The following is a 56,973-nucleotide window of genomic DNA, read 5'->3' on the forward strand; positions in this document are numbered from 1 at the left end:
GTCGACGAAACCCTCGCCGCGAACGGCATGGCGCCGAACCGCAAGGCCGGCCAGATCAACCTGCCGCTGCGCGCGGCGTAATCGTATCGAAAAGCGGCCCTTCGCTCACGCGAACAAGGAAAGCCGTCGACAAGATTCATGAAGGAGACAGTTCATGCACATGCAACAGGCCGCACCGACTGCGGGTGAAGTTTCGAAAACAAAGGGCGACGTGCGCGCCTATGCCTGGGTCGTATTCGCACTGACGGTCGGGCTGCTGCTTTCCGACTACATGTCGCGGCAGGTATTGAATGCCGTATTTCCGATGCTCAAGTCGACATGGAGCCTCTCCGACACGCAACTGGGATCGCTCAGCAGCGTGGTCGCGCTCATGGTCGGCGTGCTCACGTTCCCGCTTTCGGTGCTCGCCGACCGCTGGGGCCGCGTGAAGAGCATCCTCCTCATGGCAGCGATGTGGAGTCTCGCAACGCTCGGCTGCGCGATTTCGACCAACTACGGCGAGATGCTGCTTGCGCGGGCTTTCGTCGGTATCGGCGAGGCGGCTTACGGCAGCGTCGGCATCGCGGTAGTGCTCAGCATCTTCCCGGCGCGGCTGCGCGCGACGCTCACGGCCGCCTTCATGGCGGGCGGCGCGTTCGGCTCGGTCATGGGCATGGCGATCGGCGGCGCGGTCGCGGCGCATCTCGGCTGGCGCTCGGCGTTCGGCGCGATGGCGGCGCTCGGAATCGTGCTGGTCGCCGTGTACCGGATCGTCGTCACCGAGGCGCGGCTCGCGTCGTTCCAACCCGTTGCCGATGGCGTGAAGGCGGAAAGCCCCGGCATGCGCATGAGCTTGCGGGCCCTGATGAAGGGGCTTTTTTCGACGAGATCGATCGTATGCGCCTACGTGGGCAGCGGCTTCCATCTGCTGGTGCCCGCCGCGCTGTGGGCGTGGCTGCCGAGTTTTCTGAACCGCTACTACGGCATGGCGCCGGGCAAGGCTGCGGTCGGCGCGGCCGTGTTCGTAATGGTGACCGGCCTTGGCATGGTCGTGTGCGGCAGCCTGACCGACCGGATCAGCAGGAACGCGCGTGAAAAGAAGTGGCTCACCGCCACCGCGTTCTGCCTCGCCTGCTTCGCGTTTCTCGTGCTCGCCTTCCGGATGCCGGCGGGACCGCTACAACTCGTGCTGATCGGGGCTGGCATGTTCTTCAGCGCTGGCGCAACCGGGCCGTCCGGTGCGATGGTCGCGAACCTCACGCCGCCCTCGATCCACGCGTCCGCGTTCGCTACCCTGACGCTCGTCAACAACCTGCTGGGCCTGGCGCCTGCCGCGATCCTCACGGGGATCGTCGCCGACAGGATCGGGCTCCTGGGCGCGCTACAACTGGTGCCCTTTGCTCCCCTGCTTGCGGCGATCGTGTTCGCCATCGGCAAGCGGCACTACGCACGCGACCTGGACCGGGTGGCGACGCTGCGCGAAGCGGCCTCGCGCTGCCCGTGAAGCCACCACTCATCACGCAAAGAACGATTCCCATGACTCTCGATACGACACCCACCATTCTCATCGTGCCGGGTTTGCGCGACCATGTCGCCGAACATTGGCAAACCCTGTTGCAGCACAAACTGTCCAAGGCGGCCTCCGTGCCCCCGCTGGAACACGACAAGCTCAGTTGCGCCGCGCGCGTCGCAGCGCTCGATGCGGCCCTCGCGAAAATCGACGGCCCGGTGATTCTGGTCGCGCACAGCGCGGGCGTCATGATCACCGTTCACTGGGCCCGGCAGCATGACCGCAAGATCCACGGGGCACTTCTGGCCGCGCCCGCCGATCTCGAGACCCCGTTGCCGGAAGGCTATCCGGCCTTCGATGCACTCGCCGACAACGGCTGGCACCCCATTGCGCGCAAGCCGCTGCCGTTTCCGAGCATCGTCGGCGCGAGCCGCAACGATCCGCTGGCGAGCTTCGAGCGCGTGCGGCAGATGGCGCAAGACTGGGGCAGCCGCCTCGTCGACCTGGGCGAGGTGGGTCATCTCAACCCCGCCGCGGGCTATGGCGAATGGCCGATGGCGGAGGCGCTGATTCATGATCTCGTCTGAACGCCCGCACGTCGCCACGGCGGGCCGTGAGATCGGCTACGGCCGCACGATGACGGTCGAGGTCTTCTTCGATTTCATCTGCCCCTGGTGTCTGATCGGCAAACGCAACCTGGAGGCGGCCATCAGCCGCTTCGCTGCCTTGCGCCCCGACGTGCGCCTGAAAGTGCTATGGCGCTCCCATCAGCTTCTTCCCTCGATGCCGCTCGCAGGCATGCCTTATCAGGCGTTCTATCTCGACCGTCTTGGAAGTCATGAAGCCGTGGCGGCAAGGCGTTCGCAGGTCCGACGCGCGGGCATCGAGGCCGGCGTCGAGTTCTCGTTCGAGCAGATCGAAGTGATGCCCAACACGGCTGCCGCGCACGACCTCGTGGCCTACGCGGCCAGCCGTGGCAATGAAGCGCGACATGCCCTGCTGATCGAGCGCCTGTTCAGCGCGTACTTCATGGAGGGAAAGGATATCGGCGACTGGCGCGTTCTGGAGCGTCTCGGCGTCGAGTGCGGTCTCGAGCAACAGGGCGTCGTGAATCATCTCGCGGAATCGAGGCGCATGGCCAATCCGACCGCTCGCCTCGTGCCGCCTGCCGACCATCATTCCGGCGGCGTTCCGCACTTCGTGTTCGACGCGTCCTGCGCGCTTTCCGGAGCCCATTCTCCCGGCGCGATCATCGAAGCGATGATGCTGGCGGCTCGCGACTGAGGCCAGCCGCGAGCATAGGCCGCGAGCTTACGCGGCGTAGTCGTACACGCCGCGTCCCGTCTTGCGGCCGGGGCGTCCATCCATGCGTCGGCCTCCGTCGGATCACTGAAGGTTTTCGAAGATCGCCGCGATCCCCTGACCACCGCCGATGCACATCGTGACGAGCGCGTACCGGCCGCCGATGCGCTTCAACTCGTAAAGCGCCTTGACGGTAATCAGTGCGCCGGTCGCGCCGATCGGATGGCCGAGCGAAATGCCCGAACCGTTCGGATTCACTTTGGCCGGGTCCAGTCCCAGCTCGTTCGTGACCGCGCATGCTTGTGCGGCGAAGGCTTCGTTGGCTTCGATCACATCGAGTTGAGCGATGTCGAGGCCCGCGCGTTCGAGCGCCTTGCGCGTCGCCGGCACGGGACCGATGCCCATGTAGGCGGGATCGACGCCCGCATGCGCATACGACACGAGCCGCGCGAGCGGTTTAGCGCCGCGCCGCTCGGCGACGCTGCGCTCCATCAGCAGCACGGCCGCCGCCGCGTCGTTGATGCCCGATGCGTTGCCGGCCGTCACCGTGCCGTTCTCCTTGACGAACACCGGCTTCAGCTTCGAAAAATCGCCGGCGCTGGCATCGTGGCGCACGTGCTCGTCGGTATCGAAAACGGTCTCGCCCTTCTTCGTGCGCAACTTGACCGGCAGGATCTGCTCGCGGAATCGCCCTTCGGCGATAGCGCGCGCCGCCCGCCGATGCGATTCGAGCGCGAGCGCGTCCTGCTCATCACGCGAAATCCCGTACTTGCGCGCGACGTTCTCCGCCGTCACGCCCATATGGATCGTCTGGAACGGGTCGTGCAGCGCACCGAGCATCATGTCGACGAGCTTTCCGTCGCCCATGCGCTGCCCGAAACGCGCGCTCGGCATGGTGTACGGCGCGCGGCTCATGTTTTCCGCGCCGCCGCCGATCGCGACGTCCGCATCGCCCAGCAAAATCGTCTGCGCAGCCGAGACGACGGCCTGCAAACCCGAACCGCACAGGCGGTTCACGGTCAGCGCCGGCACATGCTGCGCCACGCCGCCGTCGATCGCCGCGACGCGGGCGAGATACATGTCCTTCGGTTCCGTATGAACCACATTGCCGAAGACCACGTGACCGACTTCATCGCCTGCGACGTTTCCGCGCTGAAGAACTTCGCGCACGGTCATCGCGCCCAGTTCCGCAGGCGAAAAATCCTTCAGGCTGCCGCCGAATTCACCGATTGCCGTTCGGACTCCACTCACCACCACGACTTCACGTCTTGCTTCGCTCATTGATTCCCTCCGGTTCGTTGGCGCTTGCGCGCATTCGGCGATTACATGTTCGGATAGTTGGGCCCGCCGCCTCCCTCGGGCGTCACCCATACGATGTTCTGCGTCGGGTCCCGCAGACGCCCGGCTCGACGCCCTGCTCCGCCGCGCGCTGTTTCAGGCGGATCGCGGCGGATAGTCCGGCGGGTCCGCCGCCGACGATCACCACGTCGTAGTCCATCGATTCACGCGGACCGTATTGCTCGATCCAGCTTCCAGACGCAAATGCGCGTGCCGTTTCCGACGTCATGCCGCCCTCCATCGTTCACGATTACGCGGTCGCGTCAGAATTGCGCTTCGCTCAACGCGAACAGCGGATCGTCGCCGCGCGCGGAAACGATGGCCGTCTCGAGCCCGCGGGCTTGCGTCAGAACATATTCGGAGAAGCAGTGCGCGGTCGCGATCTTGGCCCCGAAAAACTGCGGATCTTCGGCGCGCTTGCGCTGCGCCACGAGCAGCGCGCGCGCCATCTGCCAGCCGGACAGCACGATGCCCGCGAGCTTCAGGTACAGCACGCCGCCGCCGAACACCGCGCGCGGATCGCGCTTGCCCGACTCGAGCACATAGGCGATGACGTTCGCGAGCGCGTCGCGTCCGTCGGCGAGACGGCGGTGCATCGCGTCGAATACGCGCGCGGCGTCGCCTGCATCGGCGGACTGCAATGCGGCGAGCGTGTCGTCGATCTCCTTCAGCAGCGCGCGGGCTGCCGCGCCGCCGTCGCGCATCGTCTTGCGGCCGACGAGATCGTTGGCCTGAATCGCCGTCGTGCCTTCGTAGATCGACAGGATGCGCGCATCGCGATAAAACTGCGCCGCCCCCGTTTCTTCGATGAAGCCCATCCCGCCGTGCACCTGCACGCCGAGACTCGTGACGTCGACGGCCATTTCGGTGCTCCAGCCTTTCACGACCGGCACGAGGAATTCATTGATCGCGCGATGCCGCGCGCGGGTGTCGGCGTCGTCGTGATGATGGGCGATATCGGCATGAGCGGCCGCGACATAGGCGAGCGCACGCGCGCCTTCGGTCATGGCGCGCATCGTGCCGAGCATGCGCCGCACGTCCGGATGCCGGATGATCGCGACAGCTTCCGTGCCCGAGCCGTCGACGGGACGGCTCTGAATGCGTTCCTGCGCGTAGGCGACGGCCTTCTGATAGGCCGCATCGGACTGCGCGATGCCCTGGAGACCCACGCCGAAGCGCGCCGCGTTCATCATGATGAACATGTATTCGAGGCCGCGATTCTCCTCGCCCACGAGGTAGCCGGTCGCGCCGCCCTTGTCGCCGTACTGGAGCACGGCGGTCGGGCTCGCCTTGATGCCGAGCTTGTGTTCGATCGAAACGCACTGCACGTCGTTGCGCGCACCGAGGCTGCCGTCCTCGTTCACCAGAAACTTGGGCACGAGGAACAGCGAAATGCCTTTCACGCCTTCCGGCGCATCCGGCGTGCGAGCCAGCACGAGGTGGACGATGTTCTCGGCCATGTCGTGCTCGCCCCAGGTGATGAAAATCTTGGTGCCGGACACCTTGTAGGAACCGTCGTCCTGCCGTTCGGCGCGCGAACGCACGAGCGCCAGATCGGAGCCGGCTTGCGGCTCGGTCAGATTCATGGTGCCGGTCCAGGCGCCTTCGATCAGCTTCGGCAGATAGCGCGCCTTCAGTTCATCCGAGCCGGCGGTCAGCAAGGCCTCGATGGCGCCGTCGGTCAGCAGCGGGCACAACGCGAACGAGAGATTCGCCGCGTTCAGCATCTCGATGCACGGCGACGCGATCAGCTTCGCCAACTCCTGTCCGCCGAATCCGGCCGGATGGCTGACGCCCTGCCAGCCGCCCTCCGCGTACTGGCGGTAGGCATCGGCGAAGCCAGGCGATGCCGTCACCTCGCCGTCATGCCACTCGCTCGGGTGCTGATCGCCCGCCGCGTTCAACGGCGCGATGACTTCGGCGGCCAGCTTTGCGCCTTCATCGAGAATGGCGCGGGCGGTGTCCGCGTTTGAATCGGCAAGGCCGGGAAGCTGACACAGGCTTGCAATACCTGCCAGTTCTTCCATGACGAACAGCATTTCCTTGACGGGCGGCGAGTAACTCATCGATGACTCCTGACACGCCGCGTTCCGATGAAATACGCGCTGCGGCGGCGAATGTTGATATGTTGCGATGCATGGTATCAACGCCGCCTGGTTCCCTCGCTACCGAAATCTGCCCTTTCACTGACAAAATCTGCCAACCGGAATGACCTGTCGTCCAGGCTCAGCCTTCCTTTTGCAGCCTGTATGCCGCCGGTGTGCTGCCGGTCCAGTGACGAAACGCACGATGAAATGCGGTCGGATTGTCGAACCCGACGTCATAGGCGATCTCGGAAATCGAATCGCCCGAACGGGTGAGACGCTGAATCGCGATGTCCCGGCGCACTTCGTCCTTGATTGCCTGGAAGCTCGTTCCTTCCGCTTCGAGACGGCGGCACAGCGTCCGCATCGAGTAGTGCAACTGTTGCGCGACGGCGTCGACGCTCGGCGTTTTCGGCAGGCTCGCGGCGATGCACTGCCGCACCTGATGACACACCATCTCCTCCGTGAACGAAACGAAAATCCAGTCTTCCGGCGCGCGCTGGAGGAAGGCGTCGAGGTCTGACTTTCGCTGGCGGATGGGGCGGTCGAGGTAGACGGCATCGAACACGAGGCGTGTGCGATCGCGGCCGAAACGTACCGGTCCGGGAAACAGATACAGCAGATCGCCTGACTGCGCGGGCCGCAGGAATTCGAATGACGCTTCGACGAGCGGAATCCTCTGCCGTATGAGCCACGATGCGACGCCATGCACGAGCTTCAACATGAGTTCCCGCGCAAGCGCGCTTGCCTTCGGCCCTTGCGGATTGACGACGAATTCGACGATCGCGTCAGGCCCTTCCCTGCGTGAGGCGAGTTGAAATTCATCGAGGATCAGATGGAAGAATTGTCCGAAGCGATGAAGCGCCACTTCGAGCCGCGGCGCATCGAGAAGACTCAGACAGAGGAACTTGAGCGTGCCGTTGCGCAGCGGACGCGCGAAGATGCCGGGCATCTCGTCGTCGAGTTCCATTGCGAGCAGCCGGTAGAGCGTCGAAAACTGCTCCTGCGTGACGCGTGCCGCCGGCATGCTCAGCAGGTCGTGCGGAATGCCGGAATACCCGGCGAGCCGCGCGACCGCGGCCCGGTCGGCGCCGGAAAGAAAACCGTTGACGACCGAAATGGGAACGGTCGTGGAAAACGCATCCGGGCGTGATCGCACGGCGCCGGGACGAGAGGCCGATCTTGTCATATGCACATCTATTCGCGTTCTTTCATTGCTGCCATTGATATACGGTCTCTCACGACACTGATCGCCTGCTTGAGCGCGTACACATCGTGAAGATGCCGCGAAGGCACGCGTATCCGGCTTGCGTTGACGTCGATGTATTCCAGTTCGTTCCACCATCGCGCGATCTCGTCGGCTGACGGATGCGCTGTCTTCCAGATTTCGTCTTCCAGCGATTTCAACGCGCGATACCAGACCACAAAGCGATTATTGACGCGCGACTCGAGCATGCGCGGCAGTGCCTGCATTATGCCGATGAGCACCGCCATGAACGGCAGCAGAATGAGCAGACGTCTTTCTATGAAGCTGGCCAACCAGAATGGCAGATAGCGCTGCAAGAAAGGCCGGCCCGACTCGAAATACCGCTCGCTTTCCTTCGACACGGGGAACTCGGCGGTATTCAGATTCGGGAATGCGCCCAGTGGTGTGAAATAGTCCTCGCCGGCGTGCACCGTCCTGGCCGCATCCAGCAAGAGATAAACGAGTGCAGGATGCAATGCGTCCTTTGCCACCAGCAGAGCCGTCGAAGCGAGCAAGGTGACATCGGACGTCGGATTGTCGTCGACGATACTCGTGGACGCCCGTGGAAACGTGACCTTCGAAAGAGACGGAAACTTCTGCACGATCGCGTCGGCCTGCGCGAAGCTCACGAGCTTCAGGTCGCTGTTGAGCAGCGTCTCCTGCATGGGCGCGTCAGGTCTGCCTATGAAGAAAGCGGCGTCGAGACTGCCGTCTTCGAGGCGCCGGTAGGCCGCCTGTGCATCGACCTCCGTCAGTTGCGAATTGTCTCGGGTCACGCCGCTGAACGCGAGCAAGGCCAGCGACACGCGCAACAGGCCACTGCCACGAATTCCGATACCGATCCGCTTGCCACGCAACTGTGCGAGCCGGTTGACGATCACGTCCCCGCGATAAAACACCCATATGGGTTCATACGAGACTGCTGCGATCGTCTGCAATCCATCGCTTTCCCGCGCTTCGACCGTGCCGGACTGAATGAAGCCGACCTCATATTCGCTATTGCTGTCTTTGAGCCGCTCGTAATTCTCTACGGATCCCGAAGAAGGTCTTATGTCGAGCGTTACGCTGTCACGTTTCAGGATAGGCGCATATTTGTGCGCAAAGCCTTGATAGATGCCATTGTCGGCGCCGGTCGTCATGATGATTCTTGTCTGAAACGCCGGTTCGACGATACCGAACAGCGTCCAGCCGAGCATGGTCAGCAGGATCACCGCACCGGTGATCGCCAGCAGCCGTCGCCGAGATGTAAGCGGCAGCCTGTACCTGCGATGAAATGCTTTTTTGTGCCGCGGCATCGTCCGGACCTCACGACATCGGTTCGCGTTTCGTCAGGCGCTTTCATGATCAACCGCCGCTTGCCTTGTCGACCGCCCGCGTCCGTTGCGCCCGCGCCTCCGTGATCAGCCCATAGGAGGCATAGTATTTGAAAATATTGCGTACATAGGTCGTGGTTTCGCTACCTGTCTTCTCCGCGTGTGAATACCTTTGTTCCGAAGATGCAAGTCTTGGCGACGCGTTCTTCGTCAGGAACGCGGACTGGCAAGGAAGCAGACTTACGCGACGACTAGAGTCGCGACGGGGCGATGTTGGTCCCGCTTTCCCCGGAGGCCGAAGCAGCGGCTGGTGCAATCGCCGCCGTCGGCGTCGGTGCCGGCGTTGAGCCGCTGAGAAGGAATCCAGCCGATGTCAGGAAAATAACGGCTGACAATAGTATTGCCATGGAATTTGCCTCGCCGCTGTGGGCGGCGCCTGCGGGCGCGGACCGCCATGCGCGCGGCACCCCAACGACTGGCGCCGTACTATCAAGCTACGCCTGCACCTCGCCATGCAATTGATGTGTGTCAAATCACCTGTGCGACGAAAGCGCCGATGCGTGGCTGGTCACCGGAACGTTCGGACGAACTCAAGGGGAAACCTTCTCCCATCCGGGCCCCGGATCGCGTGCTGGTGCTCGGCCTCGCATCGTGTCTTCGAGAATTGCCGCCGGTGCGCCACCGCCGCGGAGCGCGCGGTCCACGACATAAACAACGCGTATGTGTGTGTCGGGGGTCGCGAGCATGGTGCCCGTGGCGAGCGCCGCAAACGACGTCGGACTGCCATCGATCGCGAACAGGATGCGCTGCAGTGCAACGACTTGCCTCCCGGCAGGCAGCCGATGCACTTGCTGGCTCAACCCTTTCCCACGCGACTAGGCAGCCGGCGGACGCCCGAAGTGCGCGATGACGTCCTTGACGCCCGGCGCGTTCTCCGCGGCGACGCGAATGGCGTTGCCTTCTTCCGCCCCGACGACCGGTCCCCAGAGGTGCACGACCCCGTTCTCGACGATGACGTTCTCCCGCGCGATGGCCCAGGGCTGGCCTTCCATCGCAGCGAGCACGTCTTCGCGAATCGCGTGATCGCCGTTCTCTGCCGCCGTGGGCACTTCGGGCGCCATCGTCACGAGCGCGCGAATCAGGTTGGAGCGGCTCACGACGCCGACCACCTTGCCGTCGCGCATGACCGGCACGCGCTTGATGCGTCGACGTTCGAGCAGCTCCGCGATGTCGCCCACCGGACAGGATTCGGTGATCGTCGTGACGTCGGTGGTCATCACATCCCTGACCTTCCTCGCGTGCTCCTTCACGTACTGGCTCGCCAGCTCGGTCGTCGACGCCACCATTTCGAGCCACCAGGCACGCTGTTTGACGCCCGTTCCAATTTCCGCCCGATGCATCAGATCACCTTCCGTGATCATGCCGAGCAGCCTGCCAGCCTCGTCGACGACAGGCATTCCGCTGATACCCGCAAACACCATCGTGCCTGCCGCGTGCCGCACGGACATGTCGGGGCTGGCGGTGATGATCGAAGTCGTCATGATGTCGGAAGCTCTCACGTTCATCTCCTGTCTCAATAGCAAACTCGGGCCGACGCACCTTCAGATTAATTTCCAAATGCACATTAGGCAAAGATTCGACGAAGTGGCGAACTGATATTAAGTCAGTCAGGAAAACCGGTTCTTCGGATCGCATTCGCAAATCGCACCAATCGCGTCATTCGTTGCTGACAGCGAAGGCGCGGCCGCCTCATTCGACTTATGACATCATGACGTTCCCAACGCAGAAGCGCTCGCTCACCGGATTCCACAACGTCGATGAACTTCAGGTCCTTGCAGTGCTTCGTCATTCTTGCCGAGGAACTGAACTTCAGCCGTGCGGCCGAGCGTCTGCATATCGCGCAACCCGCGCTGAGCCAGCAGATCAAGTTGCTGGAAGACCGGCTCGGCACCCAGCTCGTCGATCGCGCGCGGCGGCCGCTGCGCCTCACCGAAGCGGGCCACTATCTCTGCACGGAAGCGCGCCAGATTCTCGGCTCCTGGGAACAGGCCAGCGTCGGCGCGCAGGAAATCGGCATTGGGCGGCGCGGCTGGCTGTCGATCGGCTTCACGCGATCCGCGATGTACAGCATTCTGCCGCCCGCGCTGAAGGCGTTCCATCAATCGCGCCCGGAAGTCGAGCTCAAGCTGTTCGAGATGCTGACCGAAGAGCAGACCGACGCGCTGCGGGACATGCGCATCCACGTCGGCATCGGGCGGCAGCCGCTCGCGATTCCCGGCTGCTCGTCTTATCCCCTGCTGCGCGAGCATGTCGTGGCCGTACTCTCGCCGGATCATCCGCTCGCGGCCAAGAAGAAGGTGCGTATCGTCGATCTGGCCGATACACCGCTCATCCTCTATCCGAAGCATCAGAACGCGCAGTTCAAGCGCACCGTGCAGTCGCTGTATCGCGATGCCGGCGTGACACCCTTCGTCGCGCATCAGGCCTACGAAATCCAGACCGCGATCGCGCTCGTCGCAGCGGGGCTCGGCGTGACCTTCGTCGGCGAATCGGTGGCGCGGCACGGACGCACCGACGTCGTGTTCCGTCATCTCGCGGGTCCGGGCGCGTCGCAATGGTCCACGCTCGCCGCGACCTTCCGCACGGACGATGACTCGGCTCATCTGCGGGCCTTTCTCGACTGCCTGCCACCGCCGCTTGCCGACGTCGCACTATAAGCGAAGCCTTATAGAAGAATAAGGAACGCGTCTTGGACGCGGGCTGCCGCGCTTCTTATCATCGGTTTTCGTGCTCGACCGGCTCGCCCTGCGCGCGGCCGTTCCCGAGCGGCGCACGGCGAAAGCCGTTCGTCAGGCAGGGCCGCAGAGCCCTCATGATCCGATGAAAAGAACGTGGAGACGGCATGACCCCATTCAGTGAAGCGGCGACCATGCGAAAGGTGTACGGGCGGCTCATGCCCCTGCTTTTCGCGATGATGTTCTTCAACTATCTCGACCGCATCAACATCGGCTTCGCGGCGCTCGACATGAACAAGGCGCTCGGCTTTTCGCCCGCCGTGTTCGGCTTCGCGGGCAGCATCTTCTTCGTCGGCTATATGGTGCTCGAAGTGCCGAGCAACCTGCTGCTGCATCGCGTGGGCGCGCGCCGCTGGATCGCGCGGATTCTGCTGACGTGGGGCGCGGTGGCCGCCGTCACTGCCTTCGTCTTCGACGACAAGAGCTTCTACGTGCTGCGCTTTTTGCTCGGCGTGATGGAAGCGGGCTTTCTGCCGGGCGTCGCGGTGTATCTGACGAAGTGGTTCCCGGAGCGTTACCGGGCGCGCGCGGTGGGCGGCTACATCATCGCGGGATCGTTTTCCGCGGTGCTCGGCGGCCCGATCTCGACCGTTCTGATGACCTACGCCAATGGCATCCTCGGCCTGCAGGGATGGCAATGGATGTTCATCCTCGAAGGCATTCCGGCGATGCTGCTCGGCCTGCTCACGCTGCGCATCATGACGGAGCGCCCCGCCGACGCCGACTGGCTCGCCGACAACGAAAAGCAATGGCTCGAAACGACGCTCGCGGCCGAGCGTGAAGCCGTTGGCGGCAACACGCATTTTCCGCTGCTGCGCGTGGCGGGCGACATCCGCGTATGGAGCCTCGCGTGTCTGTTCGGCTGCGCGCTGGTGGGCATCTACGGGCTCTTTCTGTGGCTGCCGCAGATCGTCAAGAGTCTCGGTCATCTGAGCAATATCGAAGTCGGCTTTCTGTCGGCGGCGCCGCCGCTGCTGGGCGTGCTGGGCACCTTCATCATCAGCCGCAGTTCCGACCGCACCGGCGATCGCAAGAAGCATCTCGCCTTCGTCTACGGCATGAGCGCCATCGCGATCGCGGGAAGCGCGTATGCGCCGAATCCCGTCATCGCTTATGCGCTGCTTTGCGTGACGGGCCTCTTCATCTACGCCGGCAACCCGCTGTTCTGGAGCCTCGCGTCGTCGTTCAGGACCGGCGCGGCGGGCGCGGCGACCATCGCGCTCATCAATACGATCGCGCAGTTCGGCGGGCTCGTCGGGCCGTGGAGCATCGGCCTCGTGCGCAACGCAACGGGCAACTTCAAGCTCGCCTTGCTGACCATCGCCGCGTTCCTGGTCGTCGCGACGGTCATCGCGCTTGTGATGCGCGTCCGGCCCGCCGACGACGAAGACGCTTCGCTGCCCGCCGCCGATCCGGCCGCGCGCACCTGAATCCCGATCACGACGACAGGAAAACCCCGCATGATCATTGATTGTCACGGTCACTACACGACCTCGCCGCCACAGCACGAAGCGTGGCGCGCGCAGCAGATCGCCGCGCTGAAGGACGGCGCATCGCCGCCGCCGCGCCCCGCCATTTCCGACGATGAAATCCGCGAGAGCATCGAAGGCGGTCAGTTGCGCATCCAGCGCGAGCGCGGCACCGACCTCACGATCTTCTCGCCGCGCGCCGCCGGCATGGGCCATCATCTGGCCCCGGCCGAGGCCAACGCGGTCTGGTCGCGCGAATGCAACGACCTCGTGCATCGCGTGTGCGCGCTCTTTCCGCGTAACTTCGTCGGTGTGTGCCAGTTGCCGCAGGCGCCGGGCGTCGCGCCTGCGAACTGCATCGCCGAATTGCGGCGCTGCGTGGAGGAACTCGGTTTCATCGGCTGCAATCTGAATCCCGATCCTTCGGGCGGTCACTGGACCGGGCTGCCGCTGACCGACCGCTCGTGGTATCCGCTCTACGAAGCAATGGTCGAGCTCGACGTGCCCGCGATGATCCACGTTTCGTCGTCGTGCAATGCGAACTTCCATGCGACCGGCGCGCATTACATCAATGGCGACACCTCGGCCTTCATGCAGTTGCTGCAAGCCGACCTGTTCGCCGATTTCCCGTCGCTGAAGTTCATCATTCCGCATGGCGGCGGCGCGGTGCCGTATCACTGGGGACGTTATCGCGGGCTCGCGCAGGACATGAAGCGGCCGCTGCTCACCGAGTATCTGCTGAAGAACGTCTTCTTCGATACCTGCGTCTATCACCAGCCGGGCGCCGAATTGCTCGCGAAGGTGATTCCGGCGAAGAACATCCTGTTCGCATCGGAGACGATCGGCGCGGTGCAGGGCATCGATCCCGAAACCGGCCATTACTTCGACGACACGCGCCGCTATATCGATGCGATCGAATGGCTCAGCGATGCGGATCGACAGCGCATCTACGAGGGCAACGCGCGCGACGTGTACGCACGCCTGTCCGCGCAGCTCGAACGACAAGGATCGACCGAAGGAGCGACGACATGAATCCGGCCGGATGGCGCGAATACGAATCGGCGGCTCAGGCGAGCCCCGCGATCCTCGACGCCTTGCGCGAACTCGCGGTCTCGCTTCTGAGCGACAACATGGCCCGCGTGAGCGGCACGACCGGCTTGCGTGCGTTTCACCGGCCGAAGCCGATGGCCGGCACCGCGGTCACGATACGCACGCGCGGCGGCGACAATCTCGCGATCCATCGCGCGTTCGACTACTGCCGTCCGGGCGACGTGCTCGTGATCGACGGCGCCGGAGAGCTCACGCAGGCGCTGATGGGCGACATCATGGCGAGCTTCGCGGAAAGCATCGGCGTGCAAGGCCTCGTCATCGACGGCGCCATCCGCGATGTCGGCGCGCTGAGCCAGCGTGCGTTTCCGGTCTATGCGCGCGGCGTGACGCATCGCGGACCGTACAAGAACGGTCCGGGCGAGATCAATGTGCCCGTGACCGTCGGCGGGATGGTGGTGCATCCGGGCGACATCGTCGTCGGCGATGAGGATGGCGTGCTCGCCATCGCGCCCACGGATGTCGAAGCGGTGATCGAGGGCGCGCGCAAACAGGCGGCGAAGGAAGCAGCGGCGTTGCAGTCGATCGCGGAGGGACGCTTCGACCGTTCATGGGTCGCCCCGCAGCGCGACCGCATGATGAACGGCTGACGCCCGTCGTGCCCGACTATCTCGACATAGCCACACTGGTCGATCTCGCGCGACGCGCGCAAGCCCGAACGCCCGGGCCATGCGCGTGCACGAAAACGCCGCTGGACGGCTGGCAATCCCAGCCGCTGTCCCTCGACGAAACGCAGTTGCGCGAGATCGGCACGTTGATGCCCGAACACGATCCCGAGCCGACCTTCGCCGAGTATCTGCCCGGCAAGATCGGCTATTGGTCGGCGGATGCGCCGATCGCGCCGCGCTACTTTCCGTACAACCGGTGCGGCGTGTGGGAATGTTCGTCGTGCGGGCGTCTCTATCTGCGCTATACCGAAGGCGGAGGCTATTTCGTCGATCGCAGGATTCGCGCGCTGCGTCTGCATCTGATCGAGGATGCCGCGCTCTGAGCGGTGATCGCCGCGTCGCCCCCGACCATCGGGACACTCCAGCCACGCTTTTATTCCCCCATCCCGCGCAAATAAATCGCCGCTTTCGCGCGGAACAAACTCCCACTCCCCGCTGTTTTGCTTTCGACGGTCGCGGCACACCGCAGCGGCCCCGAACGGCGCGATTCGTCCAGCGAACCGGCCACGCAGGAGGAATCATGCACCGCGCAATCTATGTCGTCGACCAGAGCTACTTCAGCTTCGGCTGCTTCTATCGCGTGGACCTGCGCAGCCGCAGCGGCCGCCTCATCGAAACGCACTACGTGAAATTCAGCGAAATCGCGTGGTGCTAGGACGCATGCGGCGCAGCCATCGATCACATCAGGCTCGAGGAGACCCATTCCATGAACTACGCCTACGCCCGCTTGCCGGATATCGTCCCCTACGATGAATGGCTGAGAGGCACATCCGCGCTGCTTCAGGTACGCAGTTCGGCGCTGAAGAATCTGGACGCCCAGATACAGCTCTATCACCGCGATCGCACCGTCCACCAGTTCCATCTTCTGGTGCGCGCGTTCGAGTACTGGCAAGAGTCGGCCGGCACCGGCGATGACTGGAAGAAAGTCTCGCGCAACGGCCTGAACTACTTCACGCTGCTCGATCAGCAGTTGCGCGGCAAGGGCGACACCGACGCCGCTGCCGGCGCGCAAGACTTCATGACGCCTGCGCTCATCAACTCGCGTCTGGGCGTGCTGTATCTCTTCGGCAACATGGAAATCGAGGACGATACGTTCCAGGTGCTGCTCGAAGGCGCTTTCGAAATCACCAACGCCGGCCTCGGCTTCGCGCCGGACGGCAACGACGCCGCGTCGATCGCCGGCGACGTGCTCGACAACAGTCTCGTGCAGAAGTCGGCCTCGGTCGCGCTGGAGCAAGTGCAGCAAAAGATCAGCAGGCGCAAGAAACCCACGCTCATGAGTTCCGGCCAGCTCATGACGTCCGGCATCACGCTGCCTGCATTGAGCAGCGCGGCGCGGCGTCTCTATGAAACGATTCGCGCCAAGGTCGAGGAAGGCGCAAGAAAGCTCTGGGACATGATCCGCGAGAAGGTCGCGGATATTCGCAACGATCCGGCGGGCTTCGCGCTCGACACCATGCCCGGCCTCCTGCGCAAGCTCGTCGATTTCCTGTGCGGCAAGCTGCTCGCGACCGTCGCGCCGCTCATCGGCGCGGGCCTCGATATCGCCAAGGGCATCGCCAATACCGTCGACAGCAGCATCACCAAATATCGCGAGTGGGTGCAGGGGCGGGACGTGCAACTGATCGCCGGACACCCCGGCACCATCGTGGAGGCGATCCGGCGCGCGATGAAGCTCTCCATCGGCGCGGGCGTCTACGACATGGTCAAGGGCGGCGCGAGTCTCGGCTTGCAGATCGCGAGCCAGGGCGCATCGACCATCGTGGATGCCGTCGTCTCCATCATGGAAACGCTCGCTAAGGTCATCTGGAAGATCGTCGAGATCAAGCGCATCAAGCGCTTTTGCGAGCAGGCGAAGGCGTACTGGGACGCGCGCATGCAACGCGACGCGCTGCATACACGGCCGATCGCCTTCAATAGCTGGTTCAAGCGTTACGCCGTGCCGATACCGGCGCTCTCGGTGCTCGCGCTGAATTCCGGCATCTGCGGCGACAAGATGCATTTCCTCGCGATGTTCAAGGACAACGAGACCATCGTCACGCAAACGGAGTTCACGGCCGGCTGCAAGTACGTCGATGACCTCAAAGTCTGGGGATCGAACTATCTGGGCGATGCGGGCTTCGCGTTCAAATCGGACGATGCGACGATCAAAGGTCTGCTCACGCTCGCCGCAAGCCACACGGAAGTGCAGACCTGGGACCTGAAGCTGCGCAAGGCCGTTCTGGGTTTCCTGAACGGATAGCGGCTTCACGCGCGACCCATCCGGCGCCTTCGCATTTGCGAAGGCGCTTTCGTTTTCGGCCCGCGCTTCATGACGCCGGCAACACTCATCCCCGCGATTTCTTCCATCGCCACGCAAAAAATATCGCTGGAATAGAAGCCGGCGCCGGGCTGTTTTCGTCGCAATCCCTTCACGTTCCGAGGCATAGATCCCGATGAACGCCAGAACCAGATTCCACGCTCTGCGCATCGGCTTCGCCATTGCGTGTCTGTGCGCGCTTCACAGCGTGCGCGCGAGCCAGTTCATTCTGCTGCCGGAAGGAACCGTCACGCTGATCCGCGCGACGACCGTCTTCAACGTCGATGCGCCGATCGCGCTGGAACAAGGCGATCTGCTCGCCACCGCTGCGCAGGGCGGCGCACAACTCGAAGCAGACGGCACGATCGTCGCGCTCGGCGCGGACACGCGCATCGCCATCGACGCCGCGCCGGGCGGCGATTCGCTCGCGCTGCTTTCGGGCTGGATCAAGATCGCGCGCACGAAGGCGAACGCGCCTTTTTCGATCGACACGCCGACGCTTCAGTTCGCCTTGCGCGACGGCGTGGCCGTGCTGCACGCGAACCGCGACGCGACCTCGCTTTTCCTCGAAACGGGCGGCATGACGCTCACTCTGCCCGAACATGCCGACGCCCATCGACAGCTCGACGGCGAGCACTACGCCGCGCGTGAAGCAGGCAAACCGCTCGATGTGAGCACACGCCCGGCGTCCGCGTTCATCGCCGGGATGCCGCGTCCGTTCCGCGATCCGCTCGCGTCGGTGGCGTCGGTGGCGTCGGTCTCCGCGCCCGCGAAGGCGAAGCTCATCGTGCCGTCTCAGGGCCGCCCGGCGACCTTTGCCGATCTCGCCGACTGGCTCACCGCGCCGCTCGCCGTTCGCCGCAGCTTCGTCGCGCGATTCCGGCCGCTGGCGCACGGCGAGCCGTTCCGCTCGCAAGTGCGCCAGAACCTGCGCACGCTTCCCGAATGGCGGCGCGTGCTGTGCCCGCCTCCCGCCATGCCGCGCAGGCGCGCAGTCGTGCCCGTGCAGGCCCAATCGACCGAGGTGGAGTCATGAGACTGTCGCTCGCCGTCAAATTCAACCTGGTGTTTTTCGCGGTCTTCGTCGTCGGCTTCGTCTCGGCCGGATTCGCCGCGCGCGAACTGCTGCGCCGCGCGGCCATCGAAGAGACCGTGCAGAATGCGCGCGTCCTGATGGAAGCCGCGAGCGCGGCGCAGAACTACACCGCGACACAAGTCACGCCGCTCCTTCAGACGCAGCTCAAATACAGTTTCGTGCCGCAGTCGGTGCCGGCGTTTTCGGCGGTCGAAACGCTGATGACGCTGGAAAAGCGTCTCGCCGGATACTCCTATCGCTCGACGATGCTGAACCCGACCAATCCGCGCGACCGGCCTTCGGACTGGGAAGCGGACGTGATCCGGCATCTGCACGACAAGCCGGAACTCAAGGAAATCGTCGGCCTGCGCGATACGCCCTCGGGGCAGAACCTCTATATCGCGCGCCCGAACCGCATCAACGACGCGGCCTGCATGGAGTGTCACAGCGTGCCGTCGCGCGCGCCGAAGACGCTCATCGACAAGTACGGTCCCGACAACGGCTTCAACTGGGCGATGCACGAGGTCATCGGCGCGGATTTCGTCTCGGTGCCGATGGCGCTGCCGGTCGCGCGCGGCGACGCGGTCTTGCGCACCTTCCTCGCGTCGCTGCTGGCGGTGTTCGTGCTGCTGCTGATCGCGCTGAACGTGACGGTGCATCTGCTCGTCACGCGGCGCATCCGTGCGCTCTCTCGCGCCGCCGATCAGGCGAGTCTCGGCGAGCTCGACGGCGCCAATTTCACGGAGCGCGGCCGCGACGAAATTGCTTCGCTCGCCGCGTCGTTCGCGCGCATGAAGACGAGCCTCGTCGAAGCATTCAAGATGATCGAGGCATGAGGTGGCGACGCCCGCCGTCACGCAACTCGGCAAGTACCGCATCGAGTCGATGCTGGGCGCGGGCGCGATGGGCATCGTCTATCGCGCGTTCGATCCGCACATCGAGCGCCATGTCGCGCTGAAGACGGTTCGCCACGAGTTGTTCGAAAGCGGCGAGCGCGAGAGCCTGAAGGCGCGTTTGCGCAACGAAGCGCAGGCGGCCGGCCGGCTCGTGCATCCGAATATCGTCGGCGTGTATGACTACGGCGAGACGGCGGACACCGCCTATATCGCGATGGAGCTCGTAAGCGGACAGGGACTGAAGCAACGGCTCGACGCAGGCGGCCCGCTCGAACTCGCCACCGCGCTCGACTGGTTCGGGCAACTGCTCGCCGCGCTCGGCTTCGCGCATGAGCACGGCGTCGTGCATCGCGACATCAAGCCTGCGAACCTCCTCGTGAGCGCGCAAGGGCGGCTGAAGGTCGCGGACTTCGGCGTCGCGCATGTCGAATCGTCCACGCTGACGCTGGCGGGCGCGATGATCGGCACGCCGAGCTACATGTCGCCGGAACAGTTCACGGGCGAATCCGTCGACGGGCGCTCCGACCTCTTTTCCGCCGCGATCGTGCTGTATCAGATGCTCACCGGATGCCGACCGTTCGCGGGCGCGTCGCAAACCGAGGTCATGCGGCAGATCATGCACGAGACACCGCGCGCGCCTTCCGCATGCAATCCCGCGCTGCCGGCCGCACTCGACGACGTGCTGATGCGCGCATTGTCCCGGCGTCGCGATGCACGCTTTCAGACGGCGAACGCGCTGCGGCGGGCACTCGATGATGCAACGAACGGCACGTCGACGGCAGCGGAAGACGACCGCACGATTCTCGAAGCGCCGCCGGTAACGCTTGCCTCGGGAACGGGCTCGTGGCGCGGCGACTCCCTGCCCTCGCCGACGATGTGGCCCAGCGCCATGCTTGCGTCCGTCGAGACGCGGCTTGCCGCGCAGATCGGGCCGGTGGCGCGTCTGCTCGTGCGGCGCGCGGCGGCGCGCATCGGCGATGCGCCGGACCTGCCCGCGCTCGTCGCGCTGCTCGCGCCGCATGTTCCCTCCGACAAGGGCCGTGCGCAGTTCATCGCCGCCTTCGCGGATGGATCGAAAGCGGGCACGTCGCAAGGACCGTCGCCTTCTTCATCGCTCGACGCGGAAGAGGTGCGGGCCGCCGCGCTCAGGCTCGCCGTCTATCTCGGTCCGATCGCGCAGATCATCGCGAAACGCGAGGCGTCGCGCGCGGCCAGCCTGCGCGCGCTGCACGAGCGGCTCGCGGCGGCGATCTCCAACGAAGCCGACCGCGCGCGTTTCGAGCGCGATGTCGGACTGTAACGACACGCATCAGAAGGAGCACGACCGATGGATCATTGCGCACCCATCCGCCTGGCGACTTGCTCGGCGTTCGGCCTCACCGACGCGGGGCGCGTGCGCCGCGAAAATCAGGACCGCTTTCTGATCGATTCGACATCGAACCTCGTCGCGGTCGCCGACGGCATGGGCGGTCACGCATTCGGCGCACGCGCCAGCGCGACCGCGCTCGAGTGCATCGCCGCGCGGCTCGCCGCCGACGCCATGCCGCGCGGTCACGCGGGCGTCACGTTCGCCGATGACCCCGACGCGACCGTCCACGATGCGTCGGCGTGCGCGATGCGCGCCGCCGCCGACGCGCTCGGCCACGCCAACGCGGTCCTCCACGCGATGAACCTGCATGAGCGTCTCGCGCATCGATCGATGGGCACGACGTTGACGGGCATCTGGCAGCCCTCCGGCTCCGCGCAGCTCATTTCGTTTCATGTCGGCGACAGCCGGCTCTACCGCTATCGCGACGGCGCGCTGACACAGTTGTCGCGCGACCAGACGCTTTATCAGCAGGCGCTGGAGCGCGGGGACATCGAGCATCTGCCGCCGCGCAACGTGCTGTTGCAGGCGCTGGGCCCGCTGCCGTCGATCGCGCCCGTCGTGCACGCGCATGCGTGCCTGCCCGGCGACCGGTATCTGTTGTGCAGCGACGGGCTGCACGGCGAGGTTGCGCATCGGGAGATGGAAGCGGCGCTCGGACATATGACGCCGCATGGTATCGATGAGGCATGCCGAAGCCTTGTTGCGCTCGCGCTCGATGCGGGCGGCAAGGACAACATCACGGCGGTCATTGCGTGCTTCGATGGCAGATAGGATCAACACCCCCGTTCGCTCAGGTTTCCGAAGTTATCATTCCTTGACTCTACGAAGCATCGACTCTGCCAAGTCTCATCGACACAAAATGACGTCGACCGATTCCATCTGGCGCCCAGTTGCGTTAGGTTCACCGTTCTCGTGGTTAAAAGGAGGACGCCGAAGAATGACCAAAGAACTTTTCCTTGTTCGCACGTCTATGACTAACACCGAGGAGGGTTCGTCGGTAATCATCGATGTGAACACGCAACGCATATGCCCGAACATGAGCAATGCGGCGTTCCGTGAGCTTGTCATGCGATTGCGCGATACCGCGATCACGATGATCGATACCCGCTATCTGGCTCTTGCGCGCTACTGGGACAAAGAACGAGCGCCCGTCGAAATGTGGTTTGGCAAGTCCGATGAGAGCCTCAAACAGATGCTTCTGACAGGATTACCCAAGCTCAAGGCCGCAATGCTGGAACTGAAGGCCGAAAAGATCGTGAGATACGACGATGAACTCAGTACGTATCTAACTTGTGTCCCGGCTGTATCGGGTCCCGGCGTCACCGCCGCGGTTTGCAAGCCGGATTCATCGAAGCGCATTATTGCTATCTATCCTGAGTTTTGCGGGCTGCCGGAAACACACAGGCAAAAAAACTCTCAGTTGAAAACGTTGATTCATGAATGTACGCATTTTGTGGACACGTTCGACTCATTGGATACAGTCTATGGATCGGGAGACGGCCTTGCGATATGGGCCAAAATGAACTCCGATCGGACAGAGAAAAATGCCGACAGCATCACCTGCTACATTGCGAATTGATCGGATATGAAAAAAGCCAGATTCCCTGAAACGACACTTCTTTGCCTCGCGCTTTCCGTTGCCGCCTCTGGCGCTTTCGGGTGCACAATACTGCAATTCATGGAGAGCCGTATCCCGCTCAACTCCGTCGGCATACCTAATGCAGATCGAATCAGGATCGCTGAAATGGTTATCGCGGCACGGGGATGGCCTGACACCGAGATAAGAGGCGTGATTCAGGCGGCGGCATATGTGCGTGAAGATCATCCGAACGAGCTGGTAAAGCAGCGTGGCGAACGTCTTAAGCGATATCTGCTGCAACTTGGTCTGAAAGAGGAAAATTTCTGGATGGAGCCTCATGTTCTGACCGAAGAGGAAGCCCATGATTCTCATGGCGATCTAAACATCAATCAGCTAGGCGTCACCCTTTATCCGATTTGCGAAGGTGGCTGCGATCGGCTCTGCAACGATCCTCACGTTACGCCGGTTATGAAGACAATCAAATAGCCGAAAGATGCGCGCGACCCTCGAACAGCCCCGCGACGAACGCCGCATCGGGCAATCCCGCGCTCACGCGCGCCGCGTCCGCGTGCCACCAATCGCTCATTCCCCGCGCGCCTGCATGTACCGGCGTCGAACCGCCGATCAACTCTTCCGCAGGCGATAGCCCCAACAATCCGGCATCGAAATCCGCGAGACACGCGCCCTTATCGAGCGTCGCGAGCGCAAGCGCGCTGCAACGCGCGAACCACGCGCGAGCATGCGGACGCCACATCGGCCATGCGCGCGGCTCGACGGGCGCGGCGATCGTGAGCGGAAAGTGACGGCCCACGCTGTCGACGCTCGGCATCAGCACGCCCGCCCATCCGCTCTTCCCCAGAACGCCGCCGCCGAGCGCGAAGCACCACAGCGGCGCGGTCAGATAAGCGTCGAGCCACGCATCCCCACGCGACGCGCGGCTCGCGAGCAGGCCCGCCTGCAACATCGCATCCCACGGCTCGACGAAGCACGGCGGCAAGCGCCGCGTCACGAAGTCGCCGTTGCCGCGCACCTTGCCGAAGCATCCGGCGACGCCCGGCGACGTCATCACAGATGCTCCGGACAACGGAACTGCTCGAGCGGCGCGCGCCGGAACGGATTCACGACGCTGGTCGCATCCAGTTCGAGCACGGCCTTGCGTCCGGCGGAATCGAGCGTGAGCCTGTAGCGGTCCGGCTGCGCGGTGCCTTCGAGCCTGCCGGTGTCGATCAGATGCAACAGCGCCCACGGACCGCTCGCATCGAGCGACGCGATTTGCGTCGCGGAAGGCGGATCGAACCGCGCGCTCGTGCGGCCGGTATTTTTGCCGCTCGGCCATTGCAGCAGCATCGACTGGAGACCGTCTGGCTTCAGCGCGAGCTGCTGCCCGTCGATGTCGAGATTCACCTGCGTCACGCCGGGATCGAAGGAAAGCACCTTCACGCGAAAGCGGATCGACATGTCGCGGCTGCCGTCGTGGAAAAACGCGTCGCGGATCTGCGCGGCGCGCTGGAACTGCGCGAGCGCGTCGCGTGGCATGCCCGCGGGCGGCGTGCCGGCGCGCCATTGCCAGACAGCGCCGCTCGTGTCGACAAGCGCGGCGAGGTTCTTCTGGAAGAAGTCGTCGATCAGACCGCCCGGCGCGAACAGCTTGCCGAAGTCGTCGGCGGCGACATCGCGGGTCGAGCCATGCACGAACGGATAACGGCCATCGAGCGCGCGGCGGCATAACGGCCCGGCGTTCGCGTTCCACTGCGCGTCGAGACGGGCGCGCTCGCCGCCTTCCACGAGCGCCGTGCCCGCCGTGGCGAGCGATGCCGCGACGGGAATGAGCGGCGCCGGCGTCGACTGGCTCGCGAGCCTCAGCTTGCCGAGCGCGTCTCCGGCGGGCGTAGGCTGACCCAGTCTGCGCGCGGCGTCGGCGGCGTCGAGATAGACGGCGGCGTCCTTCAGCGGCGCGAGCACGCGATCCAGCGAAGCGGCGTCGCCCGGCTTGCCAGCAAGGTCGTGCAACGGCTGAAAGTGCTCGTCGACGCGTGCAACCGCGAGCGTCGTCTCGCGCGCCGCCGCGACGATGAACTTCCTGAGCGGCGAATCGGGCGCGGCAAGCGCGTTCGCGATACGCGCGCCATCGGCGAGCGCGGTGACGGGCACGGCGGTCACATCGTCCAGCAGGGCATCCCATGCGTGGATATAGGCATCGACATAACGCGCGTCGAGCGCGGCGCGCAACGCGGCGACGCCGTCGGGCGTGAGCGCGGCATCTTCGCGGCCGAGCACCCAGGCGTCCTTCGCGACATCGGCGAGCGCGGTGTCGCGCAGCCGCATGTATTGCGCGTAGCCGGCGCGCGTGTACGCACCCGCCACGCCGGTCGTGAGCGGCGCGCCGCTCGCACGCCTGAGCAGCAGCGGCGCGTTCGGTCCGGCTGCGGCGCTCACGTCGAACGCGGTCAGATTCGCCTGCGCGAGCTCGCCGTCCACCCGGTTGCCGATGCGCTGCGACAGCGGCAATTCGGCCAGACGCGCGCGCGCCGCCTTGATGAGCGCGTCGTCGAGCGGCAGCGAAGGATCGAAGCGCGTCTTGTCGAACAGCGCGGCGAGGTGCGCATCGAGCGCGCTTCTTTGGGCCGGAGTGGCGTCGCCGGCGAGCGCCGCGATCAGATGGCCGCGCAACGCGGCGGGATCGAAATGACGCGCGTCGCCGAGCATCAGATAGGCGCGCAAGGCTTCATAGCGATATGCTTCGGATGACGAATCATTTCCCGAACCGCCGTCGCGCAACTCCTGCGTGAGCTTGCCGGCCGCGAGCGGCAGCAAGGTCTGATCGAGCAGGCGCCGGTATGTCACGCGCGCTTCCTGACCGAGCTTGTCGCCCTGATAGAGCCAGAGCCGGGTGAGCCACGGCACCGGCTTGCCGGCGTCCGCATAACCGCCGGGCAGCGCGCGCGCCGCATCCAGCAATGGCAGCGCCGCGAGCGGGTCCGGGGCCGCGTTCGCCTCGCGCGCCAGTTGCGCGACGTGCCGCGTCTGCCGCTCGAACTCGGCGACATAGGCGCGGTTGCGCTGGTAGCTCACGGCCATGCAAGCGAGCGCGAGCATCAGCGTGACACCGACCAGCGCGAGCCCGCCGCGCCGCAGCCACGCGCTGCATCGCTCGAAGCGCGCGTTCGCGCCCACCAGCCCGGATTCCGCGATCACCACGTCCTTGAGCAGCCGGTTGATGAAATAGGCACGTCCCGACGCGTCGCGATGGTATCCGGCATCGCGACGCAAGCCGAGCGATTGCGCGATGGCGCTGATCGCGCGGTCGATCGGCCGGCCGTGCTGCGTGCCGCTCGTGAAGTACACGCCGCGCAGCAGCGGCGACGCCTCGAAGCGCGTGCCGCGAAACGCGCCGTCGAGAAAGCGCCCGAGCGCCGGTTGCAGCCCCGCGAACTGCTGCGCGAAGCCGTACACGCGCGCGCGCCGCTCCACGTCCGTTTCACGCTGCATGCGATGCACCACGCGCGCCTGCAGCCGCGCGCCGAGCGCATCGAATTCGGCCGGGAAAGCGGCGAGCGCGGCCCCCGCGCCCGGCGACTCGTCGAGCGTGAAGGTGATGCCCCATACCTGGTTGCGCTCCGCCTCGTCGAGATCGTCGAAGAACTCGGTGAAGCCCGCGAGCAGATCGCACTTCGTCACGACGACGTAGACCGGCAAGCGCACCCCGAGCCGCTCGCTCAGCTCGGTGAGCCGGCTTCGGATGGTGCGGATGTGCGCATCACGCGCGGCATCGTCCTGGCGCACGAGATCCGCCGCCGAGACCGCCACGATCAGACCGTTCAACGGCCGGCGCGGCCGGTATTTGCGCAGCAGTTGCAGGAAGCCCGTCCACGCGGACTCGTCGGCTTGCGCGTCGCTGTCCTGCGTCGTGAAGCGGCCCGCGGTATCGACGAGCACGGCGTCGTCGGTGAACCACCAGTCGCAATGGCGCGTGCCGCCGACGCCGCCGATCGCCTCGTCGCCGAGCTTCTCGCGCAACGGAAAGCGCAGGCCCGAATGCGCGAGCGCCGTGCTCTTGCCCGTGCCCGGCGCGCCGATGAACATGTACCACGGCAACTGATACACCCATTGACGGCCGTTGACGCCTTTCATGCGCGCCTGCCGCAGGATCGCGAGCGCCTGCTCGAAACGCTCGCGCAGCACCGCGAGTTCCGCGCTGCCGGCCGCCGCCGCCTGCCCCTGGCCCGCCACGCCGCTCATGAAGCGCAGATTGACGAGGCGCGAGGCGCCGAGCCGCATACCCCACGCCAGCGCCCACGCGGCGGCGAGCGCGGCCATCGCGATCCAGCGGCCGCGCGGCGATTCGAGCGGCGCGTGTCCGTCGAACGCGAGAAGCGGCCCTTCGAACCAGACGACGACGAGCAAGGCGAGCACGCCCGCGAGCGTGATCCACTTCGGATTCCTGATCGTTGCGACAAGCTGTTTCATTGATGTCTCCGTTCTGTTTACCAAGTCAGGACGACGCGCCCGGCGCGAGCAGCGTGATCTCCACGCGGCGGTTTTTCGCGCGGCCGGCGGGCGTGTCGTTCGGCGCGAGCGGCTCCGCGTCGCCGCGCCCTTCGGCGGAAAAGCGCGCGGGCGCGCCGGTAGCCGACGCGAGCATCGCGCGCACGCTTTCGGCACGCGCCTGCGACAGATGCCAGTTCGACGGGAAGCGCGCCGACACGAGCCGCTGGTCGTCGGTGTGGCCCGTGACGACGACCTTGCCGGGCACGCTCTTCAGCGCCTCCGCGATGCGCCCGAGCAACGCGTCGTAGGCCGGATCGAGCGTCGCGCTGCCGGAGGCGAACAGGTTGTCGCCGGTGATCGTGACGATCGAGCGGTCCGCCATCTCGCGCACCGAGACCAGACCCTGCCGGATCTCGGGAGCGAGGAACGTCGCGAGCGTCGCGGCGGCGGCGGGCATCGCGGCAGGCGCGATCACGCTCGCCTGCGCGGCGGGCCGCTCGCTCACGCGGATGCGGTTGAGCGCCTCGAACACCGGATCGGACGTGCGGTTCAGGCTCAGCGCGAGCGCGATGTGCGCCGTCACCAGCACGACGCCCGCGAGCGCGGCGCAGACCCACGTCGGCGTGCGCTGCCCGAGCGGTTTGCGCGCGCGCTCGGCGGGCCGCCAGTGCACCGACAGCTCGGTTTCGAACGCGCCGCGCTGATTGCGGATGATGCGCTCGAGCCGCTCGCGCACGGAGTCGAGCTGGCTGCGCCCGCCATCGATCAGGCGATAGCGTCCTTCGAAGCCGAGCGACAGGATCACGTACAGCAGCTCCAGCACGTCGACATTGCGCGCCGGGTCTTGCGCGAGCCGCTGCAGGATCAGGAAGAAACGCTCGCCGCCCGACGCTTCGTTATGAAAGGTCACGAGCAGGCTGCGGCTCGCCCAGACGCCGCTGCCCCACGGCGTGCCCGAGATCGCCTCGTCGATGCAGGTGCACAGGCAATAACGCGCCGCGGCGAGTTTTTCCGTGTCGATGCCGCTCGCGCGCGCATCGTGCTCGAAGGCGCGCACCATCCGCGCGAGTTCGGCGCGCAGCCCTTCGATATCGGCGATCGCCGCGCGCTGGCGCAAAGGCAACGCGAGTTCGAGCAGCGGATTGGCCGCGCGCACCAGCGGATTCAGGCCCGCCGCAACCGCTGCGGCTGGCAGGACCGGAAGGACCGGCGCGCGCGATGCGTGCGCTTCGTCCGCGCGCAAAGGGCCCGTCGCGCGCCCGCCCGGCTGCGGAATCAGGATGGTGTCGTCCGGGTCGAAGCCGGCTTGCGGAAAGGTCGGTGCGTTCACGATGAAATCCTTTAAGGACGAATCGCCCAGAACTCGAACTCGATGCCTGGAAACTCGCCCGCGACGTGCAGCGCGACCCCCGCCGACGTCGCGAACTGCCGCCACAACTCGCCGCCGCGTTCCAGCTCGAAATAGGTGAAGCCGGCATGGAAGGGCAACTGGCGCGGCGCGACCGGCAGCGCGCGCAACGCGATGCCCGGCAACTGGAGATTGACCAGATCGCGGATGCGCTCGACCGGCCCGAGCTTGGCCTGCTGCGGAAAGCCGTTGAGCAGCGCGGCCGGCGCGAGATCGGCTTTCACCGCGAGCACGAAGCTCGCCGAGGCGAACAGCTCGCGGTCCGGCACGATCGCCACGCGCAGGCCGTATTTGCGCTCCTCCAGCGCGATCGGCACCGCATGCGGGTCCATCACCGAGCTGAGCGCCGTGCGCAGCGCGTCGATGAGCGGCGCGAAGGTTTCGTCGAGCCGCTCGTGGCGATAGGCCGGGAACGCGGCGGGACGCTTGCCGGCCTGGCTGAAGGTCGCGAGCTCGCCCGCCAGTTGCAACGCGTGCTGATGCAGATCGTGTGGATGCAAACCCGTGGTCGACGCAATCCCCGCAAACAGCGGCTCCGCCCGGTTGAGCACCTGCAACAGCAGGAAATCGGCGATCTCGGCCGCGCCGGTCGCGGCGGGGCGGGCCAGGCGCGCGGCGAGCGCATCGGCGCGCTGATGCATGAGGCCCGCGAGTTCGTCGACGAATCCGGTGAGCCGGCGCGACACGCGATAGTCGAGGCAAGGCGGCGCGTAGGCGGCATCGAGCACGATGCTGTTGTCCGCACGGCGCTCGACGATGCGCGCAATCCCCAGCGATGTGTGCGCGTGGACCACGTCCCGCTCGAACGCGAGCCGCAACTGAAGCTTGCCGATCTGCACGAGCGCCGCGCCGGGCGCGCCGTCGTTGCTGTCGAGCACTTCGGTTTCCGCGATGCGGTGACGCGCGAAGCCAACGCCCGCCTGCACCGTATGCGCGGCTTCCGGCACGCCATGACGCGCGACGGGCAGCGCGAGCACCACGGTCAGATCGCGCGCGTCCTCGGGAATGGCGAGCGGCAGCGGCAGATCGTCGTCGGCGGGCAGGCGGAACGGGCTGCCATCGGGGAGCACGCCCGCGCACGCGGTCAGCGCGATGCGGCCGAGCTTCAGTTGCGCGACGTCGATGGTCAGTTCGGAAAAGCCGAACGCATAGGGCCGCAGCGCGGCGCAGCGGGCGTCTATCTGCGCGCGCAGGTAGCGGTCGTGCTGTTGCAGATGCTGCGGCTGGAGCAGCATGCCTTCCGACCAGATCACCTTGTTGTTCCAGGACATCGTCGCCTCGCTATCGGATTGAAGGAGCCAGCGGCATCGCATCGGCGCTGCCGTTCGCCTGCCGCTCGTATGCGTCGTTGAAGGCGCTGCCGCACAGCGCCTGAAGGTCGTCGGCGCTCGCGCGCGTGAGCTCGGCGTGCAGCGCGACGAGACGGTTCCACTGGCGCGCCTTGCGGCAGGCGGGCAGCCAGTCGAGCCAGCCGCGCCGCGTGTCGAGGCGCGCGATCGCCTGCGGATCGAAGCGGCCGAGCAGATGCTGCATGGCCGCGCGCGTGCCCGCGAGCACCGCGAGCTCGTGGCGGCGGATATCGTCGAATGCGCCTTCGAGCGCGGCCTGCGCGGGCAGATAACCGGCGCTCGCGCCACGCAGCATCTGCGCGAGCGCGCCGTCGCCATCGGGGAAGAACTTGAGCGGGTTGTTGTCGCGCTGGACGAGCATCGTCGTGTCGAGGCTGATCCCGCGCTTGAGCACCGAGCGCGACAGCAGCACGTCCACCACGCCGCGCACCGCCGTGCGCAGCATGGCGCCCGCGAGACGCGCGATCTCGGTATTGCGCGTGCCGAGCGCGCCGGCATCGACGCCCATGCCGTCGAGCAGCGCCGCGAACGACGATTCGGCGATGGCGTCGTTGGCGGCGACGACGCCCGGCGCGTTCGCGGCGAGGCGGGACAGTGCCCGCGACGCCTCGCCCGAAAGCGCACCCGATGGCGCGGCTGCCGGCATCGCGGCGCGCTGCGCGGGCTGGGGCATCGGCACGGGGGTGGCGCTTTCGGCAGGCGCGAGGGCGACATCGTCCAGCGGATCGTAGTCGTGCGGAATGCCGCCCGCCGGCGCATGAGCCATCGAGCGGACCGGCGGCACGTAGGCGAACTGCTCGGGCGATACGTGATCGCTCCCGGAGCCGGCGAACACCGCGTGGCCGTCGAGCCGCGCCGGTGCTTCATACGCGTCGCCGAGCGGATCGAAGCGCGGCCCCGGCAGCGGAGCATCCGCGAGCACCGCCGCGCGAGCGAGCGCATCGTGCGCGCTGGCCTCTGCCACGGCGCAATCGCCTGGGCTCGCGACGTCCAGTGGGTCGAAACCGCGGCGATCGTGCACGCCGAGCGGCGCGTCGAAGACTGCGGCGCTCGCGCGCGCCATCGTCCGCACGTCGAGCCGATAGCCGCCGATTTCGAGCTGGTCGCCATCGGCCAGGCACGCGGGCTGACCGCTCGCGAGCGGCCGTCCGTTGTGCCGGCTCGGATTGCTGCCGAGGTCGGCGAGCCGCCAGCCGTCCTCGGTCCAGTCGATGCGCGCATGCACGCGCGACACGGTCTTCGCCGCATCCGGCAGCATCATCGTGTTGCCGGCGCCGCGCCCGATGGTCCCGCCCGCCGCGCCGAAACGGCAGGCGAGCGGCGCATCGGGCGCGCTGCCCTGATACGTGTCGACCCTGAGCGTCAGATACATGATGTCTCCTCCGTGCGCGTTCATTTCGAGCCGTCGTCGGCCTGGCGGGGCGCGGCGGGCGCATCGGGCGACGCGCTCGCCGCGCCCGCGCCGCCGCCTCCGCCGCCGCAGTTGATCTCCACGACCACGCCGTCGATCGTCACCGGTCCGGCCGCGCTGATCGCGATGCCGGACGGCCCCAGCACGATGGTGTTGCCGCCCGCCTTGAGCGTGAGCGTCGCGCCAGCCTCGATGGTGACGTTCGCCCCGCCCTTCACATCGACGTTAACACCCGCCCCCACCAAAATATTCGCCTCGCTTTTGTGTTGCGTATCGCCGCCGACATCGAGCGAGTATTGGCCGCCGATCCGCACGCGCTGGCTGCCCTGCACGGCGTCGCTGCGATTGCCGCCGCAGCGCGCGACGTCGTCCTGCTCGACGATTACATGGCGCTCGTTGCCGATGCGCGTCAGCGCGTCGTGCTTCACCCAGGTTTCCAGATCGCGTTCGGCGTGAAAGAACAATTGCTCGGCGCCCTTGGTGTCGTCGAAGCGCATTTCGTTGAAACCGTTGCCGCCTTTGGTCGAATTGCTCTTGAGCGTGGTGCGCGCCATCTTCGCGGGGAGTTCGCAGGGCGTGGTCTGCGCGGCGTTGTACACGCTGCCGATCACGAGCGGTTGATCCGGGTCGCCCTCGATGAAATGCACCAGCACTTCCTGTCCGATGCGCGGCAGAAAGAACGCGCCGTAGCCCTTGCCGGCCCACGGCTGCGCGACGCGCACCCAGCACCGCTGCAGCGACTCGCGCGACTCCGCGGGCCCGAGCTGTTCCCAATGGAACTGCACCTTGATGCGGCCGTATTTGTCGGTATGGATCTCTTCGCCCTTCGGCCCGACGACGACCGCCGTCTGCGGCCCCGCGACGCGCGCGCGCGGCGTGCTGCGCGCCGCGCGAAAACCGGCGTCGCGCGGCAGCGCCTTGAACGCGCAATCGAAGACGGGCGGCCGGGCGCGCGCATCGAGCGTCGAGAGATAGTCATCCGAATTGACTTCGTACTCGGCCGACACGATCAGATGTTCGCGGTTCTGCGACGCGAGCGGATGCCCGGTCAGGCGCACGAGACCGCCGGGCCAGATGGCGCGCGCGGTGGTGCGTGCGCTCACGAACACGTTGGACGCCTGATGCGCCTCGACATGCGCGCGCGCCAGACGCTCGGCATCCGCGTGTTGCGTGTAACCCGGCGCGTGCTCCTGCATCGCGTAGACGGCCGGGTCGAAAGGCGCGCTGCGCAGCGCACGCGCGACCAGACCAAGCTGCGCCGACTGCAACGGCTTTTCGAAGTCGTAATCGTTGATCTCGACGACGCCTGTCGCCACTTCGCCGCCCGCGGACCATGCGTAGATCCACTCGTGCTCGTGCGGCGTGGCCGGTTGCGGACGAAACGGCAGCTCGGCGCAATGCGGCGTCGCGCCGTGCACCTGCGACGAATCGGTGAGGATCAGCCGATGTTTTCCGCCCCGATGCTCGATGAAGTAGTAAATGCCTTCGCGCTCGGCGAGCCGGCTCACGAAATCGAAATCCGTCTCGCGATACTGCGCGCAGTGTTCGAGACTCGGATAGCTCGCCGAACATGTGTTCTCGAAGTCGATGTGATAGTCGGCCAGCACCTCGCCGATGATCGCGGGCACGGTCATCCGGTGAAAGAAGCGGCAATGCGACGCGCGCGTGAGCAGCCACAGGCGCGGGCGCACCGTCGCGCGATACATCGCCGGGAGATTGGGCTGCGTGCTCGCGGGCCGCGCCAGCTCGAACGCCGTGACGATGCCGTTGTACTCGCGCGCGCCGCCGCCCGGTATCTCCAGCGACAGCGAGAAGTCGCTGCCGAGCATCTTCGCGATGTCGAGATTCGAGCGGTCCGCGAGCAGTTCGAGATCCCATTGCGCGAGCCGCCCGAGCGCTTCGTGTCCGCGCATGCGATACAGCACGAGCGCGTTCTTGCCGAGCGCGCAGGTCACTTGCGCGATGCGATTGGTATCGGTGAGCGTCATGGCGGGCCTCGTCATCAGGGAATCTGCGTCTGGCGCGTCGCCGGATCGACGACCGTCACCACGCCGCCCCAGTTGCACAGGCAGGTGGACACGTTGTCGAGCGACGGCTGCCTGCCGAGCAGCACCGTGACCGCGCCGGGCGCCCACGGCGTCATCGTCGCGGGCACGCAGGGCATCGGCGTCGGCGTGCCGAGCGCGGCGGCGGTGGCCGCGGCGACCTCCGGATTCGCCTGCGACGTGCACATGCCGAACGGCATGATGTTCACGAGCGGCTCGTGATCCATGATGTTCGCGGCGAGCGGCCCTTCGCAGCGCACGCGGTTCACCGGCAGCACGACGAGCGTCGACGGCGTCATGCCGAACGAGCATTGCAACGTCGCGCCCATGCTGACTTGTTGCGGCATGGCTCACTCCTCAATCGAAGGCATAGGTGAAGTCGCCGTCGCACACGCCGACTTCGACTTTCCCGACACGGCGGCCATCGACGAGACGGCCGAGGAATTCCGCGCTCACGCGCGGCAGCAAGGTGTTGGTGAGGATCGCGTCGATCATGCGGCCGCCGCTCGCGAACTCCGTGCAGCGCCGCGCGATCTGGCCGACCACGGCATCGTCGAAGGCGAAGCTCACGCGATGCTGCTCCGCGATGCGCCGCCCGATGCGCGCGAGTTGCAGGCGGATCACCGCATCGAGCATCGCGCCGTCGAGCGGGTAGTACGGGATCACCGCGACGCGCCCGAGCAGCGCGGGCGGAAAGGCGTCGAGCAGTGGCGTGCGCAGCGCACGCGCGATCTCGTCGGGCGAAGGCATTTGGCGCCCGCCGCACAGATGCGTAATCAGCTCGGTGCCGACATTGGTCGTGAGCAGGATCAGCGTGTTGGAAAAGTCGATCTCGCGGCCTTCGCCGTCTTCCATGCGGCCCTTGTCGAAGACCTGAAAGAAGAGCTTGTGCACGTCCGGATGCGCCTTCTCGAATTCGTCGAGCAGCACGACGCTGTACGGACGCCGCCGCACCGCCTCGGTGAGCACGCCGCCTTCGCCGTAGCCGACGTATCCCGGCGGCGCGCCCTTCAACAGCGACACCGTGTGCGCCTCCTGATACTCGCTCATGTTCACGGTGATGACGTTGTCCTCGCCGCCATACAGCGCCTCGGCGAGCGCGAGCGCGGTTTCGGTCTTGCCGACGCCCGACGTGCCCGCCAGCATGAACACGCCGACCGGCTTGCAGGGATCGTCGAGGCCCGCGCGCGCGGTCTGCACGCGGCGCGCGATCATCTCCATCGCGTGATGCTGCCCGACGATGCGGCGGTTCAGCGTCGCCGCAAGGTCGAGCACGCTCGCGGCTTCGTCGCGGACCATGCGGCCGACGGGAATGCCGGTCCAGTCCTGCACCACCGATGCGACCGCATGCGCATCCACGCCCGGCAGGATGAGCGGCGCTTCGCCCTGACGTTGCGCGAGTTCATCGGTGAGCGCTTTCAGATCGGACAGCGCCACGGCTTCGCCGCCCTCCTCGATGGCCCGCCGCGCCGCGAGAATGCGTGCGACGAGCGCGCGCTCCGCGTCCCAGCGCGTGGTCAGCTCGGCGAGGCGCGCGCGCTCGGCGTCGAGCCGGGCGGCGACATCGGCGGCGCGTTCCTGCGTGTCGATGCCGAGCGCGGCCTCGCGCGCCACGATTTCGCTTTCGGTCTGCCACGTCTCGATGCGCCGCTTCGCATCGTCGATGGCCGGCGGCAGCGCCTGCTGGCTCACCGCGACGCGCGCACAGGCGGTGTCGAGCAGGCTCACGGCCTTGTCGGGCAACTGGCGCGCCGGAATGAAGCGATGCGAGAGCTTCACGGCGGCTTCCAGCGCCTCGTCGAGCACTTGCACGCCGTGATGCCGCTCCATCTTGCGCACGAGGCCGCGCATCATCGCGATGGCGCTTTCCTCGGACGGCTCCGGCACCTTGACGACCTGAAAGCGCCGCGTGAGCGCCGGGTCTTTCTCGATGTGCTTCTTGTATTCGATCCACGTCGTCGCGGCGATGGTGCGCAGCGTGCCGCGAGCGAGCGCGGGCTTGAGCAGGTTGGCGGCGTCTCCGGTGCCGGCGGCACCGCCCGCGCCGACGAGCGTATGCGCCTCGTCGATGAAAAGAATCACCGGATTTTGCGACGCCTGCACCGCTTCGATCACCTGCTTGAGCCGGTTTTCGAACTCGCCTTTCACGCTCGCGCCCGCCTGAAGCAAGCCGACATCGAGCGTGCGCACGACCGCGTCGCGCAATGCGGGCGGCACCTCGCCCGCGACGACGCGCTGTGCGAAGCCTTCCACCACCGCCGTCTTGCCGACGCCCGCCTCGCCCGTGAGGATCGGATTGTTCTGCCGGCGCCGCATCAGAATGTCGATGACCTGGCGAATCTCCATGTCACGTCCGACGATGGCGTCGAGCTTGCCCTCGCGCGCCTCGGCGGTGAGATCGACCGTGTAGCGGGCGAGCGCGTCATTCTCCGCGGGCGGCGCGGCGGATTCGGCGGCGCGCTGGGCACGCGCTTCCGGCGAGCCGTCGAGCAGCGCGTCGAAGCGCGCGGACAGCGCATCGAAGCTGATTTTCTCGAACTGGCGCGAGAGCGCGTAGAGCGCATTGCGCAGGTTCGGCGTGCGCAACATGCCGATCACGAGATGCCCCGTACGCACTTTCGCGGCGTTGAACATCAGCGAGCCGAAGACCCAGCCGCGCTCGACGGCTTCGTCGACTTGCGCGGAGATATCGGACACCGCGCTCGCGCCGCGCGGCAGGCGATCGAGCGCGGCGGTCAGATCGCGTTCGAGCGCGGTCTCGTCCAGCTCGAAATGACGCACGAGGCGGCGCAGGTCCGAATCCGCCGCGAGCAGGATCTGATGCACCCAGTGCGCCAGCTCGACATACGGATTGCCGCGCAGCTTGCAGAACGCCGCGCCGTTTTCGATCGCGCGATAGGCAAGCGGATCGAGCTTGCCGAACAACGCCATGCGGCTGATTTCAGTCATGAGAAGTCTCCTTGCTTGTGGCTTGCGTGTGGCTCGCTCCCGCCCGCCCGGCGATCACGACCCGATGGTTGTCATGGACCGGCGCACCGCTCGTGAGCCAGGTGTTCCAGCCGAGCCGTGCGCCGCCGATCGCCTTGCCTTGCAGTCGCAGCGGCGGCACTTCCTCGCGCTTCAGATGCAGCGCGACGTCCCAGTCGAGCGGATCGCGCACGTAGTTGCGGACCCAGTCGGAGAGTTTCGCGAGGCTCGTCCCGTCGGGCAGGAAGCGCACGAAATCCGCAAGGCGCAGCGGCCCGATCACGATGCGGAACTTGTGCTGGCAGTCCCACACCCGTGTGCCGACGACCGTCGATACACCGAGCCGCGCACCACCGAGACGCGTGCAGGCGTCGTCCGGCAGCGCGATCCAGTGGCCGCGCCACGGCTCGATCGACACGTTCACGCCGAAGAAGCGCGCGAGGATCAGCCGCAGTCCATCGGCATGGCGCGTCGGCGCGGCGAGCAGGCCCGCGAAGTGGCGCTTGGCGGAATCGGGCACGGCATCGCGACCGGCGAGCGCGGGCGCGCCCAGACCGAAGAGGCTGCCGACGTAATCCGCGAAACGATCGTCGTGCGGACGGTCGGCGCTCACGACCGGCTGGGCATCGGCCCATGCGCGATAGAAGAGCGACAGCATGCGGTGATGGAACACGTCGAGAAAGCGCGCGAGCGTCGGATCGTTCGCGTTGCGGGCGCGCTCACGCACATAGGCGGTCAGATGCGTCGGCAGCGGGCCGTTCGGTCCGAGCAAACCGAGAAAATTCACCGCGAGCCGGCCGGGCTGTCCGCTCTCGCCCGGAACGTAGTCGCCGAGCGTCGTCGGATGGAAGATCAGCTCCGGGTCTTGCGAGAGGCGCACGGCGTCGTCGCGCGCGGCCAGCGACCGGCCGAGGCGCGGACGATCCGCATGCGCCTGCTCGATCAGCCGCAGCGCCTGGAAGAAGTCGAAGCGGCGGGCATCGCGCGCGAGCACGCCGTCGATGGTCAGAGCGTCGCGCATCGTCCGGTCCTCGCGGGCCACTGCATGAGCGGACCCCGCGCGAGCGACGCGACATGGGTCTCGGTGAACGAATTGATCGACACGTACTGCGCGAAGAACTGCGCGAGCACCGCGCCGAGCAGGAACGCGCTCGCGCCCTCGAACGCGGCGTCGTCGAAGCGCAGCGTGATCGCGAGGCCGCGCCCGTAGACGATCGGCCCCGGCGAGGGCAGGCGCCGCACGACCGGCGCGCACGACACCGAACTCAAGCCCTCGACTTGCCGGTGCGCGGCGGCGTCGTCGGCCGGGCAATACAGCGCGAGCAGCTCGCGCAGCGCGCGGGCGCCTTCCTGGGCGTTGGTATCGACGAGCGACGCGTAGTTGAGCGAAAGATGATCGAGCAGCCGCCATGCCGCCGGCCCTTCGGCGAACGAAGGCAGCGGCCGGCTCGGGCCGGCGACGCAGCGCACGGCGGTGACGGGCGCTTCGGCATCGAGCGTGAAATCGGTCGAGCCCGCGCCGATGGGCATCGACAGCGGCAGATCGCGGTTCGTGCACCACGCGCCGATGCCGAGCTGCCGCACTTCGCCGCCCTCGCGCGCGTTCGCATCGACCAGCGCGATGAAGGCTTCGCTGCCGAGATAGCTGCTGCGCGCGCCGTTCTGCTGCTGCCGCACCGACGCGCGCCGCGCCTCGCGGCGCAGCTGATAAAACGCGCCGCCCTCGCCCGGCATGTCGAGATCCTTCGCGCAGTGGAACGGGCGATACTGCTTCTCGGCGGCCGCGCCCGCGCCATAGCCGGTGACTTCGTCGATCTGATGGATTTCGTAGTCCATCGGCCGCGTGCGATCCACCACGACGTGATACTCGAATTCCGTGTCCGACAGCGCGACGCGGTCGGTGCGGCGGCGAAACAGGTTGATGGCGGGCGTGCAGTCGAGCGCGAAGTTCGATGCATCGACGCCGCGTTCCAGCGACGCATCCGCCTGATCGAGCAGGATCACGATCTCCGCTTCCTGGCCGCGGCAATGACGCAGCGCGCCGCGCAAGCCGTGCAACTCGACGAACATGAAACGCGGCGCGAAGGCGAAATACTCCTGCAGCAGCCGGTAGCCATCGAACGATTGCTGGCCGACCGGCAGAAGCGCCTCGTCTTCGGCGAAACCGAGCGGCCGCAGCGCGGTCTTCGGCAGCACCGCGAGCGTGGTTGCCGCGCTTGCGCCGTCGCCCGGCTGCATGACCGCGACGCCGACGCAACGCGCGAGCAGACGCTCGTGCAGGCGCGCGGGCAGGCCGTCGGGGCCGCGCAGGTACAGCGGGAGACGATCGAGCGAAAGGCGGTCGAAGCCGAGCGAGCCGGTGGCGCGAAGGCGCAGGCGCAAGCCCGCCTTGACGTTCGCGGGAAACACCGGCGACGACGCGTCGAGCGAGCCCGCGAGCGTAAAGAACTTCGCTTGCGCGATCCCGACCGGCCACAGCGTCAGCGCATGTGCGGTGCGGTATTCGCAGCGCGTCGATGCGGACTTGTCGAGCATGCCGCGCAGCGCCGTATGACGCGGCACGACGATGCCGTCGGCGCTGGCGGCGAGTTGCGGGTTCGCGTGATCGGCGTGAAGCTGAACGACCGCCATCGACGGCGTCGGCGCCAGATAGTGCGGATACGCCAGCTCCAGCAGATGCTGCGTGAAGCGCGGAAACTCGGCATCGAGCTTCATCTGCACGCGCGCGGCGAGGAAGCCGAAGCCTTCCAGCAAGCGCTCGACATACGGGTCCGCACATTCGACGCCGTCCAGCGCGAGCCGCGCGGCGATCTTCGGAAACGCGGCGGCGAACTCACCGCCCATCTCCCGCACGTGCTGGAGCTCCTGGCTGTAGTACCTGAGGAACGCGGGGTTCATGCCAGTTGCTCCCCGGCCGATGCTCCGGCGCGCGTCGTCGATGCGTCGGCGACGCGCACCTCGCCCGCTTCGAGATCCAGCTCCGTGCGCAGAAAAAGCCGCTCGGGATACGGCTGGGACCACATGTCCGCCTCGATCTCGAAGCGGATCACATGGCCGGTCTTCGCGCCGCCCTTGCCGTCGCCGACCGCCGTCACGCGCACCGATTCGCGCGCGAGCCGCGGCTCGAAAGCCCACAGCGCGTCGCGGATCAGGCGCTCGAGCGTGCCCGCCGTGAGCGCGGCGACATCGCGCCCCGCGAGGTCCGGCAGACCGTAGTTCAGCACCGACGCCGCGACATGCGGCAGGTTCGCCGCGTCTCCATCCTCCCCGAGACCGCTCGCGTTCAGCAGCCAGCCGATGTCGCGCTGCACGCTGTCACGCAATGCGCGCGACGAGATCACGCGACGCTCGCGGGATTCATGACGCGCGTGCGGCTCGAAATCAGTCAGGCGGTCCAGCAGCGATGGCTGCAGGCGGTCCCGGGCGGACGGTTCGGACATGAGCGGCTCCTTTCAGGCGTGATCGACGGACAGGACGGACGGGACGGACGGGAGGATGCTCATGCGGCCTTCGCCGTCGGCAGCTTCGACACGAGCCGCAGGGACACTGTCAGACCTTCGAGCTGGTAATGCGGGCGCAGGAAGAACTTCGACGTGTAGTAGCCCGGATTGCCCGCGACTTCTTCCACGATCACTTGCGCGTCGGCGAGCGGCTTGCGCGCCTTGGTGTCGTCGGAAGAGTGGGCGGGATCGCCGTCGACGTACTGGAGAATCCAGTTCTGCAGCCAGCGCTCCATGTCGTCGCGCTCCCTGAACGAGCCGAGCTTGTCGCGCACGATGCACTTCAGGTAGTGCGCGAAGCGGCAGCACGCGAACAGATACGGCAGCCGCGCCGCGAGGTTCGCGTTGGCGGTGGCGTCGGGATCTTCGTATTCGGCCGGCTTGTGCAGCGATTGCGCGCCGATGAATGCCGCGAAGTCCGAGTTCTTCTTGTGCACGAGCGGCATGAAGCCGTTCCTGGCGAGTTCGGCCTCGCGCCGGTCGCTGATGGCGATCTCGGTCGGGCATTTCATGTCGATGCCGCCGTCGTCGGTGGGGAACGCGTGCACCGGTAACCCCTCGACCGCGCCGCCCGATTCGACGCCGCGAATACGCGAGCACCAGCCGGACATCTTGAACGAGCGCGTGATGTTCGCCGCCATCGCATACGATGCGTTCGCCCACGCGTACTTGCTGCTGTTCGCGCCGGCGGTGTCTTCCTCGAAATCGAACGCCTCGACCGGATCGGTCTTCGCGCCGTAGGGCGCACGCGCGAGAAAGCGCGGCATCGCGAGGCCGATATAGCGTGAATCTTCAGAATCGCGCAGCGAGCGCCACGCGGCATGCTCGGGCGTCTGGAAGATCTTGGTCAGATCGCGCGGATTCGCAAGCTCCTGCCAGGATTCCATCAGGAGCGCGGCCGGGTCCGCGCCCGCGATGAACGGCGCGTGCGCCGCCGCCGCGATCTTCGCGATCTGCGTGAGGAGATCGACATCGGGGCCGCTGTGATCGAAGTAATAATCCGCGACCAGCGCGCCGTACGGCTCGCCGCCGAACTGGCCGTACTCTTCCTCGTAGAGCTTCTTGAAGAGCGGGCTCTGGTCCCACGCGACGCCGCGATACTTCTTCAGCGTCCTGTGCAGCTCCGTCTTCGAGATGTTGAGCACGCGGATTTTCAGCGACTCGTCGGTCTCCGTGTTGTTCACGAGATAGTGCAGGCCGCGCCATGCGCTCTCGACCTTCTGGAACGGCTCGCTGTGCAGGATCTGGTTGATCTGCCCGGTGAGCGTCTGATCGATCTGCGCGATCAGCGCCTCGATGGTCGCGAGGACATCGCCGGAAATCACGCCGGTGTCGCGCAATGCCTGCTCGGCGAGCGTGCGTACCGCGTTCTCCACCGCGTCGCGGGCGCGCTCGGACTTCGGCTTGAATTCCTTTTGCAGCAGCGCGGAGAAACCGTCGAGTTCGGGCGCCGCTTCCATCACGGCCGCATGCGTGTGTTGCTGGAGGCTGAGATCGTTCATCGTGTCATGCTCCGGTGGTGGGTTGGGCTTCGTCGCCGTTCGGGCGAGGCTGCGCGGCGAGCGCCTTCATCAGCGCGGGCTCTTCAAGCAGGCGGGCGATCAGCGTTTCGGCGCCGGTCTTGCCGTCCATGTAGGTCAGGAGGTTCGCCAGTTGCGTGCGCGCTTCCAGCAGTTGCCGCAACGGCTCGACCTTGCGGGCGATCGCGGCGGGCGTGAAGTCGTCCATGCTTTCGAAGGTCAGATCGACCGCGACGTTGCCGTCGCCCGTCAGCGTGTTCGGCACCTGCACGGCGACGCGCGGCTTCATCGACTTGAGACGTTCGTCGAAGTTGTCGACGTCGATCTCGAGAAACTTGCGCTCGGCGGCGGGCGCGAGCGGCTCGGCGGGCTGCCCCGACAAGTCCGCGAGCACGCCCATCACGAAGGGCAGGTTGACCTTCTTCTCCGAGCCGTAGACTTCGACGTCGTACTCGATCTGCACGCGCGGCGCACGATTGCGCGCGATGAATTTCTGACTGCTTTCCTTGGCCATGATTTGCTTTCCTTACTGTTTCCCGAGCCGGGTCAGACGACTCCGCCCAGATGCCTGAATTGATGCGCGCCGTCCGGCGCGACGTCCTCGATGATTTCGATGAAACTCTTGCCGACCAGCCTGCGCGCGCGTTGCAGCAACACCGGCAACGGGCTCGATGGCTCACATTCGGCGTAGTACGCGCAGATCGCGTCGAGCGCGTCGCTCACGTCACGCGCGCTCCCGATGCGCCGGGGCGTGGCGGGTCCCGCCGCGGCAGCGGCATGCGCCGCCGTACCGGAACCCGCGCCCTCTTCACTGCTGCCGGTCTCCATCGCGCTTCCCCTTCCCCCCGTGTGCGCCGCCACGAACTCCCCGATGCGTTGGAGCGGCCGCGCGAGCGGCCCGAAATCGAGCGCGCGCGACGGTCCCACGCGCCCCGTCAATGCACTCTCGATGCTCGCGAGCGAGGCCCGCGCCGACGAAAGCGCCTCGCACATCGCCCTTCCTTCGTCGATGCCGGCTTGCGCGAACGCCGCATCGATGGCCGCGAGCGTCGGCATCTCGTCGCCTTCGTGAAGCGGTGCTTCACCTGCGAGCACTTCGAGATCGCGCAGCGTGAAACCGCGCTGGCCACGCGGCGCGACGAAGGGCACGTCGCGCAGCTCGCCCGCCAGCCCCGCGCCGTCGACGAGCGCCGACAGCGCGTTGACCCGCGCGGTCGGATCGTCGCCGTCGCTGGCATCGAGTTGCGGATGCACGCCGTTCCAGTGCTGATCGAGCAGACCTTCGATCAGCGCGAGGCCGCACGCGAGGCCGGCGAAGCCCTCCCGCACCATGCCCGAGCGCGTGTAATGCACGGCCACCCGCAGATCGCGCGTCCGTTCGAGCAGGGTGATCGAGAGCGACCGGGCGAGCGTCCAGTCGGGCGGCGTCGCGGCGATCACGGTGCCGCCATACTGGGCGTCGGGCTTGCCGGCGATCGCCGCTTCCAGCGCCCGGAACTCGGGGCTGTACTCTTCGTCCTCACCGCACGGCGCATCGGGCGCGAGGGCGGTAAGCCAGGCTGCGATGTCTGCGAAGTTCATGGCGGTATCCGCGATGAGCATTGAACGGAAGATGGCCTATCAGGGCCTCGGCGACGACGAGCGCGAACTGGAACTCGAACTCGAGCTGGGGCTCGCGCCCGGGCCGGAATCGCAATTCGCCGTGTTCTTCGGGATGTTCCATTTGCCGGTCACCACGCCGCCTTTCTTCGCGCCGTTGTTGTCCTGCGGCTGATACTCCACGCAGAACTGCGCGAAGTTAAGCGTGACGTTCTCGGCGATCTGATCTCCGCCGCCGGAGCCGACCGAGTGGCGGCTGATGAGCACTTCCTTGAGCGTGATCTTCAGATACTCGACCGGGTCGTTGCCGCCCGCCTTGCGCAACGTGAGCACGGCTTCGGGCATGTGCACGCCCTGACAGCACGACTGCACGATGGTGGGCGAACTCTTGTCGACGTACTTGCTGATGGACAGGTCCTGCACCGATGCGGTCCCGGTGCCGCCGCCCGTGCCGCTGTGCGTCGTGCCCGTCTGCGAGCATCCCCACGACCAGCTCAGCACCTCGATCTCATCGGTGTGACCCACCGCCTGAGATTCACCCTTGATATCGCCCAGCTTGAGAAACATATCCACGGCCATGTCAGTCTCCGAAAAATGCGCGCCTTGCGGCACAGGTCGATGCGCGTCGCGTTGAATCGCGAAGCGCGGTTTGCGAGCTTTCTGTTGATTACCCGCGTTACTTTGGATTACGAATCATTGACGATGCTTCGATGCGTATTTCGTCGACACGCATCAGCCCGGATTCATGCGCCGATCGCCTGCCGGATCGCCGCTTCGACGGCCGTCATGTCTCCGCGTTCGCAGAGCGCGGCCCAGTTCATGAGCGTGTCGCGATTCACCGTCGGCGTTTCGCAAAGCTGCGCAAATCGTTCGAGTGTGGCGGCCGAACCGACTATGCTATGAAAACGTTCGCGTCCGATGCACGCGTCCAGCATGACCGCCATGCCTGCCTGCCGGGCGCGGTCGAGGAGGGTCTCCATGATCTGTCTCCTATTCGGTGGTTCGAGAGCGCTTCGATGCGCGATCCGTGACCCGAAAACAGCCGCCCTCGCCGGCTTATTCCGCAAAAAAACGCGAAAAATTCGTGGAATAGATTCCCGCCTGGAGTGTTGTCAATCATGAGCGCGCCCATTTCAGGAGCTGCCCCGATGAACGACGACGACCTGCCGACCGTCCTGCCGACGCTGTTGCCGCGGCTCTGGCGCTTCGCGCTGCGGCTGACGCAGAACCCGCACGACGCCGAGGATCTCGTGCAGCGGGCCTGCGTGCGGGCGCTGGAGCGGCGCAGTCAGCTTCAGCCGGGCACGTCGGCGCTCAGTTGGCTTTTTTCGATCGTGCATTCGACGTGGATGAACGAATTGCGCGCCCGTTCGATTCGCAACCGCGGAAGCATGGACTGGCAGGACGAGGAAATCGAACAGTTCGCGGACCCGTCGGCGCGCAATCCGGAGCTGGATTTGCTGCATCGCCAGGTGATCGACGCCGTCGAGGCGTTGCCCGAAGCGCAGCGCGTGGTGATGGTGCTGGTGGCGATCGAAGGCCTGAGCTACCGCGAGGCGGCCGAGGTGCTCGACGTGCCCATCGGCACGATCATGAGCCGGCTGTCGCGCGCGCGGCTGACGATCGGTCAGAAATTCAGCGTGCAGGCGCCAGCGTCGGCTAGAAAAGGAGAATCCTTATGATGAATGTCGATGATTCGCTGCTGATGGCCTATGTGGACGGCGAGCTGTCGCCGGAGCAGCGCGGAGAAGTCGAAGCAGCGATCGCGCACTCGGACGAACTGGCGGCGCGGGCCGCGGCGTTGCAGGCGTCGGTACTGCCGTATCGTGCCGCGTATGACAGGCAGACGGTGCCGCCCGTGCCGGAAAGCCTGACGCGCCGCATCGAAGAGCTCGTCAGCGTCAGCGCGCCGCAGGAGCGTAGCGCGCCACGCGGCGGCAGCCGGCGCTTCTCGATGCAATGGGCGGCTGCGGCCTTCGTCGCCGGCGCGATCTGCTCGGGCGTGCTCACGGGTTATTTCAGCGGCGTGAATCCGTTGAAGCCGGGTGTCGATCCGTGGGTGCAGAGCGTGGCGGACTATCAGGTGCTCTACGGACGCGACACGGTCGCCAATCTCCGGGAAGACAAAGCCACCACCGAACAGGTGATGGCCGATATCCATCAGCGCGACGGCATGCCCGTCGATGTTCCCGATCTGCGTCAGGCGGGCCTCAAGTTCAAGCGCGTGCAGCGCCTGAATTATCACGATCGTCCGCTCGTGCAGATGGTGTATCTGCCGGAGCGCGGCGATCCGGTGGCGCTGTGCGTGATCGAGGAAAACGAGGGCGATGCGCCGGTGCGATCGAGTCGGGTCGGGGAGATGAATACGGTCACGTGGCGCGCGAATCGGCTCGCCTATGTGCTGCTCGCGAAAACGCCTTCGATCGACTTGCAGGCTATCGGGAACAGCATCGCCGGTGGGAAGACGGCGCCGCTCTATAGCAGCGGCAGTGCGGAGGTGCCGCGCGACAGCTAGGCGGATGCGTGCGCCGCGCGGCGTGCTTTCGGACGCGGCGCACTCATCACGCGCTCACGCTGTCCTTGGGGATTACGGCGTCGGCGGATGCAGCCGTCCGTCGTCGCCGAGCACCAGGCCTTGCCACGTCGCGGGCTTGCCGGAGAGTTCCCACGCCTGAATCTGTTGCGGTGTTCTGCCGATGCCGCCGTGCACGCTCGCGAGCGTCTCGGGTTCGAGTTCTTTCGTCATTGGCAGATCCTTGATGCTCAGCGTATTCATCGTAGCGCTCCTTCGGTGGCGTGACCCGCCGGTTGGCGGGCACAACCTTCAAAAGGCATGGAGCGTGCCAGTCATGGGAAGCCCGTCGCGACGGCACAGCGCGTGCAACGGTGACGGATAGCGACCAACAATCGCTTTCGGCATGTCGGTGTGGAACCGTCAATCGGTCAAGTCCTCGCATTGGGCCGGGCGTAGACGCAAGCGACGAATTTTCGCCTTAGCTTCTGAGAATTCATCGTTTAGCGTTGGCGCATTCGTTGCAGATAATCGACGCTTTCACGAATGACGCCCACGCACCATGCCTTTCGATCGCAATGCACCCCTGCCTTCCGACGCAGCCGTCGGCCCTGCCTGGGGCTCCGGCCCCACGGAAAACTACGCCGCGCTCGCCGCAGGCTTTCGGCCCGTGTTCGCGCGCATCCGCGCACAAAGCGTGGCGCGCGAACTCGAACGCCGCCTTCCCGCCGATGAAATCGGCTGGCTGCGTGACGCCGGCTTCACGTCACTGCGCGTGCCGCGCGAGCATGGCGGCAAAGGCATTCGGATCGTCGAATTGTTCGAACTGCTGATCGAATTGTCGGAAGCCGATTCGAATATCACGCAGGCGCTGCGCGCGCATTTCGGCTTCACCGAGCACGCGCTGGACAGCCCCGCCGAACGGCGCGAACGATGGCTCGCGCGGCTCGCCAAAGGCGACATCGTCGGCGCGGCGTGGTCCGAAACCGGCGAAGCGCCGCGAAGCCAGTTCGCGACGCGTCTCACGCGCAACGCGAGCGGCTGGCATCTGAACGGCGCGAAGTTCTATACGACCGGGTCGCTGTTCGCCGACTGGATCCACGTCGGCGCAACGGATGCGAACGACGAAGCCGTTTCCGTCACGGTCGATCGTCATACGGACGGCGTGGAAGTCATCGACGACTGGGACGGCATGGGCCAGCGGCTCACCGCGAGCGGCACAAGCCGCTTCAACGACGTGAAGGTCGATGAACGCGAGATCGTCGCGGGCCGCGCCCCATTTCCCTACTCCGAAGCGTTCTATCAGCTCGTGCATCTGGCCACGCTCGCGGGCATCGGCCGCGCCGTGGCGAACGATGCCGCCGCCGCCATCGCCGCGCGCAAGCGCAGCTATAGCCACGCGGTGAGCACGCGCGCCGCCGAAGACCCGCAACTGTTGCAGGTGGTCGGCCGCGCCCGCGCGCACGCATGGACGGCAGGCGCGATCGTCGCGCAGGCGGCGCGCGCGCTCGAACGCGCCGTGACGTCGTTCGACAAGCCCGACGCGCTTGCGGTCATCGCGGAAACCGAAATCGAGATCTGGCAGGCGCAGACGGTCGCCTCGCAGCTCATTCTCGATGCGAGCGCGAACGTGTTCGACGCGCTCGGCGCTTCCGCGACGCTGCGCGCCTCCGGACTCGACCGCTACTGGCGCAACGCGCGCACCATCGCCTCGCATAACCCGCGCATCTACAAGGACCGCATCGTCGGCGACTTCGCCGTGAACGGCACGCTGCCGCCGGGGCAATGGCGCATCGGCGTGGCCTGACTATTCCATCGTTCGCCCCACGCCCCTTCCCATGAGCAAGAAGCAAATCATTCTGAACGCGTTCAACATGAACTGCGTCGGCCATATCAATCATGGCCTCTGGACCCATCCTCGCGATCGTTCGACGGACTATCGAAAGCTCTCGTACTGGACCGATCTCGCGAAGCTGCTGGAACGTGGTTTGTTCGACGGGCTATTCATCGCGGATATCGTCGGCGTGTACGACATCTATGGGAAATCGGTCGATGTCACGCTGAAGGAATCGGTGCAGTTGCCCGTCAACGATCCCATGATGCTCGTCTCCGCGATGGCCGCCGCCACGCAAAATCTGGGCTTCGGCATCACGGTGAATCTGACGTACGAGGCGCCCTATCTGCTCGCGCGGCGCTTCTCGACGCTCGATCATCTGACCGAAGGGCGCATCGGCTGGAACATCGTGACGGGCTATCTCGACAGCGCCGCGCGCGCGATGGGCGGCGCCGAGATGATCGCGCACGACGAGCGCTACGACCGCGCCGACGAATATCTCGACGTGCTCTACAAGCTATGGGAAGGAAGCTGGCAGGACGGCGCGGTGCTGCGCGACCGCGAAGGACGCGTATTCGCCGATCCGTCGAAAATCCGCAAGCTGCAGCATCACGGGCGCTATTACGACGTCGAAGGCTATCACCTATGCGAGCCCTCGCCGCAACGCACGCCGGTGCTGTTCCAGGCGGGATCGTCGGGGCGCGGCCAGGCGTTCGCGGTACGTCACGCCGAATGCGTGTTCGTGTCGAGCCAGAGCAGGGAAGGCACGCGCAAGCTCGTCGATACGCTGCGCGCGCAAGCCGTGGAAGCCGGGCGCGCTCCGGACGACCTGAAGATCATCATGGGCATCACCGTCGTGGTCGGCCGCACGCAGCGCGAAGCCGAAGAGAAGTTCGCCGAATATGCGCGCTATGCCAGCCCCGAGGCGGGACTGGCGCACTTCGCGGCGGGCAGCGGCATCGACTACTCGACCTACGCGCCCGACGATGAACTCGCGCCGCCCGGCGGCCACAAGGGGCGCGGCATCGAATCATCGGTGCAGCGCGTGACCGACGGCAAGCGCGGCGTCACCGTGCGCCATCTGCTCGATCAGATGCAACTGGGCGGACGCTACACGACGATCGTCGGCGATCCGGTTCAGGTGGCCGACGTGCTGCAATCCTGGGTCGACGAAGCGGGCATCGACGGCTTCAATCTCACGCGCACGGTGACGCCGGAAAGCTACGAGGATTTCATAGACCTGGTCATTCCCGAATTGCAGTCGCGCGGCATCTACAAGACGGCGTATGCAGAGGGCACGCTGCGCCAGAAGCTCTTCGGCGGCGGCGCGCGGCTCGGGGCGCGTCACACGGGCGCCGCATTCCGCGATCTTTCCGGGCAGGCGACATGAGCGCCGCGACGCCCCTGCTCCGGATCGACCGGTTGAGCGTGTCCTTCGGCGGACATGCTGCGGTTCGTCCCTTCGATCTGACGATCGCGCGCGGCGAGATCGTCGCGCTCGTCGGCGAATCGGGAAGCGGGAAATCGACCATCGCACTCGCGACGATGGGCCTGCTGCCCGGCCGTGCGCGCGTGCAAGGCGCGATCCGCTTCGAAGAAAAATCGCTTTTCGGGCAAAGCGAGCGTGAATGGAGCGCGCTGCGCGGCAACCGCATCAGCATGATCTTTCAGGAGCCGATGACCTCGCTGAACCCGCTTCAGCCCATCGGCAGACAGGTCGCCGAAGCGTTGACGCTGCATCGGCCGAAGTCGGCGCACAGCGCGCGCAAGGAAGCGCTCGAACTGCTCGAACTCGTGCGCCTGCCCGAGCCGCAACGGCGCTTTTCGCACTATCCGCATCAACTGTCGGGCGGGCAGCGGCAACGCGTGATGATCGCCATCGCGGTCGCGTGCCGGCCCGGCCTCCTGATCGCCGACGAACCGACCACCGCGCTCGACGTCACCATCCAGGCGCAGATTCTCGAACTGATCGACCGGCTGCGGCGCGAACTGTCGATGGCCGTGCTGCTCATCACGCACGATCTCGGCGTGGTCGGGCGCTGGGCGGATCGCGTCGTCGTGATGAAGGACGGCGCGAAAGTCGAGGAAGCCCCGAGCAGGCGACTCTTCGCGAAGCCTTCGCAGCCATACACGCGCGCGCTGCTCGGCGCGTCGCTGCACTTCGGCGCGGGGCTGCATTATCGCGATGCGCGCCTCACGCACGCCCCGCGCGTCGCGCCACGGCCCGCCGCCGGCACGCCCGCGCGCGTGCTGCTGGAAGCCCGCGACGTGCGCGTCGATTACCATGGCGTGCGCGCCGTGGACGGCGTCAGCTTCGAGATTCGCGCAGGCGAGACCGTGGGACTCGTCGGCGAATCGGGATGCGGCAAGTCATCGCTTTCGCGCGCGCTCACGCGGCTCGTCGAGCCGGCGGACGGCCGCATCGTGTTCGATGGCGAAGACGTCACGCATCGCGGACGGCGCGCATTGCGGCCGTATCGCCGGCGTGTGCAGATGATCTTTCAGGACCCGTACGGCTCGCTCAATCCGCGTCATACCGTCGAACGCACGCTCGGTCATGCGCTGGCCATCCACGGCGTGTCGAACCGGCGCGAGCGGCACGACAGGATTTGCCGCATCGTCGACGCGGTCGGCCTGCCGGCGTCCGCGCTGCGCCGCTATCCGCACGAGTTCTCCGGCGGGCAGCGGCAACGCATCGGCATTGCGCGCGCGCTCGTGCTGAGGCCGGAGCTCGTCATCTGCGACGAGCCCGTGTCCGCGCTCGATGTCTCCATTCAGGCGCAGATTCTCGATCTGCTCGCCGATCTCAAGCACGAGCTCAACCTCGCGCTGCTTTTCGTCTCGCACGATCTTTCGGTGGTCCGCTATATCGCCGATCGGGTGCTGGTCATGCAGGCGGGACGCATCGTCGAAAGCGGGGATCACGCCGCCATCTGGACTTCGCCGCAACACACCTACACGCGCGCGCTGATCGACGCGGTGCCGTCGTCGCACGCGCCGTTCTCATCCGACACAAGGAAAACTGATCGTGACTTTGAAGAGCAAGCCGCAGCCGAACTCAACCTCGCCGCTTCTGTTCCGCGATGATCCGCTGGGCGCCGCGGTGGCCGATCTGAAACGGCGCAGACTGCTCAAGGGCGCGGGCGCGCTGCTCGCGGGCGCGGCGACGCCGTTCGTGTTCACGGGCAACGCCTGGGCCGCGACCGAAACGACGCCGATCACGCTCAACGGCGCGAAGCGCGGCGGCGCGCTCACGGCGGTCATTCATCCGGAACCGCCGACGCTCGCGTTCTTCGTCAACTCCGCGACGATGATCGGCGCGGTGGCGAGCAAGGTCTTCGATGGTCTCGTCGAGTACGGCCCCGACCTGAAACCGCGTCCGCAACTCGCGGAAAGCTGGAACGTCTCGCAGGACGGCCTCGCATGGACCTTCAGGCTGCGGCGCAACGCGCTCTGGCACGACGGCCAGCCCTTCACTTCAGCCGACGTGAAATTCTCCGCCGAGGAAGTGTGGCTGAAGATCAGCCCGGCGTCGCGGCGCGTGCTGCAATACCTGACGAAGATCGACACGCCGGACGCGCATACGGTCGTGCTGCATCTGTCGAAATCGACGCCCGCGACGTTCGGCATCCTCGATTCGCTCGGCACGCCGATCCTGCCGAAGCGTCTCTACGAGAACACGGACATCCGCAACAATCCGTACAACAACAAGCCGGTCGGCACGGGTCCGTTCAAGTTCACCGAATGGGCGCGCGGCGACCGCATCGTGCTCGACCGTTTCGAGAAATACTGGGCGCCCGGCCAGCCCTATCTCGACCGCATCACGTGGAAGATCACACCGGACGTCTCGGGCCGCGCAACCGCGCTCGAAACCGGCGCGGCGCAATACGGCGAGCGCAACCCCGTGACCTTCGCCGATGCGGACCGGCTCGCGAAGCTGCCCAATCTCGTCGTCTCGCGCGAAGGCTATAACGGCTATGCGGCGTGGCTGTGGCTCGAACCGAATCTGCGCGATCCGATCCTCGGCAAGCTCGAAGTGCGTCAGGCCATCGCGCATGCGATCAACCGTGACGTGCTGGTCAAGACCGTCTGGGGCGGCTACGCGGTGCCCGCGACGGGGCCGGAGTCGTCGCTGGTGAAGGCGTTCTATACGCAGGATACGCAGCAATATCCCTACGATCCGAAGCGCGCCGAGGCACTGCTCGACAAGGCCGGCTTCCCGAAGAAGGCGGACGGCTGGCGCTTCAGGCTCGATCACGATTTCATCCCGTATGGCGACGACTACCGGCGCACCGGCGAGTTCGTGCGTCAGGCGCTGCGCCGCGTCGGCATCGACGTGAATCTGCGCGGGCAGGATCTGCCGACCTGGATCAAGAACGTCTTCACCGATTACAACTTTCAGCTCATCAGCAGCTGGGGCACGGACGGTCTCGATCCGCAGATCGGCATCGAGCAGCATTACTGGTCGAAGGCGGCGTCCAACGGCACGCCGTGGTTCAACGCTTCCGGCTACGCAAGCCCCGAAATGGACCGCGTGATCGAGGCGGCGCAGACCGAAACCGATCCGGCCAGGCGGCGTGAGCTCTACGTCCAGTTGCAGAAGATCGCGCAGCGCGACCTCTCGCTCATCAATCTGTTCGAGTTCCGCTGGTTCGGCGTATGGGCGAAGAACCTGCGCAATGTCACCGACACCGCCAGCCACTCGCGCGCGAACTTCGCGCGGGTCTGGTTCGAAGAGGCGTGATCGCCATGCGGCTCACATCGGCGCTCGCGGCACGCAGGATCGGGCGCAGGCTGCTTCAGCTCGTGCTCGTGCTGCTCGGCACCACGGTGCTCAATTTCGTGCTGCTCAAACTGATGCCCGGCGATCTCGTCGATGTCATCGCGAGCGAGAGCGGCAACGTGTCGCCGCAATACGTCGCGCAATTGCGCGCGGCATATGGGCTGGATCAGGGCGTCGCGTGGCAGTTGCTGCACTATGTCGGGCATGCGATCCGGCTCGATCTCGGCTTCTCGTTTCGCTTCGGCGAGCCGGTCGCTACGCTGATCTTCGCGCGCCTGCCAGCCACGCTCGCGCTGATCGGCACGGCGCTCGCCGTTTCCGTGAGCCTCGGGCTGCTGCTCGGCGTGCTCGCGGCCCGCCGCCCGCACGGCCTCGTGGATACGCTCGTGTCCACGCTCGCGACCATCGGCTATTCCGCGCCGATGTTCTGGACCGCGCTGATGCTGATCGTGGTCTTCGGCGTGCATCTGGAATGGCTGCCGATCGGCGGCGTCGCCGACACCAACGTCGCGCATCGCGGCGTCGCGCTTCTCGTCGATCATCTGCGCCATCTCGTGCTGCCCGCCGCGACGCTCGTGCTGTATTACGTCGCCATCTTTGCGCGGCTCGCGCGGGCCTCGATGATCGAGACGCTGCAGGAGGACTTCATCCGCACCGCGCGCGCGAAAGGCGGCCGGCCATGGTACCTGACGACGCATCACGCGCTGCGCCACGCGGTGCTGCCGGTGCTCACGATGCTCGGCCTGCAGGGCAGCGCGCTGATCGGCGGCTCGGTGATCGTCGAGACGGTGTTCGGCTGGCCGGGGCTCGGGCAACTGTCGTTCGAGGCCATCAAGAGCCGCGACGTCAATCTGCTGGTCGGCGTGCTGCTACTTTCGGCCTTTCTGGTGGTCCTGCTCAATCTGATCGTCGATCTGCTCTACGGACTCGTCGATCCACGCACGAGATCGAACCGATGAAACCGCTTCATTTCCTGCGCCAGCCTTCCGCGCTCGTCGGGGCGATCCTGCTCGCGCTGGCGCTCGCCGCAGCGCTCTCGGCCAACTGGCTCTTTCCCGGCGATCCGCTCGACATGGTCGCCGCGCCCTATCAATGGCCCGGCGCCGATCACGCGTATCCGCTCGGCACCGACCTGATGGGCCGCGACCTGCTCGCCGGGCTGTTCCACGGCGCGCGCGTCTCGCTGTACGTGGGCGCGACGGTCGCGGTCATCGCGCTCGTGCTGGGCGTGCTGATCGGCGGTGTCGCGGGCTACTTCGGCGGCGTGACCGATCAGGCGCTGATGGCGCTCACCGAGTTCTTCCAGACCGTGCCGCCGTTTCTGCTCGCCATCATCCTCGTCGCGATTCTCACGCCGTCGCTCGCGACGATCGTGTTCGCGCTCGGCGTGACCGCGTGGCCGAGCATCGCGCGGCTGACGCGCGGCGAGTTCATCGTGCTGCGCGAGCGCGAGTTCGTCCGCGCGAGCGTGGCGCTCGGCGCGAGCGATGCGCATCTGATCTTCATCGAGATCCTGCCCAACGCGCTGACGCCGATCCTCGTTTCGACGGCACTGCTCGTCGCCAATGCAATCCTCTCCGAAGCGGCGCTGTCGTTTCTCGGGCTCGGCGATCCGAACGTGGTGAGCTGGGGTTCCATGGTCGGCACCGGGCGCGAGGCGCTGCGCACCGCGTGGTACATGATCGCGGTGCCCGGCTCGGCGATCGCGCTGACGGTGCTGGCGCTCAATCTGCTGAGCGATGCCCTGCATGCGGCGTTCAATCCGCGTCTGTCGGGAAACCGCCGCGCCGATGCGGCGTCGCGGCGGGAAGCGCCCGAAGGGCTGCGGCCTTGAGCGCAGTGCCTCAGCCGCACGTTTATCGCGCCGCGCGATATGCTGCTCGGTGCCACGCGACACGAATCGGCCCCCATCACCGACAGGAGACACTGCAATGAGCCGCACCCAAGACGCCCCGTGGACCGAGCCGCTGGAAGCGGTGCTGCGCGAATGGGCGCACACCGCCGCCGCCCGCGACAAAACCGGCGGCACCGCCTTTCACGAGCGCCGCCTGCTGCGCGAGAGCGGCCTGCTCCGCCTCTCGGTGCCCGTCGAGCATGGCGGCGACGGCGCGCCCTGGTCGACGACGCTCGATGTCGTCCGGCGCATGGCGCAGGTCGACAGCTCGCTCGCGCATCTGTTTGCGTTTCATCACCTGCAACTGGCGACGATCCGCCTTTTCGGCAGCGATACGCAGATTCGCCGCTGGCTCGGCGAGACCATCGCGCAGGGCTGGTTCTGGGGCAACGCGCTCAATCCGCTCGACAAGAGCACGCACGCGTTGCCCGACAGCGCCGGCGGCTATCTCTTCGATGGCCGCAAGAGCTTTTGTTCCGGCGCCCGCGATTCGGACCGGCTGCTCGCTTCCGCGTTCGACAGCGACGGGCGCCTGCTCATCGGCGTGACGCCGACCAATCGCGCGGGCATCACCGTGCTCGACGACTGGGACAACATGGGGCAGCGTCAGACCGACAGCGGCACCGTAGTGTTCGAACGCGTGCCCATCGCGATGGACGAACTGCTGCTCCAGCCCGGGCCGCTTTCCAGCCCCTTCGCCACGCTGCGGCCGCTGCTCGCGCAGTCGATCCTGAGCCATATCTATCTCGGCATCGGCGAGGGCGCATTGCAGGCCGCGCGCGATGCGACGCTCGCGCAGACTCGGCCGTGGATCGCCTCGCAAGCCGAGCGCCCCGCCGAAGATCCTTACGTGCTCGCGCACTATGGCGATTTCTGGATCGCGCTCGAAGGCGCGCGCCTTTTCGTCGAACGTGCGATGCAGGCATTCGATCGCGCATGGCAGCGCGGCCTTGCGCTCACCGAAAGCGAGCGCGGCGAAGTGGCGGTGGCCGTGGCGGCGTCGAAAGTGGCGGCGGCGCGCGCGGGGCTGGAGGTCGCGAATCGCATGTTCGAAGTGACGGGCGCGCGCTCGACCACGGCGGCATTGCGGCTCGACCGCTTCTGGCGCAACGTGCGCGTCCACACGCTGCACGATCCGCTCGATTACAAGACGCGGGAACTGGGAGACTGGGCGCTCAACGGGCGGATTCCGAAGCCGTCGTTCTATTCGTGAAAAAGGTCGCGCACGAAGGCATTGGCATCGGGATAGCGCCACGCGCCGGTGTGCAGGCTGACCGGGCGCATGAACGCGCAGGGGACTGTGGCATCGCGCCGTTGCTCAGGGAGTAGCGGTTCGCGCCAAGGTACTCCAAGTCGCGAAAAGGCGCTTGATCCGCCGCACGCACAAGCATATGAGCCCGGTCGCGATAGCGTTATAAGCATCGCTACGTTGGACGAAACGGGCGCGCGCCTTAGCATTTGAAGCTTTCCAAGCCCACGATTCCCGCCATGTCCAAAAGAAGAACCATCACCCATCGTCGCGCTTTCCTGTCCTTGTCCGCCCGCGCCGCAGCGGGCGCCGCGGCGTTCGCAGCCGTACCCGCTTCGTTCGCGCAGGGACAGCCGCGCGTGCTTCGTATCGGCAATCAGAAAGGCTATCTGAACCTCCTCAAGGGGCGCGGAACGCTGGAGAAGCGGCTTGCGCCGCTCAACGTCTCCGTCACCTGGACGGAGTTCTCCGCCGGACCGGTGCAACTCGAAGCGCTCAACGTAGGATCGATCGATTTCGGCGATGTCGGCGAAGCGCCGCCGATCTTCGCGCAGGCCGCGGGCGCGCCGCTCACCTACGTCGCGGCGACGCCTTCGCGTCCGCGTTCCGAAGCCGTGATCGTCCCGGCGCAATCGCCGGTCAGGTCGGTCGCGGAGCTGAAAGGCAAACGCGTCGCACTGAACAAAGGCAGCAACGTCCATTACTTTCTCGTGAAGCTGCTGCGTCAGCACGGCTTGCAGTATCGCGATGTCGAGCTCGCGTTCCTCGCGCCCGCCGATGCGCGCGCCGCGTTCGAGCGCGGCTCCATCGACGCATGGGTCATCTGGGACCCATTCTTCGCGGCGGCGCAGAAGGCGCTGGATGCGCGCATCGTCGCGGATGCGAGCGGTGTCGTCGGCAATCGCGCTTACTACTTTTCATCGCAGAGTTATGCGGCGAAGAACGCCGATGTGCTTCGCGTCGTCATCGAAGAAATCAGGGCGGTCGATCAATGGGGCAAGCAGAATCCGGATGAACTCGCGACCGAGCTCGCGCGGCTATGGGGCTTGCCGAAAGCCGCCGTCGATCTCGCGGTGAGCCGGCAGGTGTTCGGCACCGAAGCCATCACGCGGACGATCATCGGCGAGCAGCAACAGATCGCCGATACCTTCGTCGAACTCGGGCTCATTCCGAAGCACGTCGATGTAGCGAAGGCCGCGCCGCCCGATCTGGCCTGAACCGCGTGCCGCTAGGGCTTAGTCATGCACCTTGGCGAAACCGTGCCGCTCCGCGAGCAATGCGAGGATGCGGCGCGTATCGGTGACGAAGCGCTTCTCGCCGAGGCGCTGTGCATCGGACGGTGGGGGGAAATCGCCGCCGATCACCAGGACGGGCAGACTTTGATGCGCCTCGCTCAGCGCTTCGATGACCGCGCGTCGCGGACGCTCGAACGGCACGCGGCGGATATCGAGGCGAGCCGCGCGCGCGGGATCGGTGGCGAGCAGCCCTTCGATGGGCGCGCCGTCGGGACAGATGAACACTTCGCCGGGGCGCTTCGGATCGGTGAAGCCGGGTTCCAGCAAGATCAGCAAATCGCGTTGGGTCATGCCTGCTCCTTCCATGCGGCGAGCCGCTTTTCGGCGAACAGCACCGTCTGATTGAACGCGAGACCGAGCAAGGCGAGCGTGATGATGCCCGCATACATCTTCGGTATCTCGAAGGTGAATTGCGAGTAATTGACGAGATAGCCGAGCCCCGCCTTCGCGCCGACCATTTCCGCCGCGATGAGCACGAGGATCGAAAAAGCGCCCGCGAGGCGAATGCCCGTGAACACCGAAGGCACCGACGCCGGCAAGACGACCTTCACGAACAGTTGCAAGGGCCCGAGGCCCATCGAACGCGCGGAGCGAATCAGCAGCGGATCGACATTGCGCACGCCGCTCACCGTGTTGAGCACGACGGGCCACACGCACGAGTAGACGACCATCGACACTTTCGACGTTTCACCCATGCCGAGCACGAGCACGAACACCGGCAGCAACGCGAGCGGCGCGGTATTGCGAAACAGTTCGAGCAACGGATCGAGCACTTCGGCCAACGTGCGATACCAGCCGATGAACAACCCCAGCGGCACGCCGATCGCCACCGCGATCAAAAACCCGCTCAATGCCCGCGCCGCGCTGGCGAGCAGATGCACCCCGAGTTCGCCCGACACCGCCATGTCGTATAGCGCGCGAAGCACCACGGAAAACGGCGGCAGAAACGTCGCGTCGACCCAGTTCAGACGCGGCAGCGCTTCCCACAGCGCCACGAACGCGACGATGGCGATGCTGGAGCGAACCGCACGCGGCAAGCCCCACGCGATGCGCGCGGGCGCTGCGATGACCGTACTCATCGAGACTCCTT

52 protein-coding genes and 1 pseudogene are annotated in these 56,973 nt (G+C 66.2%); 26 read left to right on the top strand and 27 right to left on the bottom strand.

What is annotated here, in order from left to right:
* The first annotated feature begins 154 nt into the window (after positions 1 to 154).
* The 3 genes from AWB75_RS27745 to AWB75_RS27755 are packed head-to-tail and all read left to right on the top strand — an operon-like array spanning position 155 to position 2,773.
* Positions 155 to 1,483, top strand: coding sequence for an MFS transporter (locus AWB75_RS27745; protein WP_061127228.1), 1,329 nt, complete (start codon positions 155 to 157; stop codon positions 1,481 to 1,483).
* A 32-nt stretch (positions 1,484 to 1,515) separates the two neighbouring features.
* The gene (locus AWB75_RS27750; RefSeq protein ID WP_061127229.1) at positions 1,516 to 2,076 is read left to right on the top strand and encodes an RBBP9/YdeN family alpha/beta hydrolase; all 561 of its coding nucleotides are present in this window, start codon (positions 1,516 to 1,518) and stop codon (positions 2,074 to 2,076) included.
* Positions 2,063 to 2,773, top strand: a complete 711-nt coding sequence (locus AWB75_RS27755) for a DsbA family oxidoreductase (RefSeq protein ID WP_061127230.1) — start codon at positions 2,063 to 2,065, stop codon at positions 2,771 to 2,773. Before AWB75_RS27750 ends, AWB75_RS27755 begins: the two co-directional genes overlap by 14 nt.
* A gap of 102 nt (positions 2,774 to 2,875) precedes the next feature.
* Here AWB75_RS27755 and bktB read toward each other — a convergent pair whose 3' ends face one another.
* From bktB to AWB75_RS27795, 8 genes and pseudogenes are all read right to left on the bottom strand, one after another.
* Positions 2,876 to 4,072: a beta-ketothiolase BktB gene (gene bktB / locus AWB75_RS27760; RefSeq protein ID WP_061127231.1), complete on the bottom strand. Its 1,197-nt coding sequence runs from the start codon at positions 4,070 to 4,072 to the stop codon at positions 2,876 to 2,878.
* Between the two features lie 41 nt (positions 4,073 to 4,113).
* Positions 4,114 to 4,158: a hypothetical protein gene (locus AWB75_RS39530; RefSeq protein WP_407642174.1), complete on the bottom strand. Its 45-nt coding sequence runs from the start codon at positions 4,156 to 4,158 to the stop codon at positions 4,114 to 4,116.
* Positions 4,158 to 4,358 (bottom strand): annotated as a pseudogene (locus tag AWB75_RS38230) (FAD-dependent oxidoreductase); the annotation flags it as partial. The gene AWB75_RS39530 and the pseudogene AWB75_RS38230, both read right to left, overlap by 1 nt.
* Before the next feature lie 34 nt (positions 4,359 to 4,392).
* On the bottom strand, positions 4,393 to 6,195 hold the full coding sequence (locus AWB75_RS27775; RefSeq protein ID WP_061127233.1) for an acyl-CoA dehydrogenase: 1,803 nt from the start codon (positions 6,193 to 6,195) through the stop codon (positions 4,393 to 4,395).
* 160 nt (positions 6,196 to 6,355) lie between these two features.
* Positions 6,356 to 7,402 carry an AraC family transcriptional regulator gene (locus AWB75_RS27780; RefSeq protein ID WP_235012271.1) on the bottom strand — a complete coding sequence of 349 codons (1,047 nt, stop codon included), beginning with the start codon at positions 7,400 to 7,402 and terminating at the stop codon, positions 6,356 to 6,358.
* Positions 7,403 to 7,410: 8 nt separating this feature from the next.
* Positions 7,411 to 8,754, bottom strand: coding sequence for a TAXI family TRAP transporter solute-binding subunit (locus AWB75_RS27785; protein WP_061127234.1), 1,344 nt, complete (start codon positions 8,752 to 8,754; stop codon positions 7,411 to 7,413).
* A 608-nt stretch (positions 8,755 to 9,362) separates the two neighbouring features.
* Positions 9,363 to 9,620 carry a universal stress protein gene (locus tag AWB75_RS39360; protein ID WP_327219971.1) on the bottom strand — a complete coding sequence of 86 codons (258 nt, stop codon included), beginning with the start codon at positions 9,618 to 9,620 and terminating at the stop codon, positions 9,363 to 9,365.
* Between the two features lie 27 nt (positions 9,621 to 9,647).
* On the bottom strand, positions 9,648 to 10,331 hold the full coding sequence (locus AWB75_RS27795; protein ID WP_061127272.1) for a CBS domain-containing protein: 684 nt from the start codon (positions 10,329 to 10,331) through the stop codon (positions 9,648 to 9,650).
* A gap of 258 nt (positions 10,332 to 10,589) precedes the next feature.
* Here AWB75_RS27795 and AWB75_RS27800 point away from each other — a divergent pair, with 258 nt between their 5' ends.
* The 13 genes from AWB75_RS27800 (at position 10,590) to AWB75_RS27855 (ending at position 22,515) form a co-directional block, all read left to right on the top strand.
* Positions 10,590 to 11,489, top strand: a complete 900-nt coding sequence (locus tag AWB75_RS27800; RefSeq protein WP_061127235.1) for a LysR family transcriptional regulator — start codon at positions 10,590 to 10,592, stop codon at positions 11,487 to 11,489.
* Between the two features lie 185 nt (positions 11,490 to 11,674).
* The gene (locus tag AWB75_RS27805) at positions 11,675 to 12,997 is read left to right on the top strand and encodes an MFS transporter (protein ID WP_061127236.1); all 1,323 of its coding nucleotides are present in this window, start codon (positions 11,675 to 11,677) and stop codon (positions 12,995 to 12,997) included.
* Between the two features lie 30 nt (positions 12,998 to 13,027).
* Positions 13,028 to 14,068, top strand: a complete 1,041-nt coding sequence (locus tag AWB75_RS27810) for an amidohydrolase family protein (RefSeq protein ID WP_061127237.1) — start codon at positions 13,028 to 13,030, stop codon at positions 14,066 to 14,068.
* The gene (locus tag AWB75_RS27815; protein ID WP_061127238.1) at positions 14,065 to 14,733 is read left to right on the top strand and encodes an RraA family protein; all 669 of its coding nucleotides are present in this window, start codon (positions 14,065 to 14,067) and stop codon (positions 14,731 to 14,733) included. Before AWB75_RS27810 ends, AWB75_RS27815 begins: the two co-directional genes overlap by 4 nt.
* A complete protein-coding gene (locus AWB75_RS27820) occupies positions 14,694 to 15,134 on the top strand; it encodes a hypothetical protein (protein ID WP_407642172.1) in 441 nt (146 codons plus the stop codon). The genes AWB75_RS27815 and AWB75_RS27820 overlap by 40 nt, the downstream gene beginning before the upstream one ends.
* Positions 15,135 to 15,331: 197 nt before the next feature.
* Positions 15,332 to 15,466, top strand: a complete 135-nt coding sequence (locus AWB75_RS39210; RefSeq protein WP_268807874.1) for a hypothetical protein — start codon at positions 15,332 to 15,334, stop codon at positions 15,464 to 15,466.
* A 51-nt stretch (positions 15,467 to 15,517) separates the two neighbouring features.
* The gene (locus AWB75_RS27825; RefSeq protein ID WP_061127239.1) at positions 15,518 to 17,053 is read left to right on the top strand and encodes a hypothetical protein; all 1,536 of its coding nucleotides are present in this window, start codon (positions 15,518 to 15,520) and stop codon (positions 17,051 to 17,053) included.
* 193 nt (positions 17,054 to 17,246) lie between these two features.
* On the top strand, positions 17,247 to 18,146 hold the full coding sequence (locus AWB75_RS27830) for a FecR domain-containing protein (RefSeq protein WP_061127240.1): 900 nt from the start codon (positions 17,247 to 17,249) through the stop codon (positions 18,144 to 18,146).
* Positions 18,143 to 19,021 carry a Tll0287-like domain-containing protein gene (locus AWB75_RS27835; protein ID WP_061127241.1) on the top strand — a complete coding sequence of 293 codons (879 nt, stop codon included), beginning with the start codon at positions 18,143 to 18,145 and terminating at the stop codon, positions 19,019 to 19,021. The genes AWB75_RS27830 and AWB75_RS27835 overlap by 4 nt, the downstream gene beginning before the upstream one ends.
* A gap of 1 nt (position 19,022) precedes the next feature.
* Positions 19,023 to 20,381: a serine/threonine-protein kinase gene (locus tag AWB75_RS27840; protein ID WP_235012272.1), complete on the top strand. Its 1,359-nt coding sequence runs from the start codon at positions 19,023 to 19,025 to the stop codon at positions 20,379 to 20,381.
* 27 nt (positions 20,382 to 20,408) lie between these two features.
* Positions 20,409 to 21,221 carry a PP2C family protein-serine/threonine phosphatase gene (locus tag AWB75_RS27845; protein ID WP_061127242.1) on the top strand — a complete coding sequence of 271 codons (813 nt, stop codon included), beginning with the start codon at positions 20,409 to 20,411 and terminating at the stop codon, positions 21,219 to 21,221.
* A gap of 166 nt (positions 21,222 to 21,387) precedes the next feature.
* Entirely contained in the window at positions 21,388 to 22,029 is a 642-nt protein-coding gene (locus tag AWB75_RS27850) for a M35 family metallo-endopeptidase (RefSeq protein WP_061127243.1), read from the top strand.
* 6 nt (positions 22,030 to 22,035) lie between these two features.
* The gene (locus tag AWB75_RS27855; protein WP_061127244.1) at positions 22,036 to 22,515 is read left to right on the top strand and encodes a hypothetical protein; all 480 of its coding nucleotides are present in this window, start codon (positions 22,036 to 22,038) and stop codon (positions 22,513 to 22,515) included.
* Here the strand turns inward: AWB75_RS27855 and tagF are convergent.
* From tagF to AWB75_RS27935, 16 genes are all read right to left on the bottom strand, one after another.
* A complete protein-coding gene (tagF, locus tag AWB75_RS27860) occupies positions 22,508 to 23,095 on the bottom strand; it encodes a type VI secretion system-associated protein TagF (RefSeq protein ID WP_061127245.1) in 588 nt (195 codons plus the stop codon). The genes AWB75_RS27855 and tagF overlap by 8 nt on opposite strands.
* Positions 23,095 to 26,496, bottom strand: a complete 3,402-nt coding sequence (tssM, locus tag AWB75_RS27865) for a type VI secretion system membrane subunit TssM (RefSeq protein ID WP_061127246.1) — start codon at positions 26,494 to 26,496, stop codon at positions 23,095 to 23,097. Before tssM ends, tagF begins: the two co-directional genes overlap by 1 nt.
* Positions 26,497 to 26,521: 25 nt before the next feature.
* Positions 26,522 to 27,847, bottom strand: coding sequence for a DotU family type VI secretion system protein (locus AWB75_RS27870; RefSeq protein WP_061127247.1), 1,326 nt, complete (start codon positions 27,845 to 27,847; stop codon positions 26,522 to 26,524).
* Positions 27,848 to 27,858: 11 nt separating this feature from the next.
* Positions 27,859 to 29,196, bottom strand: a complete 1,338-nt coding sequence (tssK, locus tag AWB75_RS27875; RefSeq protein WP_061127248.1) for a type VI secretion system baseplate subunit TssK — start codon at positions 29,194 to 29,196, stop codon at positions 27,859 to 27,861.
* A gap of 10 nt (positions 29,197 to 29,206) precedes the next feature.
* Positions 29,207 to 30,646 (bottom strand): type VI secretion system-associated FHA domain protein TagH, encoded by a 1,440-nt coding sequence (gene tagH / locus AWB75_RS27880; protein ID WP_159462813.1) that lies wholly within the window; start codon positions 30,644 to 30,646, stop codon positions 29,207 to 29,209.
* A gap of 20 nt (positions 30,647 to 30,666) precedes the next feature.
* Positions 30,667 to 32,673 (bottom strand): type VI secretion system Vgr family protein, encoded by a 2,007-nt coding sequence (locus AWB75_RS27885; protein ID WP_061127275.1) that lies wholly within the window; start codon positions 32,671 to 32,673, stop codon positions 30,667 to 30,669.
* A 14-nt stretch (positions 32,674 to 32,687) separates the two neighbouring features.
* Positions 32,688 to 33,077, bottom strand: a complete 390-nt coding sequence (locus tag AWB75_RS27890; RefSeq protein ID WP_061127250.1) for a DUF4280 domain-containing protein — start codon at positions 33,075 to 33,077, stop codon at positions 32,688 to 32,690.
* Between the two features lie 10 nt (positions 33,078 to 33,087).
* Complete coding sequence (gene tssH, locus AWB75_RS27895) at positions 33,088 to 35,679, bottom strand: type VI secretion system ATPase TssH (RefSeq protein ID WP_061127251.1); 2,592 nt, start codon at positions 35,677 to 35,679, stop codon at positions 33,088 to 33,090.
* Positions 35,672 to 36,718, bottom strand: coding sequence for a type VI secretion system baseplate subunit TssG (gene tssG / locus AWB75_RS27900; protein ID WP_061127276.1), 1,047 nt, complete (start codon positions 36,716 to 36,718; stop codon positions 35,672 to 35,674). Before tssG ends, tssH begins: the two co-directional genes overlap by 8 nt.
* The gene (gene tssF / locus AWB75_RS27905; protein ID WP_061127252.1) at positions 36,703 to 38,595 is read right to left on the bottom strand and encodes a type VI secretion system baseplate subunit TssF; all 1,893 of its coding nucleotides are present in this window, start codon (positions 38,593 to 38,595) and stop codon (positions 36,703 to 36,705) included. Before tssF ends, tssG begins: the two co-directional genes overlap by 16 nt.
* Positions 38,592 to 39,137: a type VI secretion system baseplate subunit TssE gene (tssE, locus tag AWB75_RS27910; RefSeq protein ID WP_061127253.1), complete on the bottom strand. Its 546-nt coding sequence runs from the start codon at positions 39,135 to 39,137 to the stop codon at positions 38,592 to 38,594. Before tssE ends, tssF begins: the two co-directional genes overlap by 4 nt.
* A gap of 59 nt (positions 39,138 to 39,196) precedes the next feature.
* Entirely contained in the window at positions 39,197 to 40,657 is a 1,461-nt protein-coding gene (gene tssC, locus AWB75_RS27915; RefSeq protein ID WP_061127277.1) for a type VI secretion system contractile sheath large subunit, read from the bottom strand.
* Between the two features lie 46 nt (positions 40,658 to 40,703).
* Entirely contained in the window at positions 40,704 to 41,231 is a 528-nt protein-coding gene (gene tssB / locus AWB75_RS27920) for a type VI secretion system contractile sheath small subunit (RefSeq protein WP_061127254.1), read from the bottom strand.
* A 32-nt stretch (positions 41,232 to 41,263) separates the two neighbouring features.
* Positions 41,264 to 42,298, bottom strand: coding sequence for a type VI secretion system protein TssA (gene tssA, locus AWB75_RS27925; protein WP_087086932.1), 1,035 nt, complete (start codon positions 42,296 to 42,298; stop codon positions 41,264 to 41,266).
* A gap of 39 nt (positions 42,299 to 42,337) precedes the next feature.
* Entirely contained in the window at positions 42,338 to 42,895 is a 558-nt protein-coding gene (locus AWB75_RS27930; RefSeq protein ID WP_327219964.1) for an Hcp family type VI secretion system effector, read from the bottom strand.
* Between the two features lie 164 nt (positions 42,896 to 43,059).
* Entirely contained in the window at positions 43,060 to 43,296 is a 237-nt protein-coding gene (locus AWB75_RS27935; RefSeq protein WP_061127256.1) for a hypothetical protein, read from the bottom strand.
* 168 nt (positions 43,297 to 43,464) lie between these two features.
* Here AWB75_RS27935 and AWB75_RS27940 point away from each other — a divergent pair, with 168 nt between their 5' ends.
* Entirely contained in the window at positions 43,465 to 43,998 is a 534-nt protein-coding gene (locus tag AWB75_RS27940; RefSeq protein WP_061127257.1) for an RNA polymerase sigma factor, read from the top strand.
* The gene (locus AWB75_RS27945) at positions 43,995 to 44,831 is read left to right on the top strand and encodes an anti-sigma factor family protein (protein ID WP_235012273.1); all 837 of its coding nucleotides are present in this window, start codon (positions 43,995 to 43,997) and stop codon (positions 44,829 to 44,831) included. Before AWB75_RS27940 ends, AWB75_RS27945 begins: the two co-directional genes overlap by 4 nt.
* A 72-nt stretch (positions 44,832 to 44,903) precedes the next feature.
* Here the strand turns inward: AWB75_RS27945 and AWB75_RS27950 are convergent, their stop codons facing one another.
* Positions 44,904 to 45,092: a hypothetical protein gene (locus AWB75_RS27950; RefSeq protein ID WP_061127258.1), complete on the bottom strand. Its 189-nt coding sequence runs from the start codon at positions 45,090 to 45,092 to the stop codon at positions 44,904 to 44,906.
* A gap of 298 nt (positions 45,093 to 45,390) precedes the next feature.
* Between AWB75_RS27950 and AWB75_RS27955 the strand changes: the two genes are divergently transcribed.
* The 8 genes from AWB75_RS27955 to AWB75_RS27990 all read left to right on the top strand — a co-directional run bounded on the left by AWB75_RS27955 (position 45,391) and on the right by AWB75_RS27990 (position 55,805).
* On the top strand, positions 45,391 to 46,635 hold the full coding sequence (locus tag AWB75_RS27955; protein ID WP_061127259.1) for an acyl-CoA dehydrogenase family protein: 1,245 nt from the start codon (positions 45,391 to 45,393) through the stop codon (positions 46,633 to 46,635).
* A gap of 31 nt (positions 46,636 to 46,666) precedes the next feature.
* On the top strand, positions 46,667 to 48,052 hold the full coding sequence (locus AWB75_RS27960) for an LLM class flavin-dependent oxidoreductase (protein WP_061127260.1): 1,386 nt from the start codon (positions 46,667 to 46,669) through the stop codon (positions 48,050 to 48,052).
* The gene (locus tag AWB75_RS27965; RefSeq protein ID WP_061127261.1) at positions 48,049 to 49,749 is read left to right on the top strand and encodes an ABC transporter ATP-binding protein; all 1,701 of its coding nucleotides are present in this window, start codon (positions 48,049 to 48,051) and stop codon (positions 49,747 to 49,749) included. The genes AWB75_RS27960 and AWB75_RS27965 overlap by 4 nt, the downstream gene beginning before the upstream one ends.
* Positions 49,691 to 51,406 (top strand): ABC transporter substrate-binding protein, encoded by a 1,716-nt coding sequence (locus AWB75_RS27970; protein ID WP_061127262.1) that lies wholly within the window; start codon positions 49,691 to 49,693, stop codon positions 51,404 to 51,406. The genes AWB75_RS27965 and AWB75_RS27970 overlap by 59 nt, the downstream gene beginning before the upstream one ends.
* A 5-nt stretch (positions 51,407 to 51,411) precedes the next feature.
* Positions 51,412 to 52,404, top strand: a complete 993-nt coding sequence (locus AWB75_RS27975) for an ABC transporter permease (RefSeq protein ID WP_061127279.1) — start codon at positions 51,412 to 51,414, stop codon at positions 52,402 to 52,404.
* Positions 52,401 to 53,279: an ABC transporter permease gene (locus tag AWB75_RS27980; protein ID WP_061127263.1), complete on the top strand. Its 879-nt coding sequence runs from the start codon at positions 52,401 to 52,403 to the stop codon at positions 53,277 to 53,279. Before AWB75_RS27975 ends, AWB75_RS27980 begins: the two co-directional genes overlap by 4 nt.
* 97 nt (positions 53,280 to 53,376) lie before the next feature.
* Positions 53,377 to 54,552, top strand: coding sequence for an acyl-CoA dehydrogenase family protein (locus tag AWB75_RS27985; protein ID WP_061127264.1), 1,176 nt, complete (start codon positions 53,377 to 53,379; stop codon positions 54,550 to 54,552).
* Between the two features lie 275 nt (positions 54,553 to 54,827).
* Complete coding sequence (locus tag AWB75_RS27990; RefSeq protein WP_061127280.1) at positions 54,828 to 55,805, top strand: sulfonate ABC transporter substrate-binding protein; 978 nt, start codon at positions 54,828 to 54,830, stop codon at positions 55,803 to 55,805.
* A gap of 18 nt (positions 55,806 to 55,823) precedes the next feature.
* On the opposite strand, the gene AWB75_RS27995 is transcribed toward AWB75_RS27990, so the two are convergent.
* Together AWB75_RS27995 and AWB75_RS28000 are read right to left on the bottom strand one after the other, a co-directional pair.
* On the bottom strand, positions 55,824 to 56,174 hold the full coding sequence (locus AWB75_RS27995) for a DUF3088 domain-containing protein (RefSeq protein ID WP_061127265.1): 351 nt from the start codon (positions 56,172 to 56,174) through the stop codon (positions 55,824 to 55,826).
* Complete coding sequence (locus tag AWB75_RS28000) at positions 56,171 to 56,962, bottom strand: ABC transporter permease (protein ID WP_061127266.1); 792 nt, start codon at positions 56,960 to 56,962, stop codon at positions 56,171 to 56,173. Before AWB75_RS28000 ends, AWB75_RS27995 begins: the two co-directional genes overlap by 4 nt.
* Positions 56,963 to 56,973: the final 11 nt, after the last annotated feature.

Origin of the sequence: Caballeronia catudaia (assembly GCF_001544755.2) — a bacterium.
In the GTDB taxonomy this organism is placed as follows: domain Bacteria; phylum Pseudomonadota; class Gammaproteobacteria; order Burkholderiales; family Burkholderiaceae; genus Caballeronia; species Caballeronia catudaia.

Bases quoted from the DNA above. Each gene is read 5' to 3' on its own strand.
- AWB75_RS27745 (WP_061127228.1), top strand. From the start codon at position 155: ATGCACATGCAACAGGCCGCACCGACTGCGGGTGAAGTTTCGAAAACA.
- AWB75_RS27750 (WP_061127229.1), top strand. From the start codon at position 1,516: ATGACTCTCGATACGACACCCACCATTCTCATCGTGCCGGGTTTGCGC.
- AWB75_RS27755 (WP_061127230.1), top strand. From the start codon at position 2,063: ATGATCTCGTCTGAACGCCCGCACGTCGCCACGGCGGGCCGTGAGATC.
- bktB (WP_061127231.1), bottom strand. From the start codon at position 4,072: ATGAGCGAAGCAAGACGTGAAGTCGTGGTGGTGAGTGGAGTCCGAACG.
- AWB75_RS27775 (WP_061127233.1), bottom strand. From the start codon at position 6,195: ATGAGTTACTCGCCGCCCGTCAAGGAAATGCTGTTCGTCATGGAAGAA.
- AWB75_RS27780 (WP_235012271.1), bottom strand. From the start codon at position 7,402: ATGACAAGATCGGCCTCTCGTCCCGGCGCCGTGCGATCACGCCCGGAT.
- AWB75_RS27785 (WP_061127234.1), bottom strand. From the start codon at position 8,754: ATGCCGCGGCACAAAAAAGCATTTCATCGCAGGTACAGGCTGCCGCTT.
- AWB75_RS27800 (WP_061127235.1), top strand. From the start codon at position 10,590: ATGAACTTCAGGTCCTTGCAGTGCTTCGTCATTCTTGCCGAGGAACTG.
- AWB75_RS27805 (WP_061127236.1), top strand. From the start codon at position 11,675: ATGACCCCATTCAGTGAAGCGGCGACCATGCGAAAGGTGTACGGGCGG.
- AWB75_RS27810 (WP_061127237.1), top strand. From the start codon at position 13,028: ATGATCATTGATTGTCACGGTCACTACACGACCTCGCCGCCACAGCAC.
- AWB75_RS27815 (WP_061127238.1), top strand. From the start codon at position 14,065: ATGAATCCGGCCGGATGGCGCGAATACGAATCGGCGGCTCAGGCGAGC.
- AWB75_RS27820 (WP_407642172.1), top strand. From the start codon at position 14,694: ATGGGTCGCCCCGCAGCGCGACCGCATGATGAACGGCTGACGCCCGTC.
- AWB75_RS39210 (WP_268807874.1), top strand. From the start codon at position 15,332: ATGCACCGCGCAATCTATGTCGTCGACCAGAGCTACTTCAGCTTCGGC.
- AWB75_RS27825 (WP_061127239.1), top strand. From the start codon at position 15,518: ATGAACTACGCCTACGCCCGCTTGCCGGATATCGTCCCCTACGATGAA.
- AWB75_RS27830 (WP_061127240.1), top strand. From the start codon at position 17,247: ATGAACGCCAGAACCAGATTCCACGCTCTGCGCATCGGCTTCGCCATT.
- AWB75_RS27835 (WP_061127241.1), top strand. From the start codon at position 18,143: ATGAGACTGTCGCTCGCCGTCAAATTCAACCTGGTGTTTTTCGCGGTC.
- AWB75_RS27845 (WP_061127242.1), top strand. From the start codon at position 20,409: ATGGATCATTGCGCACCCATCCGCCTGGCGACTTGCTCGGCGTTCGGC.
- AWB75_RS27850 (WP_061127243.1), top strand. From the start codon at position 21,388: ATGACCAAAGAACTTTTCCTTGTTCGCACGTCTATGACTAACACCGAG.
- AWB75_RS27855 (WP_061127244.1), top strand. From the start codon at position 22,036: ATGAAAAAAGCCAGATTCCCTGAAACGACACTTCTTTGCCTCGCGCTT.
- tagF (WP_061127245.1), bottom strand. From the start codon at position 23,095: ATGACGTCGCCGGGCGTCGCCGGATGCTTCGGCAAGGTGCGCGGCAAC.
- tssM (WP_061127246.1), bottom strand. From the start codon at position 26,496: ATGAAACAGCTTGTCGCAACGATCAGGAATCCGAAGTGGATCACGCTC.
- tssK (WP_061127248.1), bottom strand. From the start codon at position 29,196: ATGTCCTGGAACAACAAGGTGATCTGGTCGGAAGGCATGCTGCTCCAG.
- tagH (WP_159462813.1), bottom strand. From the start codon at position 30,646: ATGTATCTGACGCTCAGGGTCGACACGTATCAGGGCAGCGCGCCCGAT.
- AWB75_RS27885 (WP_061127275.1), bottom strand. From the start codon at position 32,673: ATGACGCTCACCGATACCAATCGCATCGCGCAAGTGACCTGCGCGCTC.
- AWB75_RS27890 (WP_061127250.1), bottom strand. From the start codon at position 33,077: ATGCCGCAACAAGTCAGCATGGGCGCGACGTTGCAATGCTCGTTCGGC.
- tssH (WP_061127251.1), bottom strand. From the start codon at position 35,679: ATGACTGAAATCAGCCGCATGGCGTTGTTCGGCAAGCTCGATCCGCTT.
- tssG (WP_061127276.1), bottom strand. From the start codon at position 36,718: ATGCGCGACGCTCTGACCATCGACGGCGTGCTCGCGCGCGATGCCCGC.
- tssF (WP_061127252.1), bottom strand. From the start codon at position 38,595: ATGAACCCCGCGTTCCTCAGGTACTACAGCCAGGAGCTCCAGCACGTG.
- tssE (WP_061127253.1), bottom strand. From the start codon at position 39,137: ATGTCCGAACCGTCCGCCCGGGACCGCCTGCAGCCATCGCTGCTGGAC.
- tssC (WP_061127277.1), bottom strand. From the start codon at position 40,657: ATGGAAGCGGCGCCCGAACTCGACGGTTTCTCCGCGCTGCTGCAAAAG.
- tssB (WP_061127254.1), bottom strand. From the start codon at position 41,231: ATGGCCAAGGAAAGCAGTCAGAAATTCATCGCGCGCAATCGTGCGCCG.
- tssA (WP_087086932.1), bottom strand. From the start codon at position 42,298: ATGAACTTCGCAGACATCGCAGCCTGGCTTACCGCCCTCGCGCCCGAT.
- AWB75_RS27930 (WP_327219964.1), bottom strand. From the start codon at position 42,895: ATGGCCGTGGATATGTTTCTCAAGCTGGGCGATATCAAGGGTGAATCT.
- AWB75_RS27935 (WP_061127256.1), bottom strand. From the start codon at position 43,296: ATGGAGACCCTCCTCGACCGCGCCCGGCAGGCAGGCATGGCGGTCATG.
- AWB75_RS27940 (WP_061127257.1), top strand. From the start codon at position 43,465: ATGAACGACGACGACCTGCCGACCGTCCTGCCGACGCTGTTGCCGCGG.
- AWB75_RS27945 (WP_235012273.1), top strand. From the start codon at position 43,995: ATGATGAATGTCGATGATTCGCTGCTGATGGCCTATGTGGACGGCGAG.
- AWB75_RS27950 (WP_061127258.1), bottom strand. From the start codon at position 45,092: ATGAATACGCTGAGCATCAAGGATCTGCCAATGACGAAAGAACTCGAA.
- AWB75_RS27955 (WP_061127259.1), top strand. From the start codon at position 45,391: ATGCCTTTCGATCGCAATGCACCCCTGCCTTCCGACGCAGCCGTCGGC.
- AWB75_RS27960 (WP_061127260.1), top strand. From the start codon at position 46,667: ATGAGCAAGAAGCAAATCATTCTGAACGCGTTCAACATGAACTGCGTC.
- AWB75_RS27965 (WP_061127261.1), top strand. From the start codon at position 48,049: ATGAGCGCCGCGACGCCCCTGCTCCGGATCGACCGGTTGAGCGTGTCC.
- AWB75_RS27975 (WP_061127279.1), top strand. From the start codon at position 51,412: ATGCGGCTCACATCGGCGCTCGCGGCACGCAGGATCGGGCGCAGGCTG.
- AWB75_RS27980 (WP_061127263.1), top strand. From the start codon at position 52,401: ATGAAACCGCTTCATTTCCTGCGCCAGCCTTCCGCGCTCGTCGGGGCG.
- AWB75_RS27985 (WP_061127264.1), top strand. From the start codon at position 53,377: ATGAGCCGCACCCAAGACGCCCCGTGGACCGAGCCGCTGGAAGCGGTG.
- AWB75_RS27990 (WP_061127280.1), top strand. From the start codon at position 54,828: ATGTCCAAAAGAAGAACCATCACCCATCGTCGCGCTTTCCTGTCCTTG.
- AWB75_RS27995 (WP_061127265.1), bottom strand. From the start codon at position 56,174: ATGACCCAACGCGATTTGCTGATCTTGCTGGAACCCGGCTTCACCGAT.
- AWB75_RS28000 (WP_061127266.1), bottom strand. From the start codon at position 56,962: ATGAGTACGGTCATCGCAGCGCCCGCGCGCATCGCGTGGGGCTTGCCG.